This is a genomic window from Paenibacillus sp. SJS-P3 (assembly GCF_056711585.1).
In genome coordinates, this window is sequence record NZ_CM160043.1 from 612,501 (window position 1) to 667,883 (window position 55,383).

Below are 55,383 nucleotides of genomic sequence, written 5' to 3' on the forward strand. Positions count from 1 at the left end.
CCATCGTCAAGAGGGAAACAGCCCAGATCATCAGCTAAGGTCCCCAAGTGTGTGTTAAGTGGGAAAGGATGTGGAGTTGCCCAGACAACCAGGATGTTGGCTTAGAAGCAGCCACCATTTAAAGAGTGCGTAATAGCTCACTGGTCGAGTGACTCTGCGCCGAAAATGTAACGGGGCTAAACACACCACCGAAGCTATGGCATGTACCATTTGGTACTTGGGTAGGGGAGCGTTGTGTATAGGTTGAAGTCAGACCGTAAGGACTGGTGGACAGTACACAAGTGAGAATGCCGGTATGAGTAACGAAAAGATCAGTGAGAATCTGATCCGCCGTAAGCCTAAGGGTTCCTGAGGAAGGTTCGTCCGCTCAGGGTAAGTCGGGACCTAAGGCGAGGCCGAAAGGCGTAGTCGAAGGACAACAGGTTGATATTCCTGTACCACCGTAAGCCGTTATGAGCAATGGAGTGACGCAGAAGGGTAGTGACGCGGACCGATGGATGTGTCCGTCCAAGCAGTGAGGCTGGTTTGTTGGCAAATCCGCAAACCGTAAGGCTGGGCTGTGATGGGGAGGGAAACTTTAGTACCGAAGGTCATGATCTCCAGCTGCCAAGAAAAGCTTCTAGCCAGGCGAAGGTGCCCGTACCGCAAACCGACACAGGTAGGCGAGCAGAGCATGCTAAGGCGCGCGGAGTAACTCTCGTTAAGGAACTCGGCAACATGACCCCGTAACTTCGGGAGAAGGGGTGCCTCGGTAGGGTGAATAGCCCGAGGGGGCCGCAGTGAAAAGGCCCAAGCGACTGTTTAGCAAAAACACAGGTCTGTGCGAAGCCGTAAGGCGAAGTATACGGGCTGACGCCTGCCCGGTGCTGGAAGGTTAAGGGGAGCGGTTAGGGGCAACCCGAAGCTGTGAACCGAAGCCCCAGTAAACGGCGGCCGTAACTATAACGGTCCTAAGGTAGCGAAATTCCTTGTCAGGTAAATTCTGACCCGCACGAATGGCGTAACGACTTGGGCGCTGTCTCAACGAGAGATCCGGTGAAATTTTAATACCTGTGAAGATGCAGGTTACCCGCGACAAGACGGAAAGACCCCATGGAGCTTTACTGCAGCTTGATATTGGACTTTGGTACGATCTGTACAGGATAGGTGGGAGCCTTGGAAGCCGGAGCGCCAGCTTCGGTGGAGGCACCGTTGGGATACCACCCTGATCGTATCGGAGTTCTAACCTGGTACCGTGAAGCCGGTACAGGGACCGTGTCAGGCGGGCAGTTTGACTGGGGCGGTCGCCTCCTAAAATGTAACGGAGGCGCCCAAAGGTTCCCTCAGAATGGTTGGAAATCATTCGCAGCGTGCAAAGGCATAAGGGAGCTTGACTGCGAGACCTACAAGTCGAGCAGGGACGAAAGTCGGGCTTAGTGATCCGGTGGTACCGAATGGAAGGGCCATCGCTCAACGGATAAAAGCTACCCTGGGGATAACAGGCTTATCTCCCCCAAGAGTCCACATCGACGGGGAGGTTTGGCACCTCGATGTCGGCTCATCGCATCCTGGGGCTGAAGTAGGTCCCAAGGGTTGGGCTGTTCGCCCATTAAAGCGGTACGCGAGCTGGGTTCAGAACGTCGTGAGACAGTTCGGTCCCTATCTGTCGTGGGCGCAGGAAATTTGAGAGGAGCTGTCCTTAGTACGAGAGGACCGGGATGGACGTACCGCTGGTGTACCAGTTGTTCCGCCAGGAGCACCGCTGGGTAGCTACGTACGGACGGGATAAGCGCTGAAAGCATCTAAGCGCGAAGCCCCCCTCAAGATGAGATTTCCCAGTATGTAAGACCCCTGGTAGACGACCAGGTTGATAGGTTCGGGGTGGAAGCGCAGCAATGCGTGCAGCTGACGAATACTAATCGGTCGAGGGCTTATCCTATGGATCAAGCATCACGGGAGATCGTCGCAAGACGATGACCGTGAGCGAGACATGGCGAGGATGAATCCGAATACGATTCGCTAGTCATGTAAGAAAAGCAAATGGACTCAGCATCCATGATATTCGTTCGATCCAGTTTTCAAGGCGCAAGCCACGTCTTGAATCAAGCGTAACGTTTGGTGGCGATGGCGGAAGGGAACCACGCGTACCCATCCCGAACACGACCGTTAAGCCTTCCAGCGCCGATGGTACTTGGACCGCAGGGTCCTGGGAGAGTAGGACGTCGCCAAGCACAGAGAGAAGCCTGATCCGCGAGCAATCGCCGGTCAGGCTTTTTTTGATTTCTTTCATCCAAGAGACATTCATACATGGATAACGAAAAACCAAATGAACCTTAAAGAACGTGCAAAGTTAAGGGGAGGAATAATTTCCGGCGTTGAAAATGAACCCTATTAAAAAGGATACAAGTGGGAAATAAATACAATATGTGTCATAATAGCTCTATACCTATCATCTTGGGAAAGAGGGTGCAGGATGAAAATTAGAACATTGAAGCCGGAAGAATTCGACGAACATATGAAGCTTAGCCAATATGCCTTCCAAATTGAGCTTTCCGCAGAGGAGCTGGAGCAGGCCAGAGCAAGAGCCAAGTGCGAGGAAGTTATCGTAGGTGTCGAGCAGGAACGAATCGTCTCCCAGGTCAGAATCATTCCACTCGAGGTGAACTGGAACGGCATCGTGCTGAGGATGGGGGGAATCTCATCTGTCGCAAGCTGGCCGGAATCGAGGCGTTCCGGGCATGTGGGCAAGCTGCTCCGTCATGCGATGGAGGAAATGAAAGCGAACGGCCAATCCATTTCCATGCTGGCGCCGTTTTCGATTGGATTTTACCGCAAATACGGCTGGGAGCTGTTCATCGACCGGGTCAAGTACACCTTGGCGACAGACAAGCTGCCTCAACGAATGCACAACAACGGCAAAGTCGAGCGGATTCAAATCCGCGATCATGCCGAGCTGCTGGGCATCCTTTATCAGACCTATTCGGAGGGCTTCAATGGCACGCTGGCAAGGACTTCGGATTGGTGGGAGCATTCGGTCTTCAAGCGGAAGCAAGGGGATGCGGTGCTGTACCGGAGCCAGAACGGCACGCCGGAAGGGTATGCCCTCTACAAGGTGAAGGAGAGGCGTCTCGACATTCATGAGCTCGTCTATCTTACGGAAGAAGCGAGGGTGGGGCTTTGGAATTTCTTCAGCAATCATGATTCCATGATCGATTCCGCTGTGCTGCATACCTATGCGGGGGATCCGCTGCCTTATCAGCTTGTCGATCCGCGCATCGAGCAGAGCATTCATCCTTATTTCATGGTTCGTATCATCGATGTCCAATCTCTCGTCAAGCAGCTTCCGTTCGAGCCGGGAGTCCGCGATCAGTTTGTCCTCCAGATTCATGACGAGGACGCATCCTGGAATGACGGATTGTGGATGCTGGAAATCACGGAGGAGGGCAGGGGCAGCCTTTCCCGGTATCAGGATGGAACTTCGTCCAAGCGCCTTGATCTCTCCATCGGAACTTTGGCTGCTCTTCTCATCGGATATAAGCGCGCGCGGGATCTCCAGCAGATGGATCATATCTCGGGTCCGAGGCCGGAGGCCGTCCGGCTGGGCAGCCGAATCCCTGACGGGATGACGAATTTCATGGACTTCTTCTAACCGGAGTATAAAGCGGGGCGTCTTATCCCAAGCTGATAACGACAGCAGGGCGAGGCTGCCTTTTTTGCATAGATGGCAGCAGTGGAAGTTTCCTTGACCTTTTATGAAAAAGGAGTATAATCAAAGATATAAGTCAAAGAAAGTCAAAGTCAGTTGCCTCTGATCCTGCCTTACGCAAGGCTAAGATCCTTTTCTTCCGGTCCCCGTTCGCGGGTCTTAATTTGCGCCGATGAGGGAATGCTACAGGGACGCCTTTGGCTGTTTGGCTTCTAACCGCAATTCAAGAAAAATCCTGAAGGTGCCCCGGCATAGGGAGGTGGGTGAAATGCGAAACATTTCCGATGCATTGGAGCAGCATTTGAAGCAGCTGCTTCAGGACAGTCCCGAAGGTGCGGTGGAAATACAGCGCAACGAATTGGCGGACAGCTTCTCCTGCGTGCCGTCGCAGATCAATTATGTCATCAGTACCCGCTTCACGCTCGAGAAGGGATACCTCGTGGAGAGCAAGCGAGGGGGAGGCGGCTATATCCGGATCCAACGGATCGAGCTGCCTGCGCTCAAAGCCATCCACGGCCATATTCATCATACGATCGGCAATCAAGTCGATCAAAGCGCCGCAGAAGGACTTATTTACCAATTGGAAGAAGCTTTATTCATTTCCAAGCGAGAGGGCAGCCTGCTCCGGGCGGCTGTATGCCGGGAGTCCATCGCGATCAAGCTGCCGCAGCGCGACGAGCTTCGGGCCAGGCTGCTGAAGGCGATGCTGATCTCGCTTCTGGGTAAGCAATAGAGAAGGACCGGTGAGGAGGGACGCGGCATGCTTTGTCAGGAATGCGGCAAAAGGCCGGCAACGCTTCATTTTACCAAGATCGTAAACGGAGAGAAGACGGAGTTCCATATCTGCGAAGCCTGCGCCCGCGAAAGGGGCGAAGGCATTCCGGGAGCTCCGAACGGCTTTTCCATTCACAGCCTGTTGTCGGGGCTCATGGATTTCGAGCCTGCGGGAAGCTTGGCAGGGACGAAGCAGTCGGTGCCGCGCTGCGAGGAATGCGGACTTACGTATTCGCAGTTCTCCAAGCTAGGAAGGTTCGGCTGCAGCTCTTGCTACAAGCATTTCGGGGAAAGACTCGATCCTCTGCTGAAGAGAGTGCATGGGAATACGGTCCATGTCGGCAAGATCCCCCGCCGCTCGGGCGGAAGGATTCAAACGCAGAGGGAAATCGACCGGCTGAGGCAGGAAATGAAGAGCTCGATCCAGAAAGAAGAGTTCGAAGCCGCCGCCAAGCTCAGGGACGAGATCCGCGAGCTGGAGAAGCAGATCAAGGAAGCCTGATGGTCGGAAGCATCCAGATAGACATCATAAGCGCAGCTTCCGCAAGGGGGCTGCACGGTAGGGAGGGATTGGATTGGCAGCCAACCGGTTTGCCCAGAAGGCGCTGAGCGAGTGGATGAAGGGAGACGGACCCGATTCGGATATCGTCTTCAGCAGCCGGGTAAGAATCGCCCGCAACCTGCACAATTATCCCTTTCCGATTCTGGCCACTAGCCAGCAGTCCTCGGAAGTCATGAGCAAGCTTGCTTCCGTGGCGCAGGAAGGGAAGCTTGAGCCGATCGGCCCGTTCGAGACGATCGTTCTTTCGGATCTCAGCGAGCTGGAGCGCAGGGTGCTGGTGGAGAAGCATCTGATCAGTCCCGCGCTTGCGAACGAAGCCCGTGCGGGAGCGGTCGTCATGAGCGAGAACGAATCCGTCAGCATTATGATTAACGAAGAGGATCATTTGCGCATCCAATGTTTATATCCGGGTTTCCAGGTCCAGGAGGCATGGAAGCTTGCCAGCAAGATCGACGATATTTATGAGGAAGCAGTCGACTTTGCTTTTGATGAGAGACGCGGATTTCTGACCAGCTGTCCCACCAACGTGGGGACCGGCATCCGCGCATCCGTCATGATGCATCTGCCGGCGCTCGTGCTCACGCAGCAGATCAACCGAATCCTGTCCGCCATTACTCAAGTGGGGCTGGCTGTGAGGGGGCTGTACGGCGAGGGAAGCGAGGCGCTCGGCAATCTGTTCCAGATTTCCAACCAGATTACGCTTGGACAGTCGGAGGATGAGATCATCGACAATCTGCATGGCGTCGTCAGGCAGATCATGGAGCATGAAAAAGCGGCCCGCGATCGTCTGCAGGCGGAGTCGCGCCTTCGGCTCGAGGATCGGGTGATGAGATCTTACGGCATCCTGTCCCATGCGGCGGTCATGGATTCCAAGGAATCGGCTCAGAGATTGTCGGATGTTCGGCTTGGCATCGATCTGGGCTTGATTCGGGATGTTTCCCCGCAGGTTATGAATGAGTTGATGGTAATGACCCAGCCTGGCTTCCTGCAGCAGGCATTCGAGGAGAAAATGAATACGGAGCAGCGCGATGCAAGGCGCGCGGAGCTGATCCGCAGCCGGCTGCTCCCTGTAATCCATGATGGAGGTGCTTACGAATGATGTTTGGACGATTTACGGAACGTGCGCAGAAGGTGCTCGCTCTCGCCCAGGAAGAGGCGGTGCGGCTTGGACATAACAATATCGGCACGGAGCATATTCTGCTCGGCCTCATTCGGGAAGGCGAAGGCATCGCGGCCAAAGCTCTGATCGCGCTTGGTCTGGGACTCGAGAAAATACAGGACGAGGTGGAATCGCTCATCGGCCGCGGCCAAGAGCAGCCTAGCAACATCGCCTACACGCCTCGTGCGAAGAAGGTCATCGAGCTGTCCATGGACGAAGCCCGCAAGCTGGGGCATACGTATGTCGGCACGGAGCATATTCTGCTCGGCTTGATCCGCGAAGGCGAAGGCGTGGCGGCCCGCGTGCTGAACAACCTCGGCATCAGCCTGAACAAGGCGCGGCAGCAAGTGCTGCAGCTGCTCGGCAGCAGCGAGGCGGTATCGAGCAACCACGGAGCGCCGGCCAACGTCAGCACGCCGACCCTGGACGGACTTGCACGCGACCTGACAGCTTCCGCCCGCGAGAACAACCTGGATCCCGTCATCGGCCGCAGCAAAGAGATCGAGCGCGTCATCCAGGTTCTCAGCCGCCGGACGAAGAACAATCCTGTGCTGATCGGCGAGCCCGGCGTCGGCAAGACGGCGATCGCCGAAGGTCTGGCTCAGAAGATCATCGCCAACGAGATTCCCGAGACGCTTCGCGACAAGCGCGTCATGACGCTGGATATGGGCTCCGTCGTGGCAGGCACCAAGTATCGCGGCGAATTCGAGGACCGGCTCAAGAAGATCATGGATGAGATCCGCCAAGCGGGCAACATCATCCTGTTCATCGACGAGCTGCACACGCTGATCGGGGCAGGCGGCGCGGAAGGCGCCATCGACGCCTCCAACATCCTGAAGCCGGCGCTCGCCCGTGGCGAGCTGCAATGCATCGGCGCCACCACTCTCGACGAGTACCGCAAGTACATCGAGAAGGATGCCGCTCTCGAGCGCCGCTTCCAGCCGATCACGGTTGATCAGCCTACTCCGGACGAAGCGATTCAGATTCTGCATGGACTTCGCGATCGTTACGAAGCCCATCACCGCGTGAAAATCACGGATGAATCCATTGTGGCGGCAGTCAAGCTGTCCGACCGTTACATCACCGACCGCTTCCTGCCGGATAAAGCGATCGACTTGATCGACGAGGCCAGCTCCAAGGTCCGCCTGCATACCTATACGATCCCGCCGGATCTGAAGCAGATGGAAGGTCGCCTCGACGAGGTGCGCAAGGAGAAGGATGCCGCCGTTCAGAGCCAGGAATTCGAGAAGGCAGCGGCGCTCCGCGACACGGAGCAGAAAATCCGCGAAGAGCTAGACACGACGAAGAATACGTGGAAAGAAAAGCAGGGACGCACGGATTCCGAGGTAACTCCGGAGGACATCGCTCAGGTCGTCGCCAACTGGACGGGAATCCCGGTACTCAAGCTGGCCGAGGAAGAAACCGAGCGCTTGCTTAAGATGGAAGAGATCCTGCACAGCCGCCTCATCGGCCAGGAGGATGCCGTCAAGGCCGTCTCCCGCGCCGTTCGCCGCTCCCGTGCCGGACTCAAGGATCCGAAGCGTCCGATAGGTTCCTTCATCTTCCTCGGTCCTACCGGCGTCGGCAAAACCGAGCTGGCCCGCGCTTTGGCCGAGGCGATGTTCGGAGACGAGAATGCGGTCATCCGCATCGACATGTCGGAATATATGGAGAAACATTCCACTTCCCGCCTCGTTGGCGCTCCTCCGGGATACGTCGGCTACGAGGAAGGCGGCCAGCTGACCGAGAAGGTCCGCCGCAAGCCTTACTCCGTCGTGCTGCTGGACGAAATCGAGAAGGCGCATCCGGAAGTGTTCAATATTCTGCTGCAGGTTCTGGAGGACGGCCGACTGACCGATTCCAAAGGCCGCGTGGTCGATTTCCGGAATACGCTGATCATCATGACGTCCAATGTCGGCGCCGATCAGATCAAGCGCAACTCGACGCTCGGATTTACGGCCCAGCATGATGCCGGACGCGAGTTCAACCAGATGAAGGAAAAAGTCATGGGCGAGCTGAAGAAGAGCTTCCGTCCCGAATTCCTGAACCGGATCGACGAGTCCATCGTGTTCCACTCCCTCGCAGAGGAGCATATCGCCCGCATCGTGACGCTGATGTCCGACGAGCTGCGCAAGCGGCTGCGCGAGCAGGAAGTCGACTTCGATCTCACGGACAAAGCGAAGGATTTCTTGGCCAAGGAAGGCTTCGATCCTGCCTACGGCGCGCGTCCGCTGCGCCGTGCGATCCAGAAGCATATCGAGGACCGGCTGTCCGAAGAGCTGCTGATGGGCAATATCAAGAAAGGCGATATGCTGGTGATCGACGAGGAGAACGGCGAGCTGACCGTCAAGCCTCATCCGGAACAGCATAAAGCCGAGCAGGAAGAGACGGCTGCGAAGTAAGCCGCTTGCCTTGCAGATTCGAAGGATGGAACGGCTGATGCCGGACGTCCAGACGGATTTGCGGATAGCCTTCGTTCCATTTTGGAACGGAGGCTTTTTTTATTTCCAGCGGGAAGGGCAAAAAACCGAGGACAGGGCGTCGTTTGTGCCGGGCTGCCCAGGCTGTTAAACTGAGAAAAGAGCGTTCCCATTCTCGCAAGGAGGCGAAAGGTAATGATCGTCGTAACGAATACGATTCAGATTAAGTCGGGCTTCGGAGAACAGGTGGCGGAAAGGTTCAAAAACCCGAAAGGCGTCCATACGATGCCGGGCTTCGCGGGCATGGAGCTGCTGCTCGACCGCAAGGAGGAATCGGACGAGCTGAAGGTCGTGACGCATTGGACGGATAAGGCCAGCTTCGACAACTGGGTGAACAGCGATTCGTTCAAGCAAGCGCATGCGCGGCGGGCTCCTGAGGGAGCGGAGAACGCAGCTCCGGCTGGAGGAGCGCAGCCGATGGGCGGCACGGCGGCAGATGGCAACCCGGTGGAGGGGCATGCGGCTGCAGCAGCGTCCAGGCATCCTCATGAAGCCGGCGGCCATCACGGCAGCGGCGCTCAGGAAGCAGGGCATGGGGCCGCAACGGCAAGCGCGCCGAATCCAAGGGATCTGATGCTTGGCTCCAAGCTGAGCATCCACGAGGTTCTGTTCCGCCTGGGAGCGGAATAACAAAAAAGCTGTCTCCTCTATTTGAGAGGAGACAGCTTTTTTGTTGGCCGCCGCAGTCCATCATCAGCCGTGGCCCAGCGGAAGGAAGGGCAGCAGGAACAAGCCGAGTATGCTTCCGCTGACGGTAATCCAGAGCAGCGCGTAGCGGTCCCGAAGCACTCCTTTGCGGACGCAGTGCATGACGAGGCCGACGAACAGCAGGGCGATGGCGATCAGGGCGAGTCTCATCAGATCGGGCATTGGAGTCCCTCCTTGGATCATGGGAATGAGTTCGCAAGACGAGCTTGTACAGGCTCTTATCCGTTCGATATATGCTTAGCATCGACCATTGAATCACAAGTTATACGCAGGGGCGGTTGGTTTTTAGGAAGCGGCGGTGAATATGAAGTCAGTGAATGTCAGTGTTTGCTGGATCATACAAAACGGTCTTATATCCATCCTATTTAAGCTGCAATAGATAGGTGCAAGGAGCTTATGTCCCCTTTTTTATAATTCCGAATAGACATTGATACATGTTGAATAACTGAGTTTAAAACACGATTAACTAAATGGATTTAAGGTTTGTAGTTGAATGTTTTTGATGTAAATTTACGAAATCGCAAAAAAAGATAGGAATATTTAAATTCCTACCCTTGATGTCGAATAAAAATGGAATCGTTATGTCCTGAACAGCGGTACAGCGAAGATATGATCAGCTGCCTTTCATGAAGGAAGGGGCCCCAATGACGGTGACCTGGGCTAGAGCGACAGCGCTCCTTGCCTTATTCTTAATCGCTCGCTCCGGCTTCTGCCGATTGTGCGTCGGAGCCGCAAGGAAGAGGAAGGCGGACGATGAATTCCGTCTTGCGCCTGGAGCTGGTCGCGAATGCCGCTCCTCCGTGGAGATCCAGTATGCTCTTGACGATGGCAAGCCCGATGCCGCTGCCGCCAGTTGCCTTGGAGCGGGAGGCGTCGACTCGATAGAAGCGCTCGAACAGCCGTGGGAGCTGGTCCTGTGGGATAGGCTTGCCGTAGTTGCGGAAGATGATTTCCGCAGCTGGCTCAAGCTCGTCCTTGCGCAGAAGGATGTCCAGCGCGCCTCCGTCTGCTCCATAACGGATTGCATTGCTGATCAGATTTTCGAAGACGCGGAGCAGCAGCTCCGGATCCGCATCCACGATGAGGGGGCTATCTGCGGGATGAACGCGGCAGGCCATGTCGGCTTCCTCCAGCGCCGGCATGAATTCTTCGGCAAGCTGCCCGAGAAATGGATTGAGATCGACGGTTTCGCGCTGGAGCGGGAAACCGCTGCTGGTGACGCGGGTATATTCGAACAGATCGTCGATCAGCTTGCGCAGCACGAGAGATTTTTCATAGGCGATATGGACATACTGCCGCATCTCGACCTCGTCCCGGTACCGGTCGTCCTCGATATATTCCAGGAACCCGAGCACCGAGGTGAGCGGAGTGCGAAGATCATGGGACACGCCGGTGATGAGGTCGTCCTTGGCTTGCACGGCAGCCCGTTCCTCTTCCTGGGCGAGCTGCAGCCTGCGGGCCATTTCGTTGACGCTGCGCGCAACGACCCCGAGCTCATCGCTGCTGCTCTCGTCGATGCGGTGGGACAAATCTCCTGCCGAGATCGCCTGCAGGGCGCTCGTCAGAGTGTCGAAGCGCTTGATGATGCCCCTGGACAAGGAAAAGAACAAGCAGATGAACAGCAGCAGTCCGAAGATGACCCGAACGGGGCCGGAGCCGATCCAATTGATGGTGTAGGCAAGCGCCTTCGTCAGGAAAAAGGACTTGGACGGATTGAACCGGATGAGCAGCTCCGCCAAGTAATTGCCCAGCAAAAGAAGGACTCCCATGCCGAGCAGGCTGCCGGCGAAACTGAGGATGAATTTCCATAGAAAGGTTTGAAAGATGCGGCTGGCCAAAGATGTGCCTCCCTCATTAACGGACGTCGTTCTGCGGCTATGCCTCAAGGTATCGAACATGCCCTCGCGGCCTACAGCTTCTCCATTTTGTAGCCGACGCCCCATACGGTCTTGATGTACCTGGGGTGCCTCGGATCGGCTTCGATCTTCTCCCTGAGCTTGCGGATATGGACCATGACGGTATTGCCCGCTTCAAAAAAAGTTTCCTGCCAGATCATCTCGTACAGCTGCTCGATGCTGTACACTCGGCCGGGATTGCGCCCGAGCAGCTCCAGGATGGAGAATTCCCGGGGAGTTAGCCGCACCTCCTGGCCCTCGACCGTCACTTCCCGCGTCGCGGAGTTGAACGCGATGCCGTCGATCGTGACGGCATCCGCCGAGGAGGCGTCGCCTGCGGCGGCTCCATAGATGCCATATCGGCGCAGCTGGCTTTTGATCCGGGCGAGCAGCTCCAGAGGGCTGAACGGCTTGGACACATAATCGTCGGCCCCGACACTGAGGCCATGGATTTTATCGATCTCCTCGCTTTTGGCGGACAGGAAGATGATCGGCATCTGCCGGATCTCCCTGATCGCCATGCAGGTGTCGATTCCGTTCATGCCGGGCATCATGACATCGAGCACGACTAGATCCACTTTTTCCTTCCGGATGATTTCAAGAGCCTCGCCGCCGCTTGCAGCGGTCAGAAGTCGGAACCTTTCCTGCTTGAGGTAAAGTCCCATCAGCTTGACGATTTCGGGCTCGTCATCGACGAGCAGCACCGTTTCTTCGTTCATGGCCCACCGCTTCCTCTATCTCTTTTCTGCCAGTATAACGGAAAAGATCTTATCTTTTTCTTAGATTCCCGGACATCGGCAAGAAAGGAGCTCCATCGAAAGAATGTTCGCATGATTTTCTTTTGTTGCGGCCTCTGAAATGGTAAACTTTGAAGGTACGTCATATCCGTAAAAGGAGCCTTCGATGGCCAAACTAAAAGTGAAATTCGCCTGTACGGAATGCGGAACGGAATCGCCCAAATGGCTTGGGAAATGCCCCGGCTGCGGCGCCTGGAACACGATGGTGGAGGAAAAGGAGACGGTGGTCAAGACCGCCGGCGTCGGATTGTCCTCTCCAATGGCCCGCGGGACGAAAGAAAAGCCGCGTTCCATCATAGACATAGATACCGGGCATGAGCCCCGCATCGAAAGCAGCATCGGGGAGCTGAACCGGGTGCTGGGCGGCGGCGTCGTGCCGGGCTCCCTCATACTCGTCGGCGGAGACCCCGGCATCGGCAAGTCGACGCTGCTGCTGCAGACGTCCCATGCATTGTCGGCCGCCGGACTCAAGGTGCTCTATATATCGGGCGAGGAATCCGTTCGCCAGACCAAGCTCCGCGCCGATCGCCTCGGCGCGCTGAGCGCGTCGCTGTTCGTGCTCTGCGAGACGAACATGGAGCATATCAATGACGCCATCGATACCGTCCAGCCTGATTTTCTCGTCATCGACTCGATCCAGACCGTCTATGACCCCAGCGTCCAGTCCGCTCCGGGCAGCGTCGCCCAGGTGAGGGAATGCACGGCCCACTTCATGCGCGTCTCCAAGCTGGGAGGCATCGCGACCGTGCTGGTCGGACATGTCACCAAGGAGGGCGCGATCGCCGGCCCTAGGCTGCTGGAGCATATGGTGGACTGCGTCCTTTACTTCGAGGGGGAACGCCATCATTCCTACCGCCTGCTTCGCGCCGTCAAAAACCGCTTTGGCTCCACCAACGAGATCGGCATCTTCGAGATGGGCGAGAGCGGGCTGCGCGAAGTCGCGAACCCGTCGGAGCTGTTCCTGTCGGAGCGGCCTCTGGGCGTCTCCGGCTCCACCGTCGTGGCGAGCATGGAGGGAACGAGACCTGTGCTCGTCGAGCTCCAGGCGCTTGTGGCGCCTACGCATTTCCCGTCGCCGCGCCGGACGTCCACCGGTTATGACCACAACCGGATGGCGCTGATCATCGCCGTGCTGGAAAAACGGATCGGGCTGTTCCTGCAGACGCAGGATGCTTACCTGAACGCCGCTGGAGGAGTGCGCCTTGACGAGCCCGCTGTCGATCTGGCCGCCGCCGTCGCGCTTGCTTCCAGCTTCAAGGACGCTCCAACGCGTCCTTTCGACGTCGTCTTCGGCGAAGTGGGGCTGACCGGCGAGGTGCGCGCTGTATCCCGAGCCGAGCAGCGGGTCAAGGAAGCCCAGAAGCTGGGCTTCAAGCGGGTCATCATGCCCGAGAAAAGCCTCAAGGGCTGGAAGCCGCCGGACGATATAACGATTGTCGGCGTGAATACCGTATCCGAAGCATTGCGCGCGGCGCTGGAATAGGGGGTTCGCTAGAAATCATGAAAGAGAACAGAGAGATCGAAATCACGAATCAGCTGCTGCAGCTGGTCGCGCCGGGCACCGCTTTCCGCGAAGGGCTGGACAACGTGCTGCGGGCGAAAACAGGCGCCCTGCTCGTCGTCGGATACAGTCCCGAGGTCATGGAGGTCGTGGACGGCGGGTTTTCCATCAATTGCGACTTTTCCCCGAACTATCTGTACGAGCTGGCCAAGATGGACGGGGCCATCATTCTGAGCGAGGATCTCAAGAAGATTCTGTATGCGAATACGCAGCTGATTCCGGACCCGTCGATTTCGTCGATCGAGACCGGAATCAGGCACCGCACTGCGGAGCGGGTGGCCAAGCAGACGGGCAAGCTGGTGGTATCTATTTCGCAAAGGCGTAATATCATCACCTTGTATATGGGTAATCTAAGGTATTCCCTGAAGGACATGGGCGTTATTCTTACGAAGGCGAATCAGGCGATCCAGACGCTGGAGAAATACAAGGCGGTGCTCAGGCAGTCGTTCACGAATCTGTCCGCGCTGGAATTCGAGGAATTGGTGACGCTGCAGGAGGTCGCGCATGTCATCCACCGCGTGGAGATGGTGCTGCGGATCAAAATGGAGATCAAGCGGTACGTCAACGAGCTCGGCACCGAAGGCCGTCTGATCAGCATGCAGATGGAAGAGCTCATCGGAGGCGTGGAGGAGGATGCCTGGTTCCTGCTCAAGGATTACGCCCGCGACAACAGCGACGAGAAGATCCGGGACATCCGGATCGGGCTCAAAAAGCTCAGCAACGACGAGCTGATGGACGCGCCTCATGTCATCCGGCTGCTCGGCTATCCGCAAGGAGCGGCGATCGCAGATGAGGCCGTTCATCCGCGCGGCTACCGTCAGATGTACCGAATTCCGCGGCTTCCGCTCATCATCATGAACAATCTGATCGAGAAATTCGGAAATCTGCCGAATATCGTCATGGCCACGATCGGCGAATTGGATGAAGTGGACGGAATCGGCGAGGTGCGCGCCCGGGCGATCAAGGAAGGATTGCGCCGGATTCAAGATCAAATGTTCATTGACAGACAAATCTGATTCCCCTAGAATGGGGGAATGCCGACAGGAGGGCTTGGATGATGGTGGAATTTTTTCCATCGATGTCCATGGAATCCTAAGGCATAGTAGAGATGAGGTGGAAATGAAGTGTTTGCAAAATCATTGCCGAGTCTTTTTACCATAGGCAACCTGTTCCTCGGGATCGTCGCCATTATCATGGTGTTCAATGAGAAGCCTGAAGTCGCCGCGATGATGGTCATCATCGCCATGCTTCTGGATGGGGTTGACGGCCGCGTCGCCCGCGCGCTCAATGTTCAAAGCGAATTCGGCAAGGAGCTCGATTCCTTGTCCGATATCATATCGTTCGGTGTCGCCCCTGCCTTCATCATGTATGTCGTGGCATTCCAGGATCTCAGCTCGCAGCCCGCCGCTTGGATCGTGACAGCGATCTTCCCGATCTGCGGCGCGCTCCGGCTCGCCCGGTTCAACGTCATCTCCGGCATTCCGGGCTACTTCGTCGGCCTGCCGATTCCGGCGGCAGGGGGCGTCCTGGCTACACTGGCTCTGTTCTATACGGATATCCAGCCTTGGGTGCTGATGGCGAGCACGCTCGTTCTCGCGCTGCTGATGGTCAGCACGGTGAAGTACCCGAACTTCAAGAAGATCGGACTGCCCAAGGGTGCGATCTGGAGCATTCCGATCGTCGTCGTCATCGCGGTCGTGCTCGGCGTCGCTTTCCCGGATCAAATCTCCAAGATCATTTTTGTGCCGCTGCTGCTCTATGCGCTGTACGGCCTAAAAAAAAACGTTAACGTCCAGGGACGCCTGCGCCGCCGCAGAGCCCGCCGTTCCGAAGGCGAAGAAGAGAACGTCCGCAAGCGGAGCGTCTAGCGCTTTCTTGCCGCAGGTGTGGATTGGAGCCTGCGATGCTGCGTCGACTCCCTCATGACCCGGTGCCGAATACGGTGCCGGGTTTGTTCATGGAGTTTCGCCTTGCCTGAGATGAGGCTCGCATATTGCCGGCCTTAGCCGTCGTCGTTGAAGTCAGCAAATAAAAAGCAGTCCGCCCTCGAATGGAGGATGGACTGCTTTTTTTTCAATTTCCGGAGCGGATTCCGGTTCAGGTCAAATTGAAAATGCCGAGCGTAGAGCATTTATCGGATTCGGCGGACAGAACCTCGCCGAGATCGATTTCCAGCAGATTGCAGAGCGCGGACATGTAGAACAGGTGGCGTCCCAGCTCGTTTTTCAGCACATCACGGCAGTTCTCGCACACATGGCCGTCCATGTGGGTGCCCAGAAGCTGCTTGGCGCTCTCAAGCTCGGGATCGTCCGAATAAGGCTGCTTGCTGGCTTGGATTTCAATACAGCCGCATTCGGTCACGGCTTTCGTGACAGCGCGGTTGACAGCTGCGCCCGTCTGTCCGAACTTGGACAGGACATCGAGCATGCTCCGGTGACGCAGGAGCAATTCCGATACTTGCTGCTGAAACTCTTGGAGCGTTGGAGCGCTCATCGGTATCCACCTCTTTCGTGATTTTTGCTGCTATGGAAATGCATTGTCATGGGGCTAACATGCGATTTCATCCGCCGTATGCTGGACGGCGATTGCCTGAATCCATTATAAGCCCGCCCTGTCCAGAATACAAAAACGAAATCGCCATTATGAGAAATCCTTCATGACGGCGTCTCCGGCAGGACATCCGACCCATGGACGGGAATCGGGCCGGCCCGTCGCCGCCTCCTGCTGCGAAATTGTTGCTTGGATGTGACGGTTTAGCCTTCTCCAAATTGGAACATACTGGCTAATGGAGGTGGCATAAGCGATGATGATAAAACGTATTCTGCAATTACTCGGTATCGTATTCGGCGGCATGATCGGCTCTCAGTTCGGCAATGGAACAGGCGGAGCGCTTCCGGCCGGCCTTGGAAGCTACAGCCCTCTCGCAGGGAGCTACGGTTCTTTCGGGTTTTACACCGGCCTGGCGACAGGCGCGCTGGCGGGCCTGCTGCTGGCGACCGCCCTTGCCGGAAGGCTGGAGAGAATGCTCGGGGAAGGCGTGCGCCGCGCTTCCGACATGCCGGCGGCGGATCTGCTGGCCGGCGCGGCAGGATTGACCGGCGGGCTTATCCTTTCGGCTCTGCTCTATCCCTCGGTATCCCAGCTTCCGGGCGCGGCGGCGACGATCGCCCCGGCGCTGCTGACTTTGGGACTCGGCTACGTGGGACTCAGCGTCGGGTTGAGAAAGAAAGAGGAACTGACGGAAGGGCTCCACGCGATGATGCAGCCGAAGACGCTGCCCGTTCCTGAGAAGGAAGAGCATGCCAATTTCGAAGAGCATAAGATCATGGACACAAGCGTCATCATTGACGGCCGGATCGCGGATATTTGCAAGACCGGCTTCATCGAGGGGACGCTCGTCATTCCCGAGTTCGTCCTCGAGGAGCTGCAGCATATCGCCGATTCCTCCGATCTGCTCAAGCGCAACCGCGGCCGCCGCGGCCTGGACATCTTGAACAAGATCCAGAAGGAGCTTGATGTGAAGGTCCTTATCTACGAGGGGGATTTCGAGGAGATCGGCGAGGTGGACAGCAAGCTCGTCAAGCTGGCCAAGCTGCTGCGGGGCAAGGTGCTCACGAATGATTTCAACCTCAACAAGGTTTGCGAGCTGCAAGGAGTGTCGGTGCTGAACATCAACGATCTGGCCAATGCGGTCAAGCCGGTCGTGCTGCCGGGCGAGGAAATCGTCGTGCAGATCATCAAGGACGGCAAGGAGCATGGACAAGGAGTCGCCTATCTCGACGACGGAACGATGATCGTCGTGGAGGGCGGCAGGGATTACATCGGCATGACGATGGAGGTGCTCGTGACGAGCGTGCTCCAGACTTCGGCGGGACGGATGATCTTCGCGAAGCCCAAGCTGTTGGAAAAAGCGCTGTAACAGAGTATGATAGGGAATAAACGTTACAGCGGGAAGTGAGCTTCTGAAGATGGACAAGCAATATGGCGGCAAGGAAGCCGCAACTCCTCAGGCCGCCCCGGGCGCCGCGTCTTCGGATGCGGCGCTTGTCGGCTTCCGGGAGGCCTGCTGGGGGGCCGTCATCGTGGCGGCCGGACGCGGCACGCGGATGGGCACACCGGAGAGCAAGCAGTTCCTGCTGCTGCGGGGCAAGCCGGTGCTGGTCCATACGCTGGAGCTGTTCCAGGGGATGGACGCCATCCGGGAGATCGTGCTCGTCACGGGCGCGGCGGATGTCGAACGATGCCGCCGCTGGTGCGGGGAGTACGGCTTGACCAAGGTGACGGCGATCGTCGAGGGCGGCTCCGAGCGCCAGCATTCGGTGCGGATCGGGCTGGACTCGCTCTCGGCGGATTGGGCGCTTGTCCATGACGGCGTCCGGCCGCTCGTCAGCGAGGCCGCGGTGTCCGCGTGCCTGGCGCGTGCCGAGGAGGCCGGCGCGGCCGTGCTGGCCGTGCCGGTCAAGGACACAATCAAGAAGGTGGACGCGGCGGGCATCATCGAGTCGACGCCGGACCGGAGCAGCTTGTGGGCGATCCAGACCCCGCAAGCTTTTCGCCGCGCCCGTCTCGCGGAAGCCCACGAACGGGCTCTTGCGGACGGCTTTCTCGGAACGGACGACTCCATGGTCGTGGAGCGGCTCGGCGATCCGGTCGCCGTGGCCCAAGGGGAATATACGAATATCAAGATTACGACCCCGGAAGATCTGCCCTACGCGGAATTTCTTCTGGAGCAGAGGGAGAGGGGACGGTAGAGATGATTAGAGTGGGACAAGGATTCGACGTGCATCAGCTGGTGGAGGGCCGTCCATGCATTATCGGGGGCGTCGCCATTCCATTCGAAAAAGGGCTGCTCGGCCATTCCGATGCCGACGTGCTGCTGCATACGGTAGCGGATGCGGTGCTCGGCGCGCTTGCGCTCGGCGATATCGGCAAGCATTTCCCGGACACGGACCCTGCGTTCAAGGATGCCGACAGCGTCAAGCTGCTGGAGCATGTATGGGCGCTTGCGGTTCAGCGGGGATATGCGCTGGGGAACCTGGACTGCACGATTATCGCGCAGGCTCCCAAAATGGCGCCGTACATTCCCGCGATGGTGGAAGTGATCGCCCGAGTGCTGGGAGCGGAGCAGGATCAGGTGAACGTCAAGGCGACAACGACGGAACGGCTCGGATTTCCCGGACGGGGCGAGGGAATCGCCGCTCAGGCGGTTGTCTGCCTCGTGAAAAATATGCTATGATGGCACTTATTTTAGGCTGCTAAGTGTAACCGTACAGTCAGCTCAAGCAAGCGGAACATTGATTCCGATCGCTGTCGAATCCGTATTTCCTCATCCTGCTCATCCACAGTGGAACTCGGTTTCAAAGGCGAACGCTGTGCCCTCTCCATCATGTTGCCGCTGCCTCCAGCGCCGTAATGGTTCCACTTACATAAATAGCGTTCATAGGGCGAGGCCCCGGGACGAAAACAAGAACGAAATGGGGAATTCAAGATGGCAGACCAAGGAACGCAGGAAATCCGCGTCCGCTATGCTCCGTCGCCGACGGGACATCTGCATATCGGCAACGCGCGCACCGCGCTGTTCAACTATCTGTTCGCCCGCAGGCATGGCGGCAAGCTCATCGTCCGCATCGAGGACACGGACATGAAGCGCAACGTGGCCGGCGGCGAGGAGAGCCAGCTGAAGTACATGAGCTGGCTCGGCATCACCTGGGATGAAAGCATCGATATCGGCGGCGGCTATGGCCCGTACCGCCAGACCGAACGCCTCGACATCTACAATCGGTACTGGCAGCAGCTGCTCGACGAGGGCAAGGCTTACCGCTGCTACTGCACGGAAGCAGAACTCGAGCAGGAGCGGGAAGAGCAGAGCGCGCGCGGCGAAACCCCGCGGTATTCGGGCCGCCACCGCGATCTGACCGCCGAGCAGCAGGCCGCCTTCGAAGCGGAAGGACGCGTCGCGAGCATCCGCTTCCGCGTGCCGGAGGACCGCACGTATACTTGGGACGACATGGTCAAGGGCACGATCAGCATCGATACCAAGGAAACGGGAGATTTCGTCATCGTGAAGAAGGACGGCATCCCGACCTACAACTTCGCGGTTGCGGTCGACGACCATCTCATGAAGATATCCCACGTGCTCCGCGGCGAGGACCATATCTCCAATACGCCGCGCCAGCTGATGATCTACGAAGCTTTGGGCTGGGAGCCGCCGCTGTTCGCCCATATGACGCTGATCGTGAACGAATCCCGCAAGAAGCTGAGCAAGCGGGACGAGTCCATCATCCAGTTCATCGAGCAGTACGAAAATCTCGGTTATCTGCCGGAGACGCTGTTCAACTTCATCGCCTTGCTGGGCTGGTCGCCGGAGGGCGAGCAGGAGCTGTTCACCCGCGAGGGGCTCGTGGAGGCATTCGACGAGTCGCGCCTCAGCCGCAGCCCTGCCGTGTTCGATACGAACAAGCTGGCCTGGATGAACAACGAATACATCAAGTCGCTGAAGCTTCCGCGCCTCGTCGACCTGTGCCTGCCGCATCTGCAGAAGGCGGGCCGCGTATCGGAGGAGCCTGAGGCCGGCGAGCGCGAATGGGCGGCCGACCTGATCGGCCTCTACCGCGACAAGCTGCGCTGGGGAGCCGAGATCGTGCCGCTGACCGAGCTGTTCTTCCTGGAATCGTTACAGGACGAGGCTGAGGCTGTTACCGTGCTGGAGGAAGAAACGGTGCCGACGGTGCTGGGTGCCTTCCTGTCCGGCGTCGAGACGCTGGAGCCTGAAGCCTGGAACGAAGAGGGCATCAAAGCGCTCATCAAGTCGGTCCAGAAGGAAACCGGCTGCAAGGGAAAATCGCTCTTCATGCCGATCCGGGCCGCGGTCACCGGCCAGACGCACGGACCGGACCTCAACCGCACCATCGCGCTGCTGGGTCAAGCCAAAGTCGCCGAGCGCCTGCGCGCCCGCTTGGGCTGAGGACGGCCTCGCATATATTTCCGCGCTCCGGCTTCTTGCACTTTGCGGGTTATCGGGTATACTACAAGTAATTGAACCTTTTTACAGGCTTTGACCAGGAGAGAACCGCCATATCCGGGATTGCAGAGAGGACAACCGCCACGCATCCGGCCGCAGCACATCGCGACGCGCCGAGAGGGTGACGGCTGGGAGTTGTCCATTCCGGCGGCGGGTTCATGCACCTGCGAGCCTTGCTCCGATCTTGCGGAAGCTTCTCTTCCGCTCGGGTAGGCGGCAACGCATGGCCGGCGTTACAGGCTACGAGACAGGGCTGCTAGGCATCCTGACCCGATTGAGACCGCTCTACGCGCGTTTCTCCCGGGCGGATGCGGCCCTGTGCCGCAGAGTGGGACCGCGTCTATACGCCTCTGCAGCCTTCGGGCTGCGGAGGCTTATTTTTTTGATCGGACGGAAGAAAGCTTGGATCATCTCGCCCGAAAGGGGCTGAAGCCGATGTTGCGTCACATGAAATCCGATATACGGGCCGTGTTCGACAACGACCCCGCTGCGCGCAGCGTGTTCGAGGTGATCTTCACCTATTCGGGACTGCATGCCATCTGGGCGCATCGCGCCGCGCATTATTTGTTCAAGCGCAAATGGTTCACGGCCGCCCGCATCATCTCTCAGGTCAGCCGGTTCATGACCGGAATTGAAATCCATCCCGGGGCCAGAATCGGCAGCCGCCTGTTCATCGACCACGGCATGGGCGTCGTCATCGGGGAGACTTGCGAGATCGGGGACGACGTCATCATTTATCAAGGCGTCACCCTCGGCGGCACGGGCAAGGAAAAGGGCAAGCGCCATCCTACCATAGGCAGCAATGTCGTCATCGGCTCGGGAGCGAAGGTTCTAGGGTCGTTCCAGGTTGGAGACCATTCCAATATCGGCTCCAACGCCGTCGTTCTCCGGGAGGTGCCCGAGAACAGCACGGTCGTAGGCAATCCGGGGCGCATCGTCAAGCGCAACGGAGAAAAGGTCGGCGACAGGCTCAACCATGCGAAGCTGCCCGATCCGCTCATCGAGATGATCCGCGGCATGCAGAATGAAATCAATTTCCTCAAGGCGGAGGTCGACCGGCTCAGCCAGTCTGCGGCACCCGTTCGTGAATACAGGGAGGAACCGGTAAAATACCGGTAAGCGGAGGCGAAACGTAAAATGAGTTTGGAAATCTACAATACGATGAGCAGGACCAAGGAAACGTTCACGACTCAAGAGCCGGGCAAGGTCAAAATGTATGTCTGCGGCCCGACGGTCTACGATTATATCCATATCGGCAACGCGCGGCCCGCGATCTTCTTCGACGTCGTGCGCCGTTATCTGGAAGCGGTCGGATACGAGGTCAAGTACGTCGTCAACTTCACCGACGTGGACGACAAGATGATCCGCAAGGCGGAGCAGCTCGGTACGACGGTGCCGGAGCTCGCGGACAGGTTCATCTCCGCGTATTACGAGGATACGGAAGGGCTCGGCGTCCACCGTGCATCTCTGAATCCCCGCGTCATGGAGCATATGCCGGAAATCATCGCTTTCGTCCAGGATCTCGTCGACAAGGGAGCGGCCTACGAAAGCGGCGGAGATGTCTATTTCCGGACGAAATCCTTCGCGGACTACGGCCAGCTCTCCCACCAGAACATGCAGGAGCTGCAGATGGGCATCCGCATCGGAATCGACGAGCGCAAGGAGGATCCCCAGGATTTCGTCCTGTGGAAGGGCGCCAAGCCGGGAGAGATCAAATGGGACAGTCCATGGGGTCCGGGCCGCCCGGGATGGCATATCGAATGCTCTGCGATGGCGAAGCGGCATCTGGGCGATACCCTGGACATCCATGGCGGAGGCAACGACCTGCAGTTCCCGCATCATGAGTGCGAATGCGCCCAGTCCGAGACGCTGAGCGGCAAGCCGCTCGCCAACTACTGGATGCATAACGGCTTCATCAACATCGACAACCAGAAGATGTCGAAGTCGCTCGGCAACGGCATCACGGTCCATGACATGCTGACCCGGATCAAGCCGGAAGCGATCCGCTACTTCATGCTCTCCGGCCATTACCGCTCGCCGCTCAACTTCAGCGACGACACGGTAGAGCAGGCGCTCGGCAGCGTGGAGCGGATCGCCAATTGCCGCACCAATCTGCTGCACCGGCTGGCGGCGGTCGGCGGTTCCATGGAAGCCGAAGCCGATACAGCCGTCGATGCCGAAGGCAGCGGCTCCGCCGGCCTAGGCTCGCTCCGGTTCGTGCCGGATTCCGGAAATGCCGAGCTGGATGTCCGGCTTCTGGAGCTGAGCGGCCGCTTCACGGCCAAGATGGACGATGATTTCAATACGCCGGACGCCATCACGGTGCTGTTCGATCTGGTGACCGAAGCGAACCAGCATCTGCAGCGGCCTGTCGTGACGGCCCGCGAGGCGCTTGCGTTCATCGCGCTGATGGACGCCATGGACAGCGTGCTCGGATTGCTTCCGGCCGCGTCCGAACGTCATGGACTGCTGGATGCCGAGGTGGATGCGCTGATTGTCGAGCGCACGGAAGCCCGCGCTTCGAAGAACTGGAAGCGCGCGGACGAAATCCGGGACCTGCTGGCAGAGCAAGGCATTTTGCTGGAAGACACCCCGCAGGGCATCCGGTGGCGCCGCAAATGAACGAGCCTGTGAAGGAACAAAGCCGCGAGCTCCCTTACGAGCCGCCTTCCAAGACGCCGGAGCTGCTGAATCCCATCGTGCTCGCTTACGCCGGCGATGCGGTGTTCGAGCTGCTGGTGCGCCAGCATCTGCTCGCCCAGCCGAATCTCAAGCCGCATCATCTGCATCGCGAGGCGACCGGAATGGTGTCGGCCAAGGGGCAGCGGCGGCTGCTGGAGCGCTGGGCGCCGATGCTGTCTGAGGAAGAGGCCGACATCGTCAGGCGCGGCCGCAACGCCAAGTCCGGCCAGTCTCCGCGCAATGCGGATCCGGCCGATTACAAGCAGGCGACCGCTCTTGAGAGTCTGATGGGGTATTTATATTATAAGGGCCGGACCGGACGGATCCGGGAGTTGATGGCGGCCGCTTTCTCGGAGAAGGAAGCGGAACGCGGAAAGGAGACTGGGAATGGCCAGTGACAGGCAGAAGAAGGAACAGAATGACCAGAACGAACAGGAGCAGCAGGAATGGATCGCAGGCAAGCATCCCGTCCTGGAGGCGCTCCGCTCGGGCCGCGAGCTGAATAAGATCTGGATCGCCGACACGGTGCAGAAGCCGTCGGTATCCCCGATCATGGCCGAAGCCAAGAAGGCGGGAATCGTCGTCCAGTTCGTCGACAAGCGCAAGCTCGACCAGCTGGGCCTTGAAGTTTCCCATCAAGGGGTCGTAGCCCAAGCGGCGGCCTACCGGTATGCCGAATTGGACGAGCTGCTTCAGCGGGCCAAGGACCGCGGCGAGACGCCTCTGCTGCTTATTTTGGATGAGATCGAGGATCCGCATAACCTGGGCTCCATTCTGAGGACGGCGGAATGCACGGGCGTGCACGGAGTCATCATTCCGAAGCGCCGCGCTGCCGGCTTGACGGCGACGGTGTGGAAAACCTCCGCTGGAGCGGCCGAGCATGTGCCGGTGGCGCGCGTGACCAATCTCGCCCAGACGATGGAGAGCCTGAAGCAGGAGGGGATCTGGATCGCTGGCGCGGACGTGTCGGCTCAGCAGGATGTGTACAAGACCAGCTTCGATCTTCCCCTCGCCATCGTCATCGGCAACGAAGCCAAAGGCATGGGCCGGCTGATCCGCGAAAAATGTGATTTCCTCGTCAAGCTCCCGATGCTGGGCCAGCTCAATTCGCTCAACGCCTCCGTGGCCGCCGGCGTGCTCATGTACGAGGTCGTCCGGCAGCGCCGGGGCGTCTAGCTGCCGTGTCCCGCCAGTCGGATGTCCTGCTGGTCGACGGCTACAACATCATCGGCGCCTGGCCGGAGCTGGAACGCTTGAAGGAAAGCAATCTGGAGGAAGCAAGGGACCGGCTGCTCGACCTGCTGGCTGATTATCAAGGCTATACGGGGCATCAGGTGTACGTCGTATTCGATGCGCATCAGGTTCCCGGCAGCCGCTCGGCCTACAAGCAGCACAAGCTGACGGTCGTATTCACGAAAGAAAAAGAAACGGCGGACGAGTGCATCGAGCGTCTGGTCACCGAGCTCAAAAAGCGAAGCCGCCATATCTATGTGGCGACCTCGGACTCCGTCGAGCAGCATGTCGCGTTCGGCAAAGGCGCCTTGCGGATCTCGGCCCGGGAGCTGGAGCTCGAGCTGCAGCAGAACCGCCGCGAGATCGACAAGACCCTGCGGTCCGACAACGCCAAATCCCGCAATACGATCGATGCCAAGCTGTCGCTGGAAATGAGGACGATGCTGGAAAGGATGAGACGGGGGCAATGAAACGGGCGAAAGCGGCGATTGCGGAGATATGCGTGTGAGCTTATCTGCCTCCGCAAAAGCAGTTTCAAACCATCTGTTTACAATTTTTCAAGATCCTATCGTTTATAGAACGCTCGTTTGCGTTGACGATGCCAAGAGTGGTCTTGTATACTGTCCTTATTATTTCTGGCAAAATTGTCCGCTTTTCCGCCCTTGTCGCCGCCTGGTTTTCCAGACCGGACGATAGCGGAAGGAGAGCTTTCCTGACTTAAGAAAAATAGACCTTGCAGTGCACGCTTTGCAGGCCGGAGGGATAGTTGGTGAGCATCGACCTCAGAGAATGGAGTACGCACGATTATGACTGCCGAACGGATGAAGACGTTGTCGAGGCGGTGCGGACGGGCGAGAGCGAAGCGCTGGAGTATCTGATCAACAAATACCGGAATTTCGTTCGGGCCAAGGCCCGCTCTTATTTCCTCATCGGCGCGGACCGGGAAGACATCGTGCAAGAAGGCATGATCGGGCTCTACAAGTCCATCCGCGACTTCAAGGGAGACAAGCTGGCTTCCTTCAAAGCTTTCGCGGAGCTGTGCATCACCCGCCAAATCATAACCGCAATCAAGACGGCGACCCGGCAGAAGCATATTCCGCTGAACTCCTACGTTTCGCTGGACAAGCCGATTTATGATGAAGATTCCGACCGCACGCTGCTGGATGTCATCTGCGGCACCCGCGTCAGCGATCCGGAAGAGCTCATCATCAATCGGGAGGAGTTCGACGGCCTCGAAGACAAGATGTCCGAGATTCTGAGCGATCTGGAGCGGAAAGTTCTGATGCTGTACCTGGATGGCCGCTCCTACCAGGAGATCGCCGTGGATCTTGACCGGCACGTCAAGTCGATCGACAACGCCCTTCAGCGAGTGAAACGCAAGCTGGAGAAGTACCTCGAGCTGCGGGACGTCAGCTGCTAGGCTGCCGCCCTGTCCCGAACCTGCCTGCTTTTATCCAAGACCCGGACGACGGGTCTTTTTCTTTTGCGCGCCGCCCGGCTGCCGATGGACGGCCGTTTAGAAGTCTATCAAAACGGCTATACTTGGAAACAGCGATGAAAGCTGCGCGCCGTCCCCCGGTCCCGATGCCGGCAAGGGCTGCCCGCTGCCTGCCTCTCCAGCCTTCCCGCCGCTCTGCGCGCGGCTTCCGGGCCGCCGGACGCCTTCCATTTTGCATTGACATGCAAGAATCCGTTATGATAAGGTACTTAGAGTGACTCGGATCAGGCCTGAGGCCCTCTCGGGTCCTATCGCACGTTGTTTGACGAAGCGCACTCTTAAGATCGGGAGGTGACCTAAATGCGGGTTATTATCACGCTTGCATGCACGAACTGCAAGCAAAGAAACTACACGAACACCAAGAACAAGCGCAATCACCCCGACCGCATGGAAATGAGGAAGTTCTGCAAGTACTGCAACGAGCATACTCCTCACCGCGAGACGAGATAGTCAGGAGGTGGGTTCAGGTGACTTTTATCGCAAAGCTGAAGCAAAACTTCGGATCGACGTTTGGTTTTTTCACAGACAGTTGGGCTGAGCTGAAGAAAGTTCGCTGGCCAAACCGTAAAGAGTTGACAAGCTATACGATCGTCGTACTCGTCACGATCGTGTTTGTGACGATTTACTTTTGGCTTCTTGACATCGGGATCTCATCTCTGGTTGAACTGATCGTTTAAGAAGGGTCCAAAGGTGGATTGTTAATGGAAAAAAGATGGTATGTGGTTCATACTTACTCGGGCTATGAGAACAAGGTGAAAGCCAACCTCGAGCGCCGCGTCGAATCGATGGGCATGGAAGACAAGATCTTCCGCGTGCTGGTTCCGATGGAAGAAGAAATCGTGAACAAGGACGGGAAGAAGAAGACCGTCATGCGCAAAGTCTATCCGGGATACGTCCTGGTGGAAATGATTCAGACCGACGATTCCTGGTATGTTGTTCGCAATACGCCTGGCGTAACGGGATTCGTGGGCTCCACAGGTTCCGGCTCCAAGCCGACGGCACTGCTTCCGGAGGAAGTGGACGCCATTCTCAACCATATGGGAATGTCCGAGCCTAAGCCGAAGATGGAATTCGAGCTGAAAGAAACCGTTCGCGTTACAGTAGGTCCGTTTGCTAACTTTGTCGGCGTCATTGAAGAAATTCAAATGGACAAGAGCAAGCTGAAAGTCCATGTCAACATGTTTGGTCGTGAAACCCCGGTTGAACTTGACTACACGCAGGTCGAGAAGGTATAATGAACCGGTTTCCGGCCTCCGGATTCATCCGGATGGCGGCATGAGCATTTCATGTCAGGCAACTGACTTCGATCGCAGGAGGTGTAACACATGGCAAAGAAAGTCATCAAACTCGTCAAGCTGCAAGTACCGGCAGGCAAAGCCAACCCGGCTCCGCCAATCGGTCCTGCACTCGGTCAAGCAGGCGTCAACATCATGGCGTTCTGTAAAGAGTTCAACGCGCGTACGGCTGATCAAGCCGGCCTGATCATTCCGGTCGTCATCACCGTATTCGAAGACCGCTCCTTCACGTTCGAGACGAAAACTCCTCCAGCAGCCGTACTGCTCCGCGTAGCAGCAGGCATCGAGAAGGGTTCCGGCGAACCGAACAAGAAGAAGGTCGCTACGGTCAACCGTTCCAAGGTCCGTGAGATCGCAGAACAAAAAATGCAGGATCTGAACGCTGCATCCGTAGAAGCTGCAATGCGTATGGTCGAAGGTACTGCCCGCAGCATGGGCGTAACGATCGTCGACTAATCCAGGACGCGCCTCGCGGCGCGGCGTCACAGCGAGACCGCTAGGTTTCGCAGTGGGAGGGACGGCTGTACGTCAGGCGTTCCGCTACACACCACATAAGGAGGAACTCTTCATGGCAAAGCATGGCAAGAAATACGTTGAAGCCGCTAAGCTGATCGACAGCGAAGCGACTTACGAGCCGTCTGAAGCAATCGAGCTCGTGAAAAAAGCAGCAACCGCCAAATTCGACGAATCCGTCGAAGTGGCTGTCCGCCTGGGCGTTGACCCGCGGAAACAAGACCAAGCCGTTCGCGGTGTCGTTGTACTCCCGCACGGTACGGGCAAAACAAAGCGCGTCCTCGTTTTCGCTAAAGGCGACAAAGCGAAGGAAGCCGAAGCTGCAGGCGCTGACTTCGTCGGCGATGCGGACATGATCAACAAAATCCAACAAGGCTGGTTCGAATTCGATGTCTGCGTGGCTACGCCTGACATGATGGCTGAAGTCGGCAAGCTCGGACGTATCCTCGGCGGTAAAGGCCTCATGCCTAACCCTAAAGCCGGCACGGTAACGTTCGACGTGACGAAGGCTGTTCAGGAGATCAAAGCCGGTAAGATCGAATACCGTCTTGACCGTGCAGGTCAAATCCATGCACCGATCGGCAAAGTGTCGTTCGACGCCGAGAAGCTGGCTGAGAACCTCAAATCGCTGATCGACGCTCTGAACCGTGCCAAACCGGCATCGGCCAAAGGGATTTACCTGAAAAACATCGCTGTATCTTCCACGATGGGACCTGGCGCTCGCGTCAACGTTTCCACGTTCCGCTAAGAGCTGCGATTCTAACTTCAGAACACGCATACCTAAGACAGTAGGTGCCTTCGGGCTTAATCCCCTACCGAGGTGTTATGATATACGTTTCCCGTAAACGGACAATCATGGCCTTCGCTGTCTTGGCGGAGGCCTTTATTCATGCACCGGCAGGTTGAAGGTAAACCGTTCTAAAGGATGCAACGGATATCCACATCGGGAGGTGTAAACAAATGGCAAACGTAAAAGTTATCGAATCCAAGCAGCAGCAGGTGGAAGAAATCGCCGCCAAGCTGAAAGCAAGCACGACGACGGTTGTAGCTGACTACCGCGGACTGAACGTGGCTCAAGTAACGGAACTGCGCAGGCAGCTTCGCGAAGCAGGCATCGAATTCCAGGTTCTCAAAAACTCCCTCGTGCGCCGCGCGTCCGAATCCGCCGAGCTCTCCGCTCTGACGGAAGTTCTCGCGGGTCCGACGGCTATCGCCTTCGGCGCGGACGACGTCGTAGCTCCTGCAAAAATCATCTCCGACTTCGCCAAGAAAAATGACGCCCTGAAAGTAAAAGGCGGCATCCTCGAAGGCCAAGTCGTAGACGCAGCCCAAATCAAGGCGCTGGCAGACCTGCCATCCCGCGACGGCCTGCTCTCCATGCTCCTCAGCGTCCTCCAGGCTCCTATGCGCAACTTCGCGCTGGCGGTCAAAGCCGTGGCGGAAAAGCAAGAAGCAGAAGCTTAAGAACGATTTTCCTCCGTCCGGCGGCCTTCCGGCTGCCGGCAGGAATTGCTTGATCCTTTCGCCGGCATAGCCGGCATCCCAGCACCACCAAAAAAACTTATACCCAATGGAGGTTCAACCATGAGCAACGAACAAATCTTGGAAGCCATTAAAGGCATGAACGTTCTGGAACTGAACGATCTCGTTAAAGCAATCGAAGAAGAATTCGGCGTAACGGCTGCTGCACCTACGGTTGTAGCTGCTGGCGGCGGCGCTGCTGAAGTTGAAGAGCAATCCGAATTCGACGTTATCCTTATGAGCGCTGGCGCTTCCAAAATCAACGTCATCAAAGTCGTTCGCGAGCTGACGGGTCTTGGCCTGAAAGAAGCGAAAGAAGTTGTCGACAACGCTCCAAAAGCAATCAAAGAAAAAGTAGCTAAAGAAGAAGCAGAAGCTATCAAAGCTAAGCTTGAAGAAGCAGGCGCAGCTGTAGAAGTGAAATAAGCTTTCTCTTAAAAGCTTGAGAACCCCTTGGAGCCTCGCGGTTCCAAGGGGTTCTCTCTATGAGGAGGCATATCCGGAAGGAGGGACATGATGTCGGACCACTACTATTCCCGTACGCCGGGAACGCAGCAGAACCGGCAGAAGCATGAGACGGAGCTGAGAGGCTTCAGGTTTCAGTTCATGACGGACAACGGAGTCTTTTCCAAAAGCGGAATCGACTACGGCAGCCGTTTCCTCATCGAGGAGATGGAGATCGGCGAGTATGACCGCGTGCTGGATGTCGGCTGCGGCTATGGACCAATCGGTCTGACGGCAGCGCGGCTGGCTCCGCAAGGACAGGTTGTCATGCTGGATATCAATGAGCGCGCCGTGGAGCTGGCCGGAGAGAATGCGAAGCTGAATGGAATCGCCAATGTGTCCATACAGCAGAGCGATCTGTTCGAGAAGGCCGGCGGCGAGCCGTTTGATGTGATCTTGACGAATCCGCCGATTCGGGCAGGCAAAGCGACTGTTCACCGAATCTTCGAGGAAGGGTACTCGTTGCTGAAGCCCGGCGGCAGCATGTGGGTGGTCATTCAAAAGAAGCAGGGGGCTCCTTCTGCCGAAGCCAAGCTTCAGCAGCTGTTCGGCCGCGTCAAGGAAGTCGGCAAGGATAAAGGGTTCCGGATATTTAAGGCTATCCGTTCCATCGAGAATTAGCCGGCTAGCCAGATACGGTGCAATACTTGCAATGAATGTCGCCTGCTGCAGCGGAGTAAACGGAATGATCCTGGAAAAGCGCAGCGGTCGCCTTTGTCGCCGGATTCGAACCTATTCATCCGTAATGGAAGGAATCTGGCGACAACAGCGATTGGAGGGACTATCCGTATGCGAAGCGTTGGAAGAACGGCGAATGGACATACAGGGCAAGCTTCCGTTTTTGACTAGAGACTAAATTCTCATTTTTGTTGACTCGCCTTTGTCGATGTGCTATTATTATGAAATGTCAGCATTAAAATAGGCGGAATCTCTTTAGTCCGCTAAAATGTCAAGAATTATTTATTTGATGCGCAATGCATACAAAATTGGTTTTTGACGTATAATGTTTAGATTTTGGGCAAAATTACATGATAGGAGACCATGTCTTCCCTATGGTTCGTCCATGCGGGGGAGGCCGAGGTTTCAGACCGGAAGTATGCTCTTTTTTCGAAACCACTTCGATAAGGGCTTTTCTTTATTTACCACCATGGGATTGAGGCTCAAACCGGCCGGCCCGAAGGTAACCGGCTGAGGTCTGGCTAGGTCATGTTTCATGAGTGCGCTTATCACGCTGAGAAGCAGACATGAGGGGTGAGGTTAAGTTGGCAGGACAACTTGTTCAGTATGGTCGACGCACGCGCAGGAGCTATAACCGGATTCACGAAGTGCTCGAAGTCCCGAACTTGATTGAAATCCAACAAAAGTCTTATGAGAAGTTTCTGGAGAGCGATCTCCTGGAGTTGTTCCAGGATATTTCTCCAATTCAGGACTTCACGGGGAATCTTTCGTTGGAATTCATCGATTATAGCCTGGGAGAGCCTAAGTATTCCGTCGACGAGTCGAAAGAGCGCGACGTTACGTATGCAGCGCCGCTTCGCGTTAAGGTAAGGCTCCTTAACAAGGAAACGGGCGAGGTTAAGGAACAGGAAGTGTTCATGGGCGATTTTCCGCTGATGACCGAGACCGGCACCTTCATCATCAATGGTGCGGAACGCGTTATCGTCAGCCAGTTGGTACGCTCCCCCAGCGTGTACTTCAGCACCAAGGTCGACAAAAACGGCAAGCGCACTTACACGGCCACTGTCATTCCTAACCGCGGTGCTTGGCTGGAACTGGAGACGGATGCCAAGGATATCATCTACGTGCGCATCGACCGTACCCGGAAGATTCCGGTAACGGTGCTTCTTCGCGCCCTTGGATTCGGCAGCGATGCCGAAATCTTGGACTTGCTCGGACAGGACGAGTATATCAAGAACACGCTGGACAAGGATAACACCGACTCCACGGAAAAAGCCCTGATCGAGATCTACGAGCGCCTGCGTCCAGGCGAGCCGCCTACGCTGGACAATGCGAAGAGCTTGCTCGTCGCGCGCTTCTTCGACCCTAAACGTTATGATCTGGCCAATGTCGGCCGTTACAAGATCAATAAAAAGCTCCACATTAAGAACCGACTGTTCAACCAGCGTCTGGCTGAAACCCTCGTGGACAACGAGACGGGCGAAATTCTGGCCGAAGCCGGCCAAATGATCGACCGCCGCCTGCTGGATGAGCTGCTTCCATTCCTGGAAAAACAGCTGAACAGCAACACGTACCACGTCGCCAACGGCGTTCTGGATGCGGATAGTATCCCACTGCAGACGGTGAGCGTATTCGCTCCCAACGAAGATGGCAAAATCATCAAGGTCATTTCCAATGACGTCATCGACAAATCGGTCAAACATATTACGCCGGCCGACATCATCTCGTCGATCAACTACTTCATCAATCTGCTGCACGGCGTAGGCAGCACGGACGATATCGACCATCTGGGCAACCGCCGCCTGCGTTCCGTCGGCGAGCTGCTGCAGAACCAGTTCCGGATCGGTCTCTCCCGCATGGAGCGCGTCGTCCGCGAGCGCATGTCGATTCAGGATGCCAACGCGATCACGCCGCAGGCGCTGATCAACATCCGTCCGGTCATCGCATCCATCAAGGAGTTTTTCGGCTCTTCCCAGCTGTCGCAGTTCATGGACCAGACGAACCCTCTGGCCGAGCTGACGCACAAACGCCGTCTGTCCGCACTCGGACCCGGCGGTCTGACCCGGGAACGCGCCGGCATGGAAGTCCGAGACGTCCATCACTCCCACTATGGGCGGATGTGTCCGATCGAGACGCCTGAGGGACCGAACATCGGTCTGATCAACTCCTTGTCCAGCTTCGCCCGCATCAACGAGTACGGCTTCATCGAAGCTCCGTACCGCTGGGTGGATCCGAAGACAGCTGTGGTCACGGAGCAGATCGCTTACCTGACCGCGGATGAGGAAGACAACTACGTCATCGCACAGGCAAACGCCCTCCTGACGGAAGACAGCAAGTTCGTCGACGATCAGGTCGTCGTCCGCTACAACAAGCAGGCCGACAACATCCTGACGATGCCGACCGAGCGCGTCGACTACATGGACGTATCGCCGAAGCAGGTCGTATCCGTCGCGACGGCTCTGATTCCGTTCCTCGAGAACGATGACTCCAACCGCGCGCTCATGGGGTCCAACATGCAGCGGCAAGCGGTGCCTCTGCTCATTCCGAAGGCGCCTCTTGTCGGCACCGGCATGGAGCACAAGTCCGCGAAGGATTCCGGCGTCTGCATCGTCGCCAAGCATGACGGCATCATCGAGCGCTCCTCGGCCAACGAGATTTGGCTGCGCCGCGTCGAGATGGTGGACGGCAAGCAGGTTACGGGCGATCTCGTGAAGCACAAGCTGCACAAGTTCATGCGCTCCAACCAAGGCACTTGCATCAACCAGCGTCCGCTGGCGCGCAAGGGCGACATCGTCAAGAAAGGCGATATCCTCGCCGACGGTCCTTCGACCGAGCAGGGCGAGCTGGCTCTGGGCCGCAACGTCGTCGTTGCCTTCATGACATGGGAAGGCTACAACTACGAGGATGCCATCCTGCTCAGCGAGAAGCTTGTGAAGGAAGACGTGTACACGTCCATCCACATTGAAGAATACGAGTCCGAAGCCCGCGACACGAAGCTCGGACCTGAAGAAATCACGCGCGACATCCCGAACGTCGGCGAAGAAGCGCTCAAGAACCTCGACGAGCGCGGCATCATCCGCGTCGGCGCCGAGATCAGCGCTGGGGACATCCTCGTCGGCAAAGTAACGCCTAAGGGCGTAACGGAGCTGACGGCTGAAGAGCGCCTGCTGCACGCCATCTTCGGCGAAAAAGCGCGCGAAGTCCGCGACACGAGCCTGCGCGTGCCTCACGGCACGGACGGCATCGTCGTCGACGTCAAAGTGTTCACCCGCGAGAACGGCGACGAGCTGCCTCCTGGCGTGAACCAGCTGGTCCGTGTCTACATCGCCCAGAAGCGTAAAATCTCCGAAGGCGACAAAATGGCCGGACGCCACGGCAACAAGGGCGTCATCGCCCGCATCCTGCCGGAAGAGGATATGCCTTTCCTGCCGGACGGAACGCCTGTAGAAGTCGTTCTGAACCCGCTGGGCGTACCTTCCCGGATGAACATCGGCCAGGTGCTCGAGGTCCATCTCGGCATGGCCTGCAAGCGTCTGGGCATCCACGCCGCTACGCCGGTATTCGACGGAGCGCGCGAGTACGACGTGTTCGACACGATGGAAGAATCGGGCATGCAGCGCAACGGCAAGACGGTTCTGTATGACGGACGCACGGGCGAGACGTTCGAGCGCGAAGTCACCGTCGGCGTCATGTACATGATCAAGCTGGCGCACATGGTCGACGACAAGATCCACGCCCGTTCCACGGGTCCATACTCGCTCGTAACGCAGCAGCCTCTCGGCGGCAAAGCCCAGTTCGGCGGCCAGCGCTTCGGCGAGATGGAAGTATGGGCGCTCGAGGCCTATGGCGCGGCTTACACCCTCCAGGAGATCCTGACGGTCAAATCCGACGACGTGGTCGGCCGGGTGAAGACGTATGAATCGATCGTGAAGGGCGAGAACGTGCCGGAGCCGGGCGTTCCGGAGTCGTTCAAGGTCTTGATCAAAGAGCTGCAGTCTCTCGGCATGGACGTCAAAATCCTGAACGAGGACGAAAACGAGATCGAAATGAGAGAAATCGACGACGAGGACGAAGGCGCCAGCGACAAGCTGAACCTCAACCTGGAAGGCGCCGAAGCTGGCGCGGAATAAGCCTAAGGCATACTTGAACTAAGGAGGGTTGCTCCTTGTTGGATGTGAACAACTTCGAGTACATGAAGATCGGCCTTGCATCGCCGGAGAAGATTCGCTCTTGGTCCCGCGGAGAAGTCAAGAAGCCGGAGACCATTAACTATAGGACGCTCAAGCCGGAGAAGGAAGGGCTCTTCTGCGAGAAGATCTTTGGCCCGACCAAGGATTGGGAATGCCACTGCGGCAAGTACAAGCGCGTCCGCTACAAAGGCGTCGTCTGCGACCGCTGCGGCGTTGAAGTCACCCGTGCCAAAGTGCGCCGCGAGCGCATGGGACACATCGAGCTTGCCGCTCCTGTCTCCCATATCTGGTACTTCAAAGGAATTCCTAGCCGGATGGGGCTGGCTCTCGACATGTCGCCCCGTTCGCTCGAGGAAATCATCTACTTTGCAAGCTATGTCGTGACGGATCCGGGCGAAACCCCGCTGGAGAAAAAGCAGCTTCTGTCCGAGAAGGAATACCGCAGCTACCGCGAGAAATACGGCTACGGATTCCAAGCCGGCATGGGCGCTGAAGCCGTCAAGAAGCTGCTTCAGGACATCGACGTCGAGCGTGAGCTGGATCAGCTCAAGGAAGAGCTGCGCACGGCCCAAGGCCAGCGCCGCAACCGCGCCATCAAGCGTCTCGAAGTCATCGAGGCGTTCCGCCATTCCGGCAACAAGCCGGATTGGATGATCCTCGACGTGCTCCCGGTCATTCCGCCGGAGCTTCGCCCGATGGTTCAGCTGGACGGCGGACGCTTTGCGACTTCCGACCTCAACGACCTGTACCGCCGCGTCATCAACCGCAACAACCGTCTGAAGCGCCTGCTTGATCTCGGCGCTCCCGACATCATCGTGCAGAATGAGAAGCGCATGCTGCAGGAAGCCGTCGATGCCCTCATCGACAACGGCCGCCGCGGCCGTCCTGTTACGGGTCCCGGCAACCGTCCCCTGAAATCCCTCAGCCATATGCTGAAGGGCAAGCAGGGCCGCTTCCGCCAGAACCTTCTCGGCAAGCGCGTCGACTACTCCGGCCGTTCCGTTATCGTTGTCGGACCGAGCCTGAAGATGTACCAATGCGGCCTTCCGAAGGAAATGGCGCTGGAGCTCTTCAAGCCGTTCGTCATGAAGGAACTGGTCAACAAAGGGCTCGCCCACAACATCAAGAGCGCCAAGCGCAAAGTCGAGCGCGTCAGCGCCGAAGTGTGGGACGTTCTTGAAGAAGTCATCAAGGAGCATCCGGTTCTCTTGAACCGTGCCCCTACGCTTCACAGACTCGGAATCCAGGCTTTCGAGCCGATCCTTGTCGAAGGACGCGCCATCAAGCTTCACCCGCTCGTATGTACGGCTTACAACGCCGACTTCGACGGCGACCAGATGGCCGTTCACGTTCCGCTGTCCGCGGAAGCGCAGGCGGAAGCCCGCCTTCTGATGCTGGCGGCAGGCAACATCCTCAACCCTAAGGACGGCAAGCCGGTCGTAACTCCGTCCCAGGATATGGTCCTCGGCTCCTTCTATCTGACGATGGACAACAAGGAAGCCCAAGGATCCGGCTCTGTCTTCGGCTCCGTCAACGAAGCCGTTTCCGCTTATCAGCGGGGCATCGTGTCGCTGCATGCGCGCATCTTCATTCCGGCGAAGGTCCTCAAGAAGGATGCCTTCACGGATCAGCAGAACAGCTCGCTCATCTCGACGACGGTCGGCAAAGTCATCTTCAACGAGATCTTCCCGAGCTCGTTCCCTTACATCAACGAGGCTACCAAGACCAACTTGATGGACGGAACGCCGGATAAATATTTCGTGTACGAAAAAGGCGCGGACCTGAACTCCTTCCTGGACAACGTGCCGCAAATGGGCGCTGTCGGCAAGGAATACCTCGGTCTTCTGATCGCGGAATGCTTCCGCCAGTACCACACGACCAAGACGTCGGTCATCCTTGACAAGATCAAGGAGCTAGGATTTACGTACTCGACCCGCGCGGGCATCACGGTAGCCGTCTCCGACGTCATCGTGCCGCCGGAGAAGGAAGAAATCCTGAAGCAATCCGACGAGAAGGTCAAAGTCGTGACGAACCAATACCGTCGCGGCCTGATCACCAACGAAGAGCGTTATGACCGCGTCATCGAGATCTGGAGCAAGACAAAAGACCAGATTACCGAAATCCTCATGAAATCGATGGACCGCTATAACTCCATCATGCTCATGGTGGACTCCAAGGCGCGGGGTAACAAATCGCAGATCACCCAGCTGGGCGGCATGCGTGGTCTGATGGCCAACCCATCCGGCCGCATCATCGAGCTCCCGATCAAGTCGAACTTCCGTGAAGGCCTGACGGTACTCGAGTACTACATCTCGACTCACGGCGCGCGTAAAGGTCTTGCCGATACCGCCCTCCGTACAGCCGACTCGGGTTACCTGACCCGCCGTCTCGTCGACGTCGCCCAGGACGTTATCGTCCGCGAGGACGATTGCGGCACGGACAAAGGCATCACGGTCGCCAAGATTCAGGACGGCAAGGAAGTCATCGAGGATCTGTACGACCGTATCGAGGGCCGCTATTCCTTCGAGACGATCCGTCATCCGCAGACGGGAGAAGTCATCGTTGCCCGCAACGATCTCATCGACGCCGAGAAGGCCGATGCGATCGTCGATGCAGGCGTAGAGAAGCTTCAGATCCGTTCCGTACTGAGCTGCCGCGCCCGTCACGGCGTCTGCAAGATCTGCTACGGCCGCAACCTGGCGACAGGCAAGCATGTAGAGATCGGCGAAGCCGTAGGCATCATCGCGGCTCAATCGATCGGCGAGCCGGGAACCCAGCTCACCATGCGTACCTTCCATACCGGCGGCGTTGCCGGCGACGACATCACGCAAGGTCTGCCGCGTATCCAGGAGCTCTTCGAGGCGCGTAATCCTAAAGGCCAAGCGATCATCAGCGAACTGGACGGCGTCGTGAAGAGCATTCGCGAAACGAAGGACCGCCGCGAGATCGAAGTTCAAGGCGAAGCCGAATCCAAAGTGTATCCGGTCAGCTACGGTTCCCGGATCCGCGTCATCGAAGGCCAGCATCTGGAAGCCGGCGACGAGCTGACAGACGGCTCCATCGATCCGAAGGAAATGCTGCGCATCAAAGGCATCCGCGGGGTACAGAACTACATCCTGCAGGAAGTTCAGCGCGTATACCGGAACCAGGGCGTAGAAATCAACGACAAGCACGTCGAAGTCATGATCAAGCAGATGCTTCGCAAAATCCGCATCGTCGATGCCGGCGACACGAAGCTTCTGCCTGGCGCGTTTGTCGATGTGCATGAATACGAAGCAGCCAACCGCGAAGTGCTTCTGTCCGGCCGCGAGCCGGCAGTCGCCAAGCCGGTACTGCTCGGCATCACCAAGGCTTCCCTGGAGACGGATTCGTTCCTTTCCGCGGCATCCTTCCAAGAAACGACCCGCGTCCTGACCGACGCTGCCATCAAAGGCAAGGTCGACCAGCTGCTCGGCCTCAAGGAGAACGTCATCATCGGCAAGCTGATCCCTGCCGGTACGGGCATGAACCGTTACCGCAGCATCCGCTTCGTCGGCCAAGAGGACGAACTCGAGACCGCAGTTGCGGAAGCCGAGCTCAGCGAGACGGTTCCGGTCGAATCCTAATTCGACGGAGCCTTGCAACACCGCTCAACATCAGCAGCTGCCCGGCCTTCGGGCGGCTGCTCTTTTATGGGCGTGCTTTTGAAACCGGAATATCTTTTGATCAAATGGACATGCCCATCTTGACATGGGGATAAGTCTAGTGCTACTATATCGAAGTGTGCCTGTGAGTGGATTTCTGTGCTTAAGCAAGGATGGTGAATCCATGGCTTACAAGATTGGCACGAAGCAGACGACCAAGACCGTTGAATCAGGCAAGGCGATTCACGTCTATGTAGCCAGAGACGCTGATGACAGGCTGACCGGCGCTATCGTCGAGTTATGCGGAAGAATGAGCGTGCCAGTGACTTGGACGGAGACGATGACCGATCTCGGAGAGCAATGCGGGATTGACGTCGGAGCCGCGATGGCAGCAATGGTTGGAGATGAAGAGTAGGAACGTTGTTTTTGCCGGTAAGGTTCGGATTTTTCCGCTCAATACGTCAGGCAAAAACTTTTGTTTGTCCAAAGATGAACCGCCTGGATCTGTGGGCTTAAATAATGAGCGTCAATCAGTTCAGCGTTTCATGAATTATGGGAAGGGGGTGGCAACCGACATGCCAACAATTAACCAACTGGTCCGCAAGGGCCGTCAAGCAAAAGTGGTCAAGTCCAAATCGCCAGCACTGCAACGGGGATTCAATGCCCTGAAGCGTGAGGCTACGGAAATCAGCGCTCCGCAAAAACGCGGTGTCTGCACTCGCGTAGGCACGATGACTCCGAAGAAGCCTAACTCCGCACTTCGCAAATACGCTCGTGTTCGTCTGACGAACCGCGTAGAGGTTACGGCTTACATTCCGGGTATCGGACACAACCTGCAAGAGCACAGCGTCGTTCTGATTCGCGGCGGACGTGTAAAAGACCTTCCGGGCGTACGTTACCATATCGTTCGCGGTGCATTGGATACGGCTGGCGTCAACAACCGTATGCAAGCTCGTTCCAAATATGGCGCGAAGCGTCCTAAAGTTAAAAAGTAATACTTTTATAAACTTCAACTTATTAGATACTGAGGGAAAGGGGGACTTGCTACATGCCACGTAAAGGTCCTGTAACAAAACGCGACGTACTGCCGGATCCTATGTACAACAGCAAGCTCGTTACGCGTCTCATCAACCGCATCATGATCGACGGCAAACGCGGTGTTGCTGCAACACTGCTGTACGATGCCTTCAAACTGATTCAAGAACGCTCCGGTAAAGATCCGATGGAAGTATTCGAAGCAGCCCTGAAGAACATCATGCCTGTACTGGAAGTTAAAGCCCGCCGTGTAGGCGGCGCCAACTACCAGGTGCCGATCGAAGTTAAACCTGAGCGCCGTACCGCGCTTGGTCTCCGTTGGCTCGTGAACTACTCGCGCAACCGCGGGGAGAAAACGATGGAAGAGCGTCTTGCAGCTGAAATTCTCGACGCTTCCAACAACACCGGCGCTTCCGTTAAAAAACGCGAAGACACGCACAAAATGGCGGAAGCCAACAAAGCATTCGCTCACTACCGCTGGTAGGATTCTAGCAGTACAATTTGAAGGGAGACATTCCAATGGCAAGAGAGTTCTCCTTGGCAAATACGCGTAACATCGGGATTATGGCGCATATCGATGCGGGTAAAACCACCACGACCGAACGGATCCTGTTCTACACAGGCCGTACCCACAAAATCGGCGAAGTGCACGAAGGTGCAGCGACGATGGACTGGATGGAACAAGAGCAGGAGCGCGGCATCACGATCACGTCTGCCGCGACGACCGCTCAGTGGAAGGGCAACCGCATCAATATCATCGACACCCCGGGACACGTTGACTTCACCGTTGAAGTTGAACGTTCCCTGCGCGTATTGGACGGGGCAGTTGGTGTTTTCAGTGCAAAGGAAGGCGTAGAGCCTCAGTCCGAAACCGTATGGCGCCAGGCTGACCGCTACAACGTTCCGCGGATTGCTTACATCAACAAAATGGACATCATCGGCGCTGACTTCCTGAATGTCATCAAAGACATGCGCGATCGTCTGCAAGCCAATGCTGTTGCGATTCAACTGCCGATCGGCGCCGAGAATGATTTTGTCGGCGTAATCGATCTCGTTGAACGTGTTGCCTACAAATACAAAGACGACCTCGGGAAAGATCCTGAGCAAGTCGAAATTCCTGCCGAGCTGGCTGACCAAGCCGAAGAGCTCCGCGCAGAACTGGTCGAGAAAGTAGCCGAGCTGGACGAAGAACTCATGATGAAGTATCTGGAAGGCGAAGAAATCACCATTCCAGAACTCAAAGCAGCGCTCCGCCAAGGCGTCATTGAAGTGAAGATCTTCCCGGTCATCGCTGGCTCCTCGTACCGCAACAAAGGCGTGCAAATGATGCTGGATGCAGTCGTTGACTATCTGCCGGCTCCAATCGACGTTCCTGCTATCAAGGGTACCCTTGAGGATGGTACGGAGACGACCCGCGAATCTTCCGACGAAGCGCCGTTCTCGGCTCTCGCATTCAAAATCATGACGGATCCTTTCGTCGGCAAGCTGACCTTCTTCCGCGTTTACTCCGGCGTACTGAACTCCGGTTCTTACGTTGTCAACGCAACGAAGGGCAAGCGTGAACGGGTCGGACGTATTCTTCAAATGCATGCGAACAGCCGTCAAGAGATCAGCTCGGTATACTCCGGCGATATCGCCGCTGCAGTAGGCCTCAAGGATACGACGACTGGCGATACGCTGTGTGATGAGAAGAATCCGGTCATCCTCGAATCCATGAACTTCCCTGAGCCGGTTATCCAACTCGCGGTTGAGCCTAAGACCAAGGCTGACCAAGACAAGATGGGTATCGCTCTGCAGAAGCTCTCGGAAGAGGATCCGACGTTCCGTGCTCATACGGACGAAGAAACGGGACAGACGATCATCGCAGGCATGGGTGAGCTTCACCTTGAAATCCTCGTTGACCGCATGCTCCGTGAATTCAAAGTAGAGACGAACGTTGGTAAACCGCAAGTAGCTTACCGTGAGACCTTCCGTCAAGCGGCTAAGGTCGAAGGCAAGTTCGTTCGCCAATCCGGCGGTCGCGGTCAATTCGGCCACGTGTGGATCGAGTTCGAACCACTCGAGCCGGGCAGCGGTTTCGTCTTCGAGAACAAAGTCGTCGGTGGCGTGGTACCTCGTGAATTCATCGGCCCAACTCAAGCGGGTATTGAAGAGTCCATGAAGAATGGTGTCATTGCCGGCTTCCCGCTGGTCGACATCAAAGCTACGATCGTCGACGGATCCTATCATGACGTCGACTCCTCGGAGATGGCGTTCAAGATCGCAGGCTCCATGGCCCTCAAGGCTGCGAAAGACAAGTGTAAACCTGTCATTCTCGAGCCGATCATGAAGGTCGAAGTCACGATCCCAGAAGAGTACATGGGCGACGTCATGGGCATGCTGAACTCCCGTCGCGGACGCATCGAAGGCATGGATTCGCGCGCAGGCGCGCAAATCGTTCGTGCCAAGGTGCCTCTCGCCGAGATGTTCGGATATTCCACGACCCTTCGCTCCGGTACCCAAGGTCGCGGCGTGTTCTCCATGGAACTCTCCCACTACGAAGAAGTTCCGAAATCGATCCAAGAAGAGATTGTTTCCAAGAGCAAATCGGAGTAATCTCTATATAGGTTCGCTGTGACAGGCGAAGAACCGCTTGCGGTGTTCGTCTGTCACCTAACATAAACTTTCCTGACCTTAAGGAGGATTAAGTTCAATGGCAAAAGCTAAATTTGAACGTAATAAACCGCACGTTAACATCGGTACGATCGGTCACGTCGACCATGGTAAAACGACGCTGACGGCTGCCATCACGACTGTTCTTTCCAAAAAATACGGCGGTGTAGCTACGGCTTTCGACCAAATCGACAAAGCTCCAGAAGAGCGCGAGCGCGGTATCACGATCTCCACGGCTCACGTTGAGTACGAAACGCCTAACCGTCACTATGCACACGTTGACTGCCCAGGCCACGCCGACTATGTTAAAAACATGATCACCGGCGCAGCTCAAATGGACGGCGCGATCCTGGTTGTATCCGCAGCTGACGGCCCTATGCCGCAAACGCGCGAGCACATCCTGCTCTCCCGCCAAGTAGGCGTGCCTTACATCGTCGTATTCCTGAACAAATGCGACATGGTTGAAGACGAAGAGCTCCTCGAGCTGGTTGAGATGGAAGTTCGCGACCTTCTTAACGAGTATGAGTTCCCAGGCGACGACACTCCAATCATCCGCGGCGCTGCTCGTGAAGCTCTGCAAAACCCAGAAGGTCCTTGGGCTGAAAAAATCATCGAGCTCTTCGAGCAAGTTGATACGTACATCCCGACTCCTGAGCGCGACACGGCTAAGCCTTTCCTTATGCCTGTCGAGGACGTGTTCACGATCACGGGCCGTGGTACGGTTGCAACTGGCCGTATCGACCGTGGCGTAGTCAAAGTCTCCGATGAAGTTGAAATCATCGGTCTGGCTGAAGAATCCCGCAAATCCGTCGTTACGGGCGTGGAAATGTTCCGCAAGCTGATGGACTCCGCTCAAGCGGGCGACAACATCGGCGCACTGCTTCGCGGTGTTGACCGTAAAGACATCGAGCGTGGACAAGTTCTGGCTAAACCGGGTTCGGTTAAGCCGCACACGAACTTCACGGCTCAAATCTACGTCCTGACTAAAGAAGAGGGCGGACGTCACAAGCCTTTCTTCACAGGCTACCGTCCACAGTTCTACTTCCGTACAACGGACGTAACGGGCATCATCAACCTGCCTGAAGGTACGGAAATGGTTATGCCTGGCGACAACATCACGGTTACCGTTGAACTGATCGCTCCAATCGCTATCGAAGAAGGAACTCGCTTCTCGATCCGCGAAGGCGGCCGTACGGTAGGCGCTGGCGCCGTAGCAACCATCCAAAAATAATGATCCTGCAGCATTAGCTGCGGATCGGACAAGCCCCCGCTTCGGCGGGGGCTTTTTTTGTTTTCCATCTTATTTCTATAATCTATCCAGCGCTTAGGTTTGGTGTTTAACGGGAAGTGGAATGGGGTGGATGAGCGTCTCTCACCTATATGACCATAGAAGGCATGTTGATTACGCATCTCTATTTATATAGAAGGAACTCAATCGAATCTCTCTATTGCAGGTAGGAATCCAATCATCCGACATCTCGTATCCGTGCTAAGCCTTCATCGAAAAAAACGGCCTATAGAAGGCTTTTCAGAGCAAAAGAAGGAAACATAAGCGCAAGCCTATTTACATGTTGCATTAGCATGTGTGACGTGATAAAATATTGTCTGTTGGTCTGTGACGTTGCGATGATGCGGGAGGTTGCTGACACACCCGGCTCCTTTGCCATGGAGCATGTGTAAGGAGTTCACGCGGAGTATGTCCGATACTAAATTGGGCGATAGAAGGAGGGACTTATATGGCAAAGCAAAAGATTCGTATTCGCTTGAAAGCATACGATCACCGCATTCTTGATCAGTCTGCAGAGAAAATCGTTGAAACTGCAAAACGTTCCGGGGCAGGCGTTTCCGGTCCGATTCCGCTTCCGACGGAAAAGCAAATCATCACCATTCTCCGTGCAGTACACAAGTACAAGGATTCGCGCGAGCAATTCGAACAGCGTACGCATAAGCGTCTGATCGATATTGTGAACCCGACTCCGCAAACGGTCGATGCTCTGATGCGCCTGGACCTGCCGTCCGGTGTAGATATCGAAATCAAACTGTAAGTTATCCACAAGCGCAAGCTAAAGTGAGAACGAAATGAGGTGTCAACATGAAGGGTATCTTAGGTAAAAAGCTCGGAATGACGCAAGTGTTCACAGCTGAAGGTAATGTCGTGCCAGTCACGGTTATCGAAGCCGGCCCATGCGTCGTCCTGCAAAAGAAAGACCAAGAAAATGATGGCTACGAAGCTGTTCAGCTCGGTTTCTCTGACAAAAAAGAGAAAAACGCCAACAAGCCGCAAGTCGGCCATGCCAAAAAAGCCAATACGGCTCCTAAGCGCTACGTTCGTGAGATTCGTGGCATCAGCCTGGGCGAATACGAAGTTGGCCAAGAAATCAAAGCTGACCTGTTCGTTGAAGGCGAGTTCGTTGACGTGACGGGCGTATCCAAAGGCAAAGGCTTCCAAGGCGTTATCAAACGCTGGGGACAAAGCCGCGGCCCTATGGCGCACGGTTCGCGTTACCACCGCGGTCCTGGTTCGATGGGTTCCATCCAAGCGAACCGCGTACCGAAAGGCAAGCGCCTTCCGGGACATATGGGCCATGAGACGATTACGATTCAGAAGCTTGAAGTCGTACGCGTCGATGCTGAACGCAACGTACTGCTCGTTAAAGGCTCCATTCCGGGTCCTAAAAACAGCTTCGTTAAAATCAAACAAACGGTGAAGAAATAACTCGCCGCCTGAAGAAAGGAGGAACAAGCTATGCCTAAAGTAGATGTGGTAAATGTGAGCGGCGCAAAAGTCGGCGACATCGAGCTCTCCGAGCATGTCTTCGGCATCGAGCCTAACACTCACGTACTGCATAGCGCAGTTCTGCTGCAACAAGCAGCCGAGCGCGCTGGCACGCACAAAACCAAAGGACGCTCCGAAGTTCGCGGCGGTGGCCGCAAGCCTTGGAAGCAAAAAGGAACCGGACGCGCGCGTCAAGGCTCCATCCGCTCCCCGCAATGGGTTGGCGGCGGTACGGTATTCGGACCGACTCCGCGCAGCTACAGCTTCAAGCTGCCACGCAAAGTTCGTCGTCTGGCTATTCGTTCGGCACTGTCTTCCAAAGTCATCGCTAGCGAGCTGATCGTTCTCGATCAACTGAGCTTCGCTGCTCCGAAGACCAAGGAATTCCAAGCCGTTCTGAACAACCTCAAAGTAGGCCGCAAAGCGCTCGTCGTAACGGCTGAATTCGAGAACAACGTGGCTCTGTCCGCCCGCAACATTCCTGGTGTGAAGTTCGTCGCAGCCTCGGGCATCAATGTTCTGGATGTGCTGTCGCATGACCAACTCATCATCACCAAGGATGCGGTCGAGAAAGTACAGGAGGTGCTTGCGTAATGAAAGATCCACGCGATATTATCAAGCGCCCGGTTATCACGGAACAGACAACTGAGCTCATGGGCGCAAAACGCTATGTGTTCGAAGTTGACATCCGTGCCAACAAAACGGAAATTAAAGCTGCCATCGAGCAGATCTTCAGCGTTAAAGTGACGAACGTGAACACGCTTCGCGTGCCAGCCAAGCCTAAGCGCTACGGCCGTCATTCCGGATACACGTCCGAGTGGAAGAAAGCCTTCGTTCAACTGAGCGAAGACAGCAAAGAGCTGGAATTCTTCGAGTCGGTCTAACCTGACAAGATAAGGAGGGAAACAAAGTGCCTATCAAGAAGTACAAACCGACTTCCCCGGCTCGTCGCCACATGTCGGTCTCGACATTCGAAGAGATCACAACAAACGTACCGGAGAAATCGCTCCTGGCGCCGCTTTTCAAAAAAGCCGGACGCAACAACCAGGGTAAAATCACGGTTCGTCATCACGGCGGCGGGCACAAGCGCAAATACCGCATCATCGACTTCAAGCGGACCAAAGACGGCATCGAAGGCCGCGTAGCGACGATCGAATACGATCCGAACCGCACTTCGAACATCGCTCTGATCAACTATGTCGATGGCGAGAAGCGCTACATCATCGCGCCTAAAGGCCTTAAAGTCGGCGATCCGATCGTTTCCGGTCCATCCGCAGACATCAAAGTGGGCAACGCGCTTCCACTGGAAAACATTCCAGTCGGTACGCTTATCCACAACATCGAGCTGAAGCCTGGCAAAGGTGGACAACTTGTTCGCGCAGCCGGCACGGAAGCTCAACTTCTCGGTAAAGAGGAAACCTACGTGGTTATCCGTCTCAGCTCCGGCGAAGTGCGCCGCATCCTGAAAACTTGCCGTGCAACGATCGGTTCTGTCGGCAACGAGGATCACGAGCTCGTGAAAATCGGTAAAGCCGGCCGTTCCCGTTGGCTGGGCAAGCGTCCTGAAGTTCGCGGCGTTGTCATGAACCCTAACGATCACCCGCACGGTGGTGGTGAAGGCCGCGCTCCAATCGGACGCAAGTCGCCTATGTCTCCATGGGGCAAACCAACCCTTGGTGCCAAAACGCGCAAGAAGAAGAAAGCATCGAGCCAATATATTATTCGTCGCCGTACGAAATAATAACCGCTTGAGCGATTGTGCGTGACGTAAGTACGTCACGCTAACGCTTCGAGGAAGGGAGGAGCAGATCCATGGGTCGTAGTTTGAAAAAAGGTCCTTTCATCGACGGGTACCTGCTGAAGAAAGTTGAAGAACTGAATGCAGCGAACAAGAAAACGGTGATCAAAACCTGGTCCCGCCGTTCCACCATCTTCCCGCAATTCATCGGACACACGCTGGCTGTTTATGACGGCCGCAAGCACGTGCCGGTATACGTGACGGAAGACATGGTTGGACACAAGTTCGGTGAATTCGCGCCGACTCGTACCTACAAAGGTCACGACGACGACAAAAAAACGGGCAGACGTTAAGTTGCGTTGCCCTTTCCATACCATCGCTGTTTGAGAGGAGGTACCTGTCATGGCAGAAGCTAAAGCACATGCTAACCAAGTGCGCATTGCACCCCGCAAAGCTCAGCTCGTTATCGACCTGATCCGCGGCAAGCAAGTTGGCGAAGCGATCGCAATTCTGCGCCACACTCCGCGCGCCGCATCCCCGATCGTGGAAAAACTTCTGAACTCTGCAATTGCGAACGCCGAGCATAACTACCAGCTCGACGTGAACAAACTGGTCGTATCCCAGGTATTCGTTAACCAAGGGCCGACTATGAAACGGTTTATGCCGCGCGCTATGGGCCGCGCAAGCCGTATCAACAAACGCACCAGCCACATCACGCTGGTCGTATCTGAAAAATAAGGAGGGATAACGAGTGGGTCAAAAGGTAAATCCGGTTGGTCTTCGCATCGGGGTCATCCGGGATTGGGAATCCAAATGGTACGCCGGTAAAGATTTCGGCGATCTTCTGATGGAAGACGTTCGAGTTCGCGAATTCCTCAAAGGCAAGCTGAAAGACGCTGCTGTGTCCCGCATCGAGATCGAGCGCGCATCCAACCGCGTGAACGTCACGATCAACACCGCGAAGCCAGGCATGGTAATCGGCAAGGGCGGTTCCGAAGTTGAAAACCTTCGCAACGAACTGACTCGCCTGACGAACGGCAAAAAAGTACACATCAACATCTCCGAAATCAAACAAGCCGATCTGGACGCAACGCTCGTTGCCGAAAGCATCGCACAACAGCTTGAGCGCCGGACTTCGTTCCGCCGCGCGATGAAGCAAGCTCTGCAGCGCTCGATGCGCGCAGGCGCAAAAGGAATCAAAACTTCTGTCAGCGGTCGTCTCGGCGGCGCCGAGATCGCTCGTCAAGAAGGATACAGCGAAGGAACCGTGCCGCTTCATACGCTGCGCGCCGATATCGACTACGGCACAGCTGAAGCACATACGACTTACGGCCGCATCGGCGTAAAAGTATGGATCTACCGCGGTGAAATCCTTCCTGTGAAGAAGAAAGCAGCCGTCCAGGAAGGAGGCAACTAATCATGTTGGTACCTAAACGCGTCAAACACCGCAAAGAACAACGCGGACATATGAAAGGCCGCGCTAAAGGCGGCACGGAAGTTCACTTCGGTGAATTCGGCCTTCAAGCGCTTGAGCCTGGTTGGGTCACGAACCGTCAGATCGAATCCGCTCGTATCGCCATGACCCGTTACATCAAACGTGGCGGTAAAGTATGGATCAAGATCTTCCCTTCCAAGCCAATCACCCAAAAGCCTCTCGAGGTCCGGATGGGTAGCGGTAAAGGTAACGTGGAGAAATGGGTTGCCGTCGTTAAACCAGGCAAAGTGATGTTCGAACTTGCCGGCGTATCCGAGGAAATCGCACGCGAAGCATTGCGCCTTGCGGCCCACAAGCTCCCGGTTAAAACGAAGTTTGTGAAACGCGAAGAAGTGGGTGGTGAAGCAAATGAAAGCTAATGAATTCCGCAACCTGACCACTGACGAGCTGAACCAAAAGGTTGCCGGCTTTAAAGAAGAGCTGTTCAACCTCCGCTTCCAACTGGCTACCGGCCAATTGGATAATCCGACCCGCATCAGCGCGGTACGGAAAGAAATCGCACGTGCCAAAACGGTACTGCGCCAAAGAGAACTGGGAATCAGCAGCTAATTCAGTCCTGTGCCTGAACGGCCCAGCCTGAGGAAGGAGGAAGAACATGAGCGAACGCAACAACCGCAAAGTTCAGATTGGCAAAGTGGTCAGCGACAAAATGGATAAAACGATCGTGGTGGCTGTAGAAACCTACAAAAAACATGATCTGTACCATAAACGCATCAAATACACGAAGAAATTCAAAGCCCATGATGAAAACAACACTGCGAAAATCGGTGATACGGTTAAAATCATGGAAACTCGTCCGCTGTCGAAAGACAAGCGTTGGAGACTGGTTCAAGTCGTCGAAGAAGCCGTTGTACTTTAAGACGATTCGGCCATCATGACTGAAAGGAGGACATTTCAATGATTCAACCTTTTACACGCCTTGCGGTTGCTGACAACTCTGGCGCAAAGGAACTGATGTGTATCCGCGTTCTGGGTGGTACGGGACGTCGCGTAGGACACATCGGCGATCTGATCGTCTGCTCTGTCAAACAAGCAACACCCGGTGGCGTTGTCAAAAAAGGCGATGTAGTCAAAGCGGTCATCGTGCGCACGAAGCGTACAGTTCGCCGTAAGGACGGTTCCTACATCGCATTCGACGAGAATGCAGCAGTCATCGTGAAGGAAGACAAGAGCCCGCGCGGTACCCGTATCTTCGGACCAGTTGCCCGTGAGCTTCGTGAGAAAGACTTCATGAAGATCGTATCGCTTGCACCGGAAGTTATCTAATTAACGCCCTGGCGGCGTGATTGAAGTCAAGGAGCAGGAGGTGTAACACATGCCAAAGGTTAAAAAAGTTCTGGAATCCCACAACAACAAGCTGCACGTGAAGAAAGACGATACCGTTATCGTCATCACGGGCAAGGATAAAGGCAAAAAAGGCCGCGTCATCGCAGCTTACCCTCGTGAGAACCGTGTCCTGATCGAAGGCGTTAACATGGTGAAGAAGCATACGCGTCCTTCCCAAGCGAACCCACAGGGCGGCATCCTCGAGCAGGAAGCTCCGATCCACGTTTCCAACGTGATGCACGTAGATCCGAAGAGCGGCAAAGTAACGCGCATCGGCTACAAAGTGCTTGATAACGGCAAAAAAGTCCGCGTAGCTAAACGCTCCGGCGAAGTTATCGACTAATTACTCTTTACGGAAAGGAGGACCCTTTACCATGGCAGCAAGAATGAAAGATCGTTTTCTGAATGAAATCACTCCTGCTCTTATGCAGAAGTTCAGCTACCAGACGGTGATGCAAGTGCCGAAGATCGAAAAGGTCGTCATCAACATGGGCGTAGGCGAAGCTGTTGCCAACTCCAAAGTGCTTGACGTCGCTGTCGAAGATCTCCGCCTCATCTCCGGTCAAAAACCGGTAATCACGCGTGCGAAGAAGTCCATCGCCGGCTTCAAGCTTCGTGAAAATATGCCGATCGGGGTTAAAGTTACACTGCGCGGCGACCGCATGTACTACTTCCTCGACAAGCTGTTCAACGTTGCCCTGCCTCGCGTACGCGACTTCCGCGGCGTATCGACCAAAGCTTTCGACGGTCGCGGTAACTACACCCTTGGCCTTAAAGAGCAGCTGATCTTCCCGGAGATCGAATACGATAAAGTCGATAAAGTCCGCGGTATGGACGTCGTTATCGTAACGACGGCTCAATCGGACGAAGAATCTCGTGAGCTGCTGACCCAACTGGGAATGCCGTTCGCGAAGTAATCGCGAATCAGGAGGTGTAATACCAAAGTGGCAAAAACTTCGATGAAAGTTAAGCAGCAACGCGCTCCGAAGTTCAAAGTCCGCGCCTACACTCGTTGCGAGCGTTGCGGACGTCCGCACTCGGTTCTGCAAAAGTTTAAAATTTGCCGGATTTGTTTCCGTGAATTAGCATACAAAGGCCAGATCCCTGGCGTCAAAAAAGCCAGCTGGTAATCAGCTTTAGTCGGGAAGGAGGTACACAAGAATGGTTATGTCTGATCCGATCGCAGATATGCTTACCCGTATCCGCAACGCGAATCTTGTTCGTCATGAAACCGTTGAAATGCCCGCTTCGAAAATCAAGAAGCAAATCGCTGATATTCTCAAGCGCGAGGGCTTCATTCGTGACGCTGAATATATCGAGGACAGCAAGCAAGGGATGATCCGTATTTTCCTGAAATACGGCTCCAGCAACGAGCGTGTCATTACTGGTCTGAAACGTATCAGTAAGCCTGGCCTGCGCGTTTACACGAAATCCAACGAGGTTCCGCGCGTACTCGGCGGTCTCGGAATCGCGATTATCTCCACATCCAAGGGAGTTATGACCGACAAAGAAGCACGTCAAGGCAAAGCTGGCGGCGAAGTCGTCTGCTACGTCTGGTAATAAATCGCCACAACGATAGGAGGTGCAACAATGTCCCGTATTGGTCGCAAACCGATTACCGTCCCTAGCGGCGTGAATGTTTCCCTGGACGAAACGGTGATCACGGTAAAAGGACCGAAAGGTTCCCTTAGCCGTCCGGTTCACAAAGATATCAAAGTCAACTTGGAAGAAGGCACGATCCTCGTAGAACGTCCTTCCGACAACAAGCTGCACCGCTCCCTGCACGGCACGACCCGCAGCATCATCGCGAACATGGTCAGCGGTGTAACGGATGGATTCTCCAAGAATCTTGAGCTGGTAGGCGTTGGTTACCGCGCTAGCAAATCCGGTGAGAAAGTCGTCCTCAACGTCGGCTACTCCCACCCGGTTGAAATCGTGCCTGCTGACGGCATCGAGTTCGAAGTGATCGGCAACAACAAAATCACGGTCCGCGGCATCGACAAAGAGCTTGTCGGCGCAACGGCTGCGAAAATCCGCTCCGTACGCGAGCCAGAGCCATACAAAGGCAAAGGCATCAAGTACGAAGGCGAGCGCATTATCCGCAAAGAAGGCAAAGCCGGTAAGAAAAAATAAGCATAAGGCTATGCTTATTGGTATAGAGGTTCATCTATTCAAGAAGGGAGGATCCCTCAATGATCACCAAAGGCGACAAAAACAAAGCCCGTCTGAAACGCCACCTGCGCGTGCGCAAGAAAATCAACGGCACTGTAGCGCGTCCTCGGCTTTCCGTCTACCGCTCCTCCAAGCACATCTACGCTCAGCTGATCGACGATGTGGCTGGAGTAACGATCGCATCCGCATCTACGCTGGACAAAGAGCTTGCTGAGAAAGTGAACAACGGCGGCAACGTCGAATCCGCTAAACTCGTAGGCGAACTGATCGCGAAGCGTGCGAAGGATAAAGGCCATGAGAGCGTCGTATTCGACCGTGGAGGCTACCTGTACCATGGACGGATTCAAGCACTGGCTGATGCAGCCCGTGAAGCGGGTCTCCAATTCTAACTAAAAGGAGGTAAATCGACTTGCGTATTGATGCAAATGCGTTGGGTGAACTGACCGAAAAGGTTGTCCACATCAACCGCGTAGCAAAAGTAGTTAAAGGCGGACGCCGCTTCAGCTTCAGCGCCCTGGTTGTTGTCGGAGACGGCAAAGGACATGTAGGCGCTGGTATCGGCAAAGCAGCTGAAGTACCTGAAGCCATTCGCAAAGGTATTGAGGATGCCAAGAAAAACCTGATCTCTGTTCCGCTCGTGAACACGACGATCCCGCACTTGGTGCTCGGCCACTTCGGCGCTGGTGAAGTTCTGCTTAAACCAGCATCCCAAGGTACCGGCGTTATCGCCGGCGGCCCTGTGCGTGCAGTACTGGAACTGGCAGGTGTCGGCGACATCCTGACCAAATCCCTCGGTTCTTCCAACTCCATGAACATGGTTAACGCAACGCTCGAAGGCCTTTCCCGCCTGAAACGCGCTGAAGATGTTGCCAAGCTTCGCGGAAAAACTGTCGAAGAGCTCTTGGGTTAAGGAGGGGAACACGATGGCTAAATTGCAAGTAACCCTCGTCCGCAGTCTGATCGGCCGCAACGAGAAGCAGCGCGCAACGGTCGCTTCGCTCGGTCTTCGCAAAATTCGCCAGACGGTTGTCCTTAACGACAGCCCCGCTATCCGCGGCATGGTGACTACGGTTAACCACCTGGTTAAAGTAGAAGAAGTATAAGAGCGAGCAAATCGCTATCCATAGACTTTCAAAGAGCAACAAGGAGGTGCAACGAACGATGAAATTGCATGATCTTAAACCAGCTGAAGGTTCCCGCAAGAGCCCGTTCCGTAAAGGACGCGGTATCGGTAGCGGCAACGGCAAAACGGCGGGCAAAGGCCATAAAGGTCAAAACGCCCGTTCCGGCGGCGGTGTCCGTCCTGGATTCGAGGGCGGTCAAAACCCGCTGTATCGTCGTCTGCCTAAGCGTGGTTTCAACAATCCATTCCGCAAAGAGTACGCGATTGTCAACATCGAAGAGTTGAATGTATTTGAAGCTGGCTCCGAAGTAACTCCTGAAGTTCTCGTTGAGAAGGGCATCATCAAAAACCCTCTCGCAGGAATCAAGATTCTCGGCAATGGCGAAGTAACGGTTCAACTTACGGTTAAAGCAAGCAAGTTCTCTCAATCTGCGGTAGAGAAGATCCAGGCTGCCGGCGGTCAAACCGAGGTGATCTAATTGTTCAAGACGGTTTCAAACATTTGGAAAGTGGAAGACCTTCGCAAGAGGATCCTCTTTACCCTTTTCATTTTGCTTGTATACCGCATCGGTTCCTTCATTCCGGTGCCCAACATCGACAAGAGCGTCTTCACAAGCAATAACCAAGGTTCGGATCTGTTCGGTTTGCTGAACACGTTCACGGGCGGCGCGCTCTTCAAATTCTCGATCTTCGCGATCGGAATCATGCCTTACATCACGGCATCGATCATCGTGCAGCTGCTTTCCATGGATGTCATTCCGCGCTTCGCGGAATGGGCCAAGGAAGGCGAGAACGGCAAACGGAAACTGGCGCAGATTACGCGCTATGGTACCATTGTGTTGGGTCTTGTTCAGGGCTTTGCCACGGCAGTAGGCTTCAATCGTCTCACTAACATGGAACTGGTTCAAAATCCGGGCTTCGCTACCTATGCGATGATCGCCGTCATCCTGACGGCCGGTACAGCCTTCCTCATGTGGTTGGGCGAGCAGATTACGGAGCGCGGCATCGGCAACGGCATCTCGGTAATTATCTTCGCGGGTATTATCGCGGCCATGCCGGGCCACATCGGGAAGATCTATACGACTTACTTCGTAGATCAGCCTGGTGAAGTATTCATGGGCGTGCTGAAGGTTCTGGCCATTCTGATTGTGGTTCTGGCCGTGCTCGTCGGCGTCATCTTCGTCCAACAGGGCATCCGCAAGATTCCTGTCCAATACGCCAAGCGTGTTGTCGGACGCAAGATGTACGGCGGACAATCGACGCATATTCCGCTGAAGGTCAATGGCGCAGGGGTTATCCCGGTCATCTTCGCGGTATCGCTGCTGATGTTCCCATCGACGATCGCTCAGTTCTGGTCCGGCCACAGCTGGGCTCAATGGATCATCAACCACCTGAGCTACGACAAGGCGCTCGGCATGGTGATCTATGTTATACTGATTATCGGCTTCACCTTCTTCTACACCTTCGTGCAGATCAACCCTGTACAGATGGCGGATCAAATGAAGAAGAACGGCGGCTATATCCCAGGCGTTCGCCCGGGCAAACCGACCTCGACCTACATTACGCGCGTCATGTCCCGCATAACCCTCTTCGGAGCTCTGTTCCTGGCGGTTATCTCGCTGATGCCGATACTGTTCGGATCCTTGGCCGGCTTGGATCGTTCGATTCAGCTTGGCGGTACTTCGCTGCTGATCGTCATCGGCGTCGCTCTCGACACGATGAAGCAGATCGAAACCCAATTGATCAAGCGTCACTACAAAGGGTTTATCAATAAATAACACTGGGCTTCGAACGGGCGGCTTGCTGGCTCCAGCTGGAGGTAGTGGTCAGCCCGCGCGTGCCTATTGTGCTTAAAGCGAGGAAGACAGGATGAACATTCTTTTCATGGGTCCTCCGGGGGCCGGCAAAGGCACCCAGGCCGAGAGAATCGTAGAAAAGTTCAACGTTCCTCACATCTCCACCGGCGATGCGTTCCGGCTGGCGATGAAGCAGGGCACTCCGCTTGGCCAGAAGGCGAAAGAATTCGTGGATCAAGGTCTTCTTGTCCCGGATGAAATCACCAACGGGATCGTGCGGGAACGCCTGCTGCTGGCTGATTGCGAGAGAGGCTTCCTGCTGGACGGCTTCCCGCGCACTCTTCAGCAAGCTGCAGCGCTTGACGCCATGCTGGCAGAAATGGAACGCGGCATCGATCATGTAGTCAACCTGCATGTCGATCGCGGTCTGTTGCTGGCCAGGCTGACGGGACGCCGCATCTGCAAAACCTGCGGCACCACTTATCACGTGATGTTCAACCCTCCCAAGGTTGAAGGCATCTGCGACAAGGATGGCGGAGAGCTTTACCAGCGTTCGGACGACACCGAGGAGAAGGTCGGTACACGCCTCGACGAGTACATCTCGAAGACGGCTCCTCTTCTGGAATACTACGGCGGCAAAGGCTTGCTGCGCGAAGTGGACGGAGAGAAGGAAATTGACCAAGTAACGGCCGAGATCGTTGCCGCTCTGCGGGGTTCGAACGAATGATAATCTGCAAGTCTGAAGCCGAACTGCGATTCATGAGAGAGGCGGGACGCATAGTAGCCGAGACACACCGTCTTATGGCTGCTTCTGTGCGGGCGGGCATTACGACCCGCGAGCTGGATGATATCGCCGATCGCTACATTCGCAGTCAAGGCGCTATTCCGTCG

General features: G+C 56.1%; 62 protein-coding genes, 2 rRNA genes and 1 other annotated feature (2 of these 65 running past the window's edge). Of the genes, 60 read left to right on the forward strand and 4 right to left on the reverse strand.

Going from position 1 to position 55,383, the window contains the following annotated elements; all coding sequences use genetic code 11:
- From AC06G8_RS02725 to AC06G8_RS02760, 8 genes are all read left to right on the forward strand, one after another.
- Nucleotides 1-1,918, forward strand: a 23S ribosomal RNA gene (locus AC06G8_RS02725); it begins 1,011 nt to the left of the window's first position.
- Between the two features lie 175 nt (nt 1,919-2,093).
- Nucleotides 2,094-2,210 (forward strand): 5S ribosomal RNA (gene rrf / locus AC06G8_RS02730).
- A 242-nt stretch (nt 2,211-2,452) separates the two neighbouring features.
- On the forward strand, nt 2,453-3,628 hold the full coding sequence (locus tag AC06G8_RS02735) for a GNAT family N-acetyltransferase (RefSeq protein ID WP_480284330.1): 1,176 nt from the start codon (nt 2,453-2,455) through the stop codon (nt 3,626-3,628).
- Between the two features lie 325 nt (nt 3,629-3,953).
- Nucleotides 3,954-4,418 (forward strand): CtsR family transcriptional regulator, encoded by a 465-nt coding sequence (locus AC06G8_RS02740; RefSeq protein WP_048743656.1) that lies wholly within the window; start codon nt 3,954-3,956, stop codon nt 4,416-4,418.
- Nucleotides 4,419-4,445: 27 nt separating this feature from the next.
- Nucleotides 4,446-4,961 (forward strand): protein-arginine kinase activator protein McsA, encoded by a 516-nt coding sequence (gene mcsA, locus AC06G8_RS02745; RefSeq protein ID WP_480284331.1) that lies wholly within the window; start codon nt 4,446-4,448, stop codon nt 4,959-4,961.
- 115 nt (nt 4,962-5,076) lie between these two features.
- Complete coding sequence (mcsB, locus tag AC06G8_RS02750) at nt 5,077-6,120, forward strand: protein arginine kinase (protein ID WP_447665228.1); 1,044 nt, start codon at nt 5,077-5,079, stop codon at nt 6,118-6,120.
- Nucleotides 6,117-8,582, forward strand: coding sequence for an ATP-dependent protease ATP-binding subunit ClpC (clpC, locus tag AC06G8_RS02755; RefSeq protein ID WP_447665193.1), 2,466 nt, complete (start codon nt 6,117-6,119; stop codon nt 8,580-8,582). The genes mcsB and clpC overlap by 4 nt, the downstream gene beginning before the upstream one ends.
- Nucleotides 8,583-8,795: 213 nt before the next feature.
- Nucleotides 8,796-9,290 carry an antibiotic biosynthesis monooxygenase gene (locus AC06G8_RS02760; protein ID WP_480284332.1) on the forward strand — a complete coding sequence of 165 codons (495 nt, stop codon included), beginning with the start codon at nt 8,796-8,798 and terminating at the stop codon, nt 9,288-9,290.
- Between the two features lie 63 nt (nt 9,291-9,353).
- Here the strand turns inward: AC06G8_RS02760 and AC06G8_RS02765 are convergent, their stop codons facing one another.
- The 3 genes from AC06G8_RS02765 to AC06G8_RS02775 form a co-directional block, all read right to left on the reverse strand.
- Nucleotides 9,354-9,530, reverse strand: coding sequence for a hypothetical protein (locus AC06G8_RS02765; RefSeq protein ID WP_480284333.1), 177 nt, complete (start codon nt 9,528-9,530; stop codon nt 9,354-9,356).
- A 527-nt stretch (nt 9,531-10,057) separates the two neighbouring features.
- Nucleotides 10,058-11,206 carry a sensor histidine kinase gene (locus AC06G8_RS02770; RefSeq protein ID WP_480284334.1) on the reverse strand — a complete coding sequence of 383 codons (1,149 nt, stop codon included), beginning with the start codon at nt 11,204-11,206 and terminating at the stop codon, nt 10,058-10,060.
- Between the two features lie 71 nt (nt 11,207-11,277).
- Nucleotides 11,278-11,982, reverse strand: coding sequence for a response regulator transcription factor (locus AC06G8_RS02775; RefSeq protein ID WP_480284335.1), 705 nt, complete (start codon nt 11,980-11,982; stop codon nt 11,278-11,280).
- 184 nt (nt 11,983-12,166) lie between these two features.
- On the opposite strand from AC06G8_RS02775, the gene radA reads away from it, so the two are divergent.
- The 3 genes from radA (at nt 12,167) to pssA (ending at nt 15,489) form a co-directional block, all read left to right on the forward strand.
- Entirely contained in the window at nt 12,167-13,543 is a 1,377-nt protein-coding gene (gene radA, locus AC06G8_RS02780; RefSeq protein WP_021878520.1) for a DNA repair protein RadA, read from the forward strand.
- Between the two features lie 17 nt (nt 13,544-13,560).
- Complete coding sequence (disA, locus tag AC06G8_RS02785) at nt 13,561-14,637, forward strand: DNA integrity scanning diadenylate cyclase DisA (protein WP_447665197.1); 1,077 nt, start codon at nt 13,561-13,563, stop codon at nt 14,635-14,637.
- A gap of 108 nt (nt 14,638-14,745) precedes the next feature.
- On the forward strand, nt 14,746-15,489 hold the full coding sequence (pssA, locus tag AC06G8_RS02790) for a CDP-diacylglycerol--serine O-phosphatidyltransferase (RefSeq protein ID WP_447665198.1): 744 nt from the start codon (nt 14,746-14,748) through the stop codon (nt 15,487-15,489).
- Between the two features lie 229 nt (nt 15,490-15,718).
- Here the strand turns inward: pssA and AC06G8_RS02795 are convergent, their stop codons facing one another.
- The gene (locus tag AC06G8_RS02795; protein WP_021878523.1) at nt 15,719-16,114 is read right to left on the reverse strand and encodes a nucleoside triphosphate pyrophosphohydrolase family protein; all 396 of its coding nucleotides are present in this window, start codon (nt 16,112-16,114) and stop codon (nt 15,719-15,721) included.
- A gap of 313 nt (nt 16,115-16,427) precedes the next feature.
- On the opposite strand from AC06G8_RS02795, the gene AC06G8_RS02800 reads away from it, so the two are divergent.
- From AC06G8_RS02800 to map, 49 genes are all read left to right on the forward strand, one after another.
- A complete protein-coding gene (locus tag AC06G8_RS02800) occupies nt 16,428-17,540 on the forward strand; it encodes a PIN/TRAM domain-containing protein (protein ID WP_447665229.1) in 1,113 nt (370 codons plus the stop codon).
- Nucleotides 17,541-17,589: 49 nt separating this feature from the next.
- Complete coding sequence (gene ispD / locus AC06G8_RS02805) at nt 17,590-18,372, forward strand: 2-C-methyl-D-erythritol 4-phosphate cytidylyltransferase (RefSeq protein WP_447665199.1); 783 nt, start codon at nt 17,590-17,592, stop codon at nt 18,370-18,372.
- Nucleotides 18,373-18,374: 2 nt separating this feature from the next.
- Nucleotides 18,375-18,857, forward strand: coding sequence for a 2-C-methyl-D-erythritol 2,4-cyclodiphosphate synthase (ispF, locus tag AC06G8_RS02810; protein WP_048743647.1), 483 nt, complete (start codon nt 18,375-18,377; stop codon nt 18,855-18,857).
- 252 nt (nt 18,858-19,109) lie between these two features.
- Nucleotides 19,110-20,585 carry a glutamate--tRNA ligase gene (gltX, locus tag AC06G8_RS02815; RefSeq protein ID WP_447665200.1) on the forward strand — a complete coding sequence of 492 codons (1,476 nt, stop codon included), beginning with the start codon at nt 19,110-19,112 and terminating at the stop codon, nt 20,583-20,585.
- A 492-nt stretch (nt 20,586-21,077) separates the two neighbouring features.
- A complete protein-coding gene (gene cysE, locus AC06G8_RS02820; protein ID WP_447665202.1) occupies nt 21,078-21,761 on the forward strand; it encodes a serine O-acetyltransferase in 684 nt (227 codons plus the stop codon).
- A gap of 18 nt (nt 21,762-21,779) precedes the next feature.
- Nucleotides 21,780-23,264 carry a cysteine--tRNA ligase gene (cysS, locus tag AC06G8_RS02825; protein WP_447665203.1) on the forward strand — a complete coding sequence of 495 codons (1,485 nt, stop codon included), beginning with the start codon at nt 21,780-21,782 and terminating at the stop codon, nt 23,262-23,264.
- Nucleotides 23,261-23,722, forward strand: coding sequence for a Mini-ribonuclease 3 (locus tag AC06G8_RS02830; RefSeq protein WP_447665204.1), 462 nt, complete (start codon nt 23,261-23,263; stop codon nt 23,720-23,722). The genes cysS and AC06G8_RS02830 overlap by 4 nt, the downstream gene beginning before the upstream one ends.
- Nucleotides 23,712-24,500, forward strand: a complete 789-nt coding sequence (gene rlmB, locus AC06G8_RS02835) for a 23S rRNA (guanosine(2251)-2'-O)-methyltransferase RlmB (protein WP_447665205.1) — start codon at nt 23,712-23,714, stop codon at nt 24,498-24,500. The genes AC06G8_RS02830 and rlmB overlap by 11 nt, the downstream gene beginning before the upstream one ends.
- Before the next feature lie 5 nt (nt 24,501-24,505).
- Nucleotides 24,506-25,027, forward strand: a complete 522-nt coding sequence (locus AC06G8_RS02840) for an NYN domain-containing protein (RefSeq protein WP_447665206.1) — start codon at nt 24,506-24,508, stop codon at nt 25,025-25,027.
- 299 nt (nt 25,028-25,326) lie between these two features.
- Nucleotides 25,327-25,977, forward strand: a complete 651-nt coding sequence (gene sigH / locus AC06G8_RS02845) for an RNA polymerase sporulation sigma factor SigH (RefSeq protein ID WP_447665207.1) — start codon at nt 25,327-25,329, stop codon at nt 25,975-25,977.
- A gap of 378 nt (nt 25,978-26,355) precedes the next feature.
- Entirely contained in the window at nt 26,356-26,505 is a 150-nt protein-coding gene (gene rpmG / locus AC06G8_RS02850) for a 50S ribosomal protein L33 (RefSeq protein ID WP_089525796.1), read from the forward strand.
- 17 nt (nt 26,506-26,522) lie between these two features.
- A complete protein-coding gene (secE, locus tag AC06G8_RS02855; RefSeq protein WP_447665208.1) occupies nt 26,523-26,732 on the forward strand; it encodes a preprotein translocase subunit SecE in 210 nt (69 codons plus the stop codon).
- A 24-nt stretch (nt 26,733-26,756) separates the two neighbouring features.
- Nucleotides 26,757-27,290, forward strand: coding sequence for a transcription termination/antitermination protein NusG (gene nusG / locus AC06G8_RS02860; RefSeq protein ID WP_048743635.1), 534 nt, complete (start codon nt 26,757-26,759; stop codon nt 27,288-27,290).
- Between the two features lie 90 nt (nt 27,291-27,380).
- The gene (gene rplK, locus AC06G8_RS02865) at nt 27,381-27,806 is read left to right on the forward strand and encodes a 50S ribosomal protein L11 (RefSeq protein ID WP_021878535.1); all 426 of its coding nucleotides are present in this window, start codon (nt 27,381-27,383) and stop codon (nt 27,804-27,806) included.
- A gap of 112 nt (nt 27,807-27,918) precedes the next feature.
- Entirely contained in the window at nt 27,919-28,611 is a 693-nt protein-coding gene (rplA, locus tag AC06G8_RS02870) for a 50S ribosomal protein L1 (RefSeq protein ID WP_048743631.1), read from the forward strand.
- 13 nt (nt 28,612-28,624) lie between these two features.
- Nucleotides 28,625-28,760, forward strand: a sequence feature (ribosomal protein L10 leader region).
- 63 nt (nt 28,761-28,823) lie between these two features.
- On the forward strand, nt 28,824-29,327 hold the full coding sequence (rplJ, locus tag AC06G8_RS02875) for a 50S ribosomal protein L10 (protein ID WP_076360215.1): 504 nt from the start codon (nt 28,824-28,826) through the stop codon (nt 29,325-29,327).
- Between the two features lie 120 nt (nt 29,328-29,447).
- Nucleotides 29,448-29,810 (forward strand): 50S ribosomal protein L7/L12, encoded by a 363-nt coding sequence (rplL, locus tag AC06G8_RS02880; protein WP_447665209.1) that lies wholly within the window; start codon nt 29,448-29,450, stop codon nt 29,808-29,810.
- A 90-nt stretch (nt 29,811-29,900) separates the two neighbouring features.
- Complete coding sequence (locus AC06G8_RS02885; protein ID WP_447665210.1) at nt 29,901-30,509, forward strand: class I SAM-dependent methyltransferase; 609 nt, start codon at nt 29,901-29,903, stop codon at nt 30,507-30,509.
- 641 nt (nt 30,510-31,150) lie between these two features.
- Complete coding sequence (gene rpoB / locus AC06G8_RS02890) at nt 31,151-34,696, forward strand: DNA-directed RNA polymerase subunit beta (protein WP_447665211.1); 3,546 nt, start codon at nt 31,151-31,153, stop codon at nt 34,694-34,696.
- Nucleotides 34,697-34,731: 35 nt separating this feature from the next.
- Nucleotides 34,732-38,361, forward strand: a complete 3,630-nt coding sequence (gene rpoC, locus AC06G8_RS02895; RefSeq protein ID WP_447665212.1) for a DNA-directed RNA polymerase subunit beta' — start codon at nt 34,732-34,734, stop codon at nt 38,359-38,361.
- Between the two features lie 202 nt (nt 38,362-38,563).
- Entirely contained in the window at nt 38,564-38,794 is a 231-nt protein-coding gene (locus AC06G8_RS02900; protein ID WP_048743622.1) for a ribosomal L7Ae/L30e/S12e/Gadd45 family protein, read from the forward strand.
- A 160-nt stretch (nt 38,795-38,954) separates the two neighbouring features.
- Nucleotides 38,955-39,374: a 30S ribosomal protein S12 gene (gene rpsL / locus AC06G8_RS02905; protein WP_048743621.1), complete on the forward strand. Its 420-nt coding sequence runs from the start codon at nt 38,955-38,957 to the stop codon at nt 39,372-39,374.
- 53 nt (nt 39,375-39,427) lie between these two features.
- Nucleotides 39,428-39,898: a 30S ribosomal protein S7 gene (gene rpsG, locus AC06G8_RS02910; protein WP_447665214.1), complete on the forward strand. Its 471-nt coding sequence runs from the start codon at nt 39,428-39,430 to the stop codon at nt 39,896-39,898.
- A gap of 35 nt (nt 39,899-39,933) precedes the next feature.
- Nucleotides 39,934-42,009, forward strand: a complete 2,076-nt coding sequence (gene fusA / locus AC06G8_RS02915) for an elongation factor G (protein WP_447665215.1) — start codon at nt 39,934-39,936, stop codon at nt 42,007-42,009.
- Between the two features lie 97 nt (nt 42,010-42,106).
- Nucleotides 42,107-43,297 carry an elongation factor Tu gene (gene tuf / locus AC06G8_RS02920; protein ID WP_447665216.1) on the forward strand — a complete coding sequence of 397 codons (1,191 nt, stop codon included), beginning with the start codon at nt 42,107-42,109 and terminating at the stop codon, nt 43,295-43,297.
- A 505-nt stretch (nt 43,298-43,802) separates the two neighbouring features.
- Nucleotides 43,803-44,111 carry a 30S ribosomal protein S10 gene (gene rpsJ, locus AC06G8_RS02925; RefSeq protein ID WP_017692074.1) on the forward strand — a complete coding sequence of 103 codons (309 nt, stop codon included), beginning with the start codon at nt 43,803-43,805 and terminating at the stop codon, nt 44,109-44,111.
- Between the two features lie 47 nt (nt 44,112-44,158).
- The gene (rplC, locus tag AC06G8_RS02930) at nt 44,159-44,782 is read left to right on the forward strand and encodes a 50S ribosomal protein L3 (protein ID WP_076360229.1); all 624 of its coding nucleotides are present in this window, start codon (nt 44,159-44,161) and stop codon (nt 44,780-44,782) included.
- A 30-nt stretch (nt 44,783-44,812) separates the two neighbouring features.
- Nucleotides 44,813-45,436 carry a 50S ribosomal protein L4 gene (rplD, locus tag AC06G8_RS02935; protein WP_021878330.1) on the forward strand — a complete coding sequence of 208 codons (624 nt, stop codon included), beginning with the start codon at nt 44,813-44,815 and terminating at the stop codon, nt 45,434-45,436.
- Nucleotides 45,436-45,726, forward strand: coding sequence for a 50S ribosomal protein L23 (gene rplW / locus AC06G8_RS02940; protein WP_021878329.1), 291 nt, complete (start codon nt 45,436-45,438; stop codon nt 45,724-45,726). The genes rplD and rplW overlap by 1 nt, the downstream gene beginning before the upstream one ends.
- Before the next feature lie 26 nt (nt 45,727-45,752).
- Nucleotides 45,753-46,583: a 50S ribosomal protein L2 gene (gene rplB / locus AC06G8_RS02945; protein ID WP_447665218.1), complete on the forward strand. Its 831-nt coding sequence runs from the start codon at nt 45,753-45,755 to the stop codon at nt 46,581-46,583.
- A 71-nt stretch (nt 46,584-46,654) separates the two neighbouring features.
- The gene (rpsS, locus tag AC06G8_RS02950; protein WP_021878327.1) at nt 46,655-46,933 is read left to right on the forward strand and encodes a 30S ribosomal protein S19; all 279 of its coding nucleotides are present in this window, start codon (nt 46,655-46,657) and stop codon (nt 46,931-46,933) included.
- 49 nt (nt 46,934-46,982) lie between these two features.
- A complete protein-coding gene (gene rplV / locus AC06G8_RS02955; RefSeq protein WP_447665219.1) occupies nt 46,983-47,318 on the forward strand; it encodes a 50S ribosomal protein L22 in 336 nt (111 codons plus the stop codon).
- Nucleotides 47,319-47,331: 13 nt separating this feature from the next.
- Nucleotides 47,332-47,997: a 30S ribosomal protein S3 gene (gene rpsC / locus AC06G8_RS02960; protein WP_021878325.1), complete on the forward strand. Its 666-nt coding sequence runs from the start codon at nt 47,332-47,334 to the stop codon at nt 47,995-47,997.
- A 2-nt stretch (nt 47,998-47,999) separates the two neighbouring features.
- Nucleotides 48,000-48,434 (forward strand): 50S ribosomal protein L16, encoded by a 435-nt coding sequence (rplP, locus tag AC06G8_RS02965; RefSeq protein WP_076360233.1) that lies wholly within the window; start codon nt 48,000-48,002, stop codon nt 48,432-48,434.
- Nucleotides 48,424-48,624 carry a 50S ribosomal protein L29 gene (gene rpmC, locus AC06G8_RS02970; RefSeq protein ID WP_048743602.1) on the forward strand — a complete coding sequence of 67 codons (201 nt, stop codon included), beginning with the start codon at nt 48,424-48,426 and terminating at the stop codon, nt 48,622-48,624. Before rplP ends, rpmC begins: the two co-directional genes overlap by 11 nt.
- Before the next feature lie 46 nt (nt 48,625-48,670).
- The gene (rpsQ, locus tag AC06G8_RS02975; RefSeq protein WP_021878322.1) at nt 48,671-48,934 is read left to right on the forward strand and encodes a 30S ribosomal protein S17; all 264 of its coding nucleotides are present in this window, start codon (nt 48,671-48,673) and stop codon (nt 48,932-48,934) included.
- Nucleotides 48,935-48,972: 38 nt separating this feature from the next.
- Nucleotides 48,973-49,341, forward strand: coding sequence for a 50S ribosomal protein L14 (gene rplN, locus AC06G8_RS02980; protein ID WP_048743599.1), 369 nt, complete (start codon nt 48,973-48,975; stop codon nt 49,339-49,341).
- A gap of 49 nt (nt 49,342-49,390) precedes the next feature.
- Complete coding sequence (rplX, locus tag AC06G8_RS02985) at nt 49,391-49,744, forward strand: 50S ribosomal protein L24 (RefSeq protein ID WP_021878320.1); 354 nt, start codon at nt 49,391-49,393, stop codon at nt 49,742-49,744.
- Between the two features lie 31 nt (nt 49,745-49,775).
- A complete protein-coding gene (gene rplE, locus AC06G8_RS02990) occupies nt 49,776-50,318 on the forward strand; it encodes a 50S ribosomal protein L5 (protein WP_021878319.1) in 543 nt (180 codons plus the stop codon).
- A 27-nt stretch (nt 50,319-50,345) separates the two neighbouring features.
- Nucleotides 50,346-50,531, forward strand: coding sequence for a type Z 30S ribosomal protein S14 (locus AC06G8_RS02995; RefSeq protein WP_010348808.1), 186 nt, complete (start codon nt 50,346-50,348; stop codon nt 50,529-50,531).
- A gap of 31 nt (nt 50,532-50,562) precedes the next feature.
- Entirely contained in the window at nt 50,563-50,961 is a 399-nt protein-coding gene (gene rpsH, locus AC06G8_RS03000) for a 30S ribosomal protein S8 (protein WP_447665220.1), read from the forward strand.
- 30 nt (nt 50,962-50,991) lie between these two features.
- The gene (gene rplF / locus AC06G8_RS03005) at nt 50,992-51,534 is read left to right on the forward strand and encodes a 50S ribosomal protein L6 (protein ID WP_049868848.1); all 543 of its coding nucleotides are present in this window, start codon (nt 50,992-50,994) and stop codon (nt 51,532-51,534) included.
- 59 nt (nt 51,535-51,593) lie between these two features.
- On the forward strand, nt 51,594-51,962 hold the full coding sequence (rplR, locus tag AC06G8_RS03010) for a 50S ribosomal protein L18 (protein ID WP_048743594.1): 369 nt from the start codon (nt 51,594-51,596) through the stop codon (nt 51,960-51,962).
- Nucleotides 51,963-51,982: 20 nt separating this feature from the next.
- On the forward strand, nt 51,983-52,483 hold the full coding sequence (gene rpsE, locus AC06G8_RS03015; RefSeq protein WP_048743592.1) for a 30S ribosomal protein S5: 501 nt from the start codon (nt 51,983-51,985) through the stop codon (nt 52,481-52,483).
- A 13-nt stretch (nt 52,484-52,496) separates the two neighbouring features.
- Nucleotides 52,497-52,676 (forward strand): 50S ribosomal protein L30, encoded by a 180-nt coding sequence (rpmD, locus tag AC06G8_RS03020; RefSeq protein ID WP_021878313.1) that lies wholly within the window; start codon nt 52,497-52,499, stop codon nt 52,674-52,676.
- Nucleotides 52,677-52,734: 58 nt separating this feature from the next.
- The gene (rplO, locus tag AC06G8_RS03025; RefSeq protein WP_048743590.1) at nt 52,735-53,175 is read left to right on the forward strand and encodes a 50S ribosomal protein L15; all 441 of its coding nucleotides are present in this window, start codon (nt 52,735-52,737) and stop codon (nt 53,173-53,175) included.
- Nucleotides 53,176-54,474, forward strand: coding sequence for a preprotein translocase subunit SecY (gene secY / locus AC06G8_RS03030; RefSeq protein ID WP_021878311.1), 1,299 nt, complete (start codon nt 53,176-53,178; stop codon nt 54,472-54,474).
- 91 nt (nt 54,475-54,565) lie between these two features.
- Entirely contained in the window at nt 54,566-55,219 is a 654-nt protein-coding gene (locus AC06G8_RS03035; protein ID WP_447665221.1) for an adenylate kinase, read from the forward strand.
- On the forward strand, nt 55,216-55,383 hold the beginning of the coding sequence (gene map, locus AC06G8_RS03040) for a type I methionyl aminopeptidase (RefSeq protein ID WP_021878309.1). It continues 591 nt past the right edge of the window; 168 of the gene's 759 nt are visible here — the first part of the coding sequence; its start codon is at nt 55,216-55,218; its stop codon lies off the right edge, out of view. The genes AC06G8_RS03035 and map overlap by 4 nt, the downstream gene beginning before the upstream one ends.

Excerpts from the sequence above, each read along its gene's own strand:
- AC06G8_RS02830 (WP_447665204.1), top strand. The coding sequence starts at position 23,261 with ATGAACGAGCCTGTGAAGGAACAAAGCCGCGAGCTCCCTTACGAGCCG.
- rplX (WP_021878320.1), top strand. The coding sequence starts at position 49,391 with ATGCCAAAGGTTAAAAAAGTTCTGGAATCCCACAACAACAAGCTGCAC.
- AC06G8_RS02775 (WP_480284335.1), bottom strand. The coding sequence starts at position 11,982 with ATGAACGAAGAAACGGTGCTGCTCGTCGATGACGAGCCCGAAATCGTC.
- rplP (WP_076360233.1), top strand. The coding sequence starts at position 48,000 with ATGTTGGTACCTAAACGCGTCAAACACCGCAAAGAACAACGCGGACAT.
- mcsA (WP_480284331.1), top strand. The coding sequence starts at position 4,446 with ATGCTTTGTCAGGAATGCGGCAAAAGGCCGGCAACGCTTCATTTTACC.
- cysE (WP_447665202.1), top strand. The coding sequence starts at position 21,078 with ATGTTGCGTCACATGAAATCCGATATACGGGCCGTGTTCGACAACGAC.
- rplF (WP_049868848.1), top strand. The coding sequence starts at position 50,992 with ATGTCCCGTATTGGTCGCAAACCGATTACCGTCCCTAGCGGCGTGAAT.
- clpC (WP_447665193.1), top strand. The coding sequence starts at position 6,117 with ATGATGTTTGGACGATTTACGGAACGTGCGCAGAAGGTGCTCGCTCTC.
- rpsH (WP_447665220.1), top strand. The coding sequence starts at position 50,563 with ATGGTTATGTCTGATCCGATCGCAGATATGCTTACCCGTATCCGCAAC.
- AC06G8_RS02735 (WP_480284330.1), top strand. The coding sequence starts at position 2,453 with ATGAAAATTAGAACATTGAAGCCGGAAGAATTCGACGAACATATGAAG.
- AC06G8_RS03035 (WP_447665221.1), top strand. The coding sequence starts at position 54,566 with ATGAACATTCTTTTCATGGGTCCTCCGGGGGCCGGCAAAGGCACCCAG.
- rpsL (WP_048743621.1), top strand. The coding sequence starts at position 38,955 with ATGCCAACAATTAACCAACTGGTCCGCAAGGGCCGTCAAGCAAAAGTG.
- AC06G8_RS02885 (WP_447665210.1), top strand. The coding sequence starts at position 29,901 with ATGTCGGACCACTACTATTCCCGTACGCCGGGAACGCAGCAGAACCGG.
- AC06G8_RS02765 (WP_480284333.1), bottom strand. The coding sequence starts at position 9,530 with ATGCCCGATCTGATGAGACTCGCCCTGATCGCCATCGCCCTGCTGTTC.
- rplO (WP_048743590.1), top strand. The coding sequence starts at position 52,735 with ATGAAATTGCATGATCTTAAACCAGCTGAAGGTTCCCGCAAGAGCCCG.
- tuf (WP_447665216.1), top strand. The coding sequence starts at position 42,107 with ATGGCAAAAGCTAAATTTGAACGTAATAAACCGCACGTTAACATCGGT.
- rplC (WP_076360229.1), top strand. The coding sequence starts at position 44,159 with ATGAAGGGTATCTTAGGTAAAAAGCTCGGAATGACGCAAGTGTTCACA.
- rpsJ (WP_017692074.1), top strand. The coding sequence starts at position 43,803 with ATGGCAAAGCAAAAGATTCGTATTCGCTTGAAAGCATACGATCACCGC.
- AC06G8_RS02740 (WP_048743656.1), top strand. The coding sequence starts at position 3,954 with ATGCGAAACATTTCCGATGCATTGGAGCAGCATTTGAAGCAGCTGCTT.
- rplD (WP_021878330.1), top strand. The coding sequence starts at position 44,813 with ATGCCTAAAGTAGATGTGGTAAATGTGAGCGGCGCAAAAGTCGGCGAC.
- rplL (WP_447665209.1), top strand. The coding sequence starts at position 29,448 with ATGAGCAACGAACAAATCTTGGAAGCCATTAAAGGCATGAACGTTCTG.
- fusA (WP_447665215.1), top strand. The coding sequence starts at position 39,934 with ATGGCAAGAGAGTTCTCCTTGGCAAATACGCGTAACATCGGGATTATG.
- rplN (WP_048743599.1), top strand. The coding sequence starts at position 48,973 with ATGATTCAACCTTTTACACGCCTTGCGGTTGCTGACAACTCTGGCGCA.
- AC06G8_RS02760 (WP_480284332.1), top strand. The coding sequence starts at position 8,796 with ATGATCGTCGTAACGAATACGATTCAGATTAAGTCGGGCTTCGGAGAA.
- nusG (WP_048743635.1), top strand. The coding sequence starts at position 26,757 with ATGGAAAAAAGATGGTATGTGGTTCATACTTACTCGGGCTATGAGAAC.
- ispD (WP_447665199.1), top strand. The coding sequence starts at position 17,590 with ATGGACAAGCAATATGGCGGCAAGGAAGCCGCAACTCCTCAGGCCGCC.
- rplA (WP_048743631.1), top strand. The coding sequence starts at position 27,919 with ATGGCAAAGCATGGCAAGAAATACGTTGAAGCCGCTAAGCTGATCGAC.
- ispF (WP_048743647.1), top strand. The coding sequence starts at position 18,375 with ATGATTAGAGTGGGACAAGGATTCGACGTGCATCAGCTGGTGGAGGGC.
- rplJ (WP_076360215.1), top strand. The coding sequence starts at position 28,824 with ATGGCAAACGTAAAAGTTATCGAATCCAAGCAGCAGCAGGTGGAAGAA.
- rpmC (WP_048743602.1), top strand. The coding sequence starts at position 48,424 with ATGAAAGCTAATGAATTCCGCAACCTGACCACTGACGAGCTGAACCAA.
- AC06G8_RS02900 (WP_048743622.1), top strand. The coding sequence starts at position 38,564 with ATGGCTTACAAGATTGGCACGAAGCAGACGACCAAGACCGTTGAATCA.
- rpsG (WP_447665214.1), top strand. The coding sequence starts at position 39,428 with ATGCCACGTAAAGGTCCTGTAACAAAACGCGACGTACTGCCGGATCCT.
- rplE (WP_021878319.1), top strand. The coding sequence starts at position 49,776 with ATGGCAGCAAGAATGAAAGATCGTTTTCTGAATGAAATCACTCCTGCT.
- AC06G8_RS02795 (WP_021878523.1), bottom strand. The coding sequence starts at position 16,114 with ATGAGCGCTCCAACGCTCCAAGAGTTTCAGCAGCAAGTATCGGAATTG.
- mcsB (WP_447665228.1), top strand. The coding sequence starts at position 5,077 with ATGAAGGGAGACGGACCCGATTCGGATATCGTCTTCAGCAGCCGGGTA.
- rpsQ (WP_021878322.1), top strand. The coding sequence starts at position 48,671 with ATGAGCGAACGCAACAACCGCAAAGTTCAGATTGGCAAAGTGGTCAGC.
- gltX (WP_447665200.1), top strand. The coding sequence starts at position 19,110 with ATGGCAGACCAAGGAACGCAGGAAATCCGCGTCCGCTATGCTCCGTCG.
- rplW (WP_021878329.1), top strand. The coding sequence starts at position 45,436 with ATGAAAGATCCACGCGATATTATCAAGCGCCCGGTTATCACGGAACAG.
- radA (WP_021878520.1), top strand. The coding sequence starts at position 12,167 with ATGGCCAAACTAAAAGTGAAATTCGCCTGTACGGAATGCGGAACGGAA.
- disA (WP_447665197.1), top strand. The coding sequence starts at position 13,561 with ATGAAAGAGAACAGAGAGATCGAAATCACGAATCAGCTGCTGCAGCTG.
- rlmB (WP_447665205.1), top strand. The coding sequence starts at position 23,712 with ATGGCCAGTGACAGGCAGAAGAAGGAACAGAATGACCAGAACGAACAG.
- rpmD (WP_021878313.1), top strand. The coding sequence starts at position 52,497 with ATGGCTAAATTGCAAGTAACCCTCGTCCGCAGTCTGATCGGCCGCAAC.
- rpmG (WP_089525796.1), top strand. The coding sequence starts at position 26,356 with ATGCGGGTTATTATCACGCTTGCATGCACGAACTGCAAGCAAAGAAAC.
- cysS (WP_447665203.1), top strand. The coding sequence starts at position 21,780 with ATGAGTTTGGAAATCTACAATACGATGAGCAGGACCAAGGAAACGTTC.
- rplV (WP_447665219.1), top strand. The coding sequence starts at position 46,983 with ATGGCAGAAGCTAAAGCACATGCTAACCAAGTGCGCATTGCACCCCGC.
- rplK (WP_021878535.1), top strand. The coding sequence starts at position 27,381 with ATGGCAAAGAAAGTCATCAAACTCGTCAAGCTGCAAGTACCGGCAGGC.
- rplR (WP_048743594.1), top strand. The coding sequence starts at position 51,594 with ATGATCACCAAAGGCGACAAAAACAAAGCCCGTCTGAAACGCCACCTG.
- rpsS (WP_021878327.1), top strand. The coding sequence starts at position 46,655 with ATGGGTCGTAGTTTGAAAAAAGGTCCTTTCATCGACGGGTACCTGCTG.
- AC06G8_RS02800 (WP_447665229.1), top strand. The coding sequence starts at position 16,428 with ATGATAAAACGTATTCTGCAATTACTCGGTATCGTATTCGGCGGCATG.